Below are 43,861 nucleotides of genomic sequence, written 5' to 3' on the forward strand. Positions count from 1 at the left end.
AATCAGCAATCCTAATTCCAACACGAGCCGCTTTGTCCATATATGCCGGTCCGATGCCTTTTTTCGTCGTGCCAATTTTATTTACACCTTTTCTAGCCTCTTCCAATTCATCTAATTTTAAATGATAAGGCAAGATAACATGGGCGCGATTAGAGATCCTCAAGTTATCGAGAGTCACCCCTTTGTCATGAAGGTAATTCATCTCCGTCACGAGTGCCTTCGGATCGACGACCATTCCGTTGCCAATGACACAGATTTTATCCTTATAAAAGATCCCGGATGGAATCAAATGCAGCTTATAGGTTTCACCGCTAAATTTAATGGTATGGCCCGCATTGTTTCCACCTTGATAACGTGCAACTACTTCGGCATTTTCTGATAAAAAGTCCGTAATTTTTCCTTTTCCTTCGTCTCCCCATTGAGATCCTACTACGACAACTGATGACATTTCTCTAACGCACCTCCATTAGGTTCATAAGCATTTTTCTTTTAGGGGTTCATTTTATCAATAAAATCGAGGGTAAGTCAATAAAAACACGAACGTTAAATTTGGATTTTATTAGTATGTTCGTGTTTGTTCATTTTCAAAGTACTTTCACCATAATAAAATCCGTTTGTTCTTCGTCCCCCATGTAAAAAGAATGGGCACCCGTTTGAACAAACCCCATTTTCATATAAAAGGCAATTGCATTTTCATTTTTTTCCCAGACACCTAGCCATATTTTCCTTTTATTACATTCTGCCGCAATTTCCATGGCTTTATTAAACAAAACTTTACCAAGCCCTTGTTTTTGAAATTTATTCTTAATGTATATCCTCTCAATTTCAAGGATTCATTCCCCAGTTTCGGCAAAGCGTTTGATTCTTTCACCAATTTCATCACGGACCCTCTGGAAAACAGCCCATTTTTCATCTTCCGTTCCTACTGCTTTTGCAGGGTCATCAAATCCCCAGTGTTCTCGTTTAACCTTAGACGGTGTAACAGGACATTTATCTTTGGCATCCCCACAAAGGGTAACTGCTAATTCTGCGTTATTTAGTATTTCAGGATCGATGATATCGGAAGTTTGGTTTGATATATCAATCCCAACTTCCTGCATGGCTTTAACTGCATTCGGGTTGAGTCCATGTGCTTCAATCCCAGCACTTTTTACTTCCCATTCATCTTGATTTACGTATTTTTTTGCCCAGCCCTCTGCCATTTGACTTCGACAGGAATTCCCAGTACATAGAAAGTAAATCGTTTTTTTTTCCATAATTCATACTCCTTTAGAAAAATAATAGTGAAATATAGAGCCCAATTAAGGTTATAAATAGAATAGGTATCGTTAAGACAATCCCTGTTTTAAAATACGTTCCCCACGATATTTTTACCCCTTTTTGGGATAAAACGTGAAGCCATACTAAAGTGGCAAGTGAACCAATTGGAGTGATTTTAGGACCTAAATCCGATCCAATCACATTTGCATAGACTAGCCCTTCTCGGATTAATCCTGAGGTGTTCGTTTCTGCAATGGCTAAAGCATCAACCATAACGGTTGGCATATTATTCATAACCGCAGATAATAGTGCTGCGATAAAGCCCATTGAAACAGTAGCCACAAACAATCCTTCCTCCGCCACATTTTGAACCATACCTGCTAAGACAGAAGTAAGTCCCGCATTTCCTAATCCATAAACAACTACATACATGCCAATCGAGAAAAATACAATATTCCAAGGGGCTCCTTTAATTGCTGCCTTCGTATCAACTGCTTTACTTCTTCTAGCCATAAGAATAAAAAGGATGGCGATCATTCCCGCTACGATGGAAACAGGAACATTTATGAATTCGCTAGTAAAGTAACCAATGAGTAATACCGCAAGAACAAACCATGAGAGACGGAACAATTTTGGGTCTTTAATGGCCTCTTCTGGCTTCCTCAATTTAGATAGGTCGTATGTTTTAGGTATACTTTTTCTGAAGTAAATAAGCAGAACTGCAATCGTTGCAACTAGTGAAAAAATGTTAGGAATAATCATTCTCGTAGCATATTCAAGAAAACCGATTCCAAAGAAATCTGCAGATACGATATTCACCAGGTTACTTACGATAAATGGTAGTGAAGTCGTATCAGCAATAAAGCCACTAGCCATAATAAATGGAAACACCATTTTTTCTTTAAAGTTCAAATTCCGAACCATCGCCAGGACAATAGGTGTTAATATCAATGCAGCTCCGTCATTAGCGAATAGAGCGGCAACGATAGCACCTAAAATGCTGACATAGATAAACATCCTAATTCCATTTCCCTGTGCAATCCTCGCCATATGTAGTGCCGCCCACTCAAACAAACCAATCTGATCCAATATCAGTGAAATGAGGATAATGGCAACAAATGATAATGTTGCGTTCCAAGTAATGTCTATTACTTCCATGACATCACTAAATCCGACAACCCCTACTAAGAGAGCAATGATGGCTCCACCACACGCAGACCAACCAATATTTAAGCCTTTAGGCTGCCAAATAACTAAAATTAATGTTGCAATAAAAATGATAAGTGCTAAAACCAATGTTGTTGACAACAGTTGAACCTCCAATTAATAGAATGAAAATCTTGGATGTAAATTATATTTTTTGACTAACACAACAAGTATCTCCTTCAACTTGTTTCGTGTCACTATCTTCTTTTGTATAAAAGAACTCCCACTCATTCCCATCTGGGTCTGTAACCCAAAACTTATCTTGAAGAGCATAGCAACACGTTGTATTCATTTCCTCACGAGCAAAGAACCCCTCTTTTTCTAATCTTTCTTTATGAAAAATGACTTCTTCAGCGTTATGAACTTGGAACCCAAAATGATTAACTTGATTACCTTTTACTTCATTCTTCACGTTTAACGTGAAATTCAATCTTGTCTCTTCTACTAGGAATTTAGCGTAATCATTTTTCGTTTTAACAGGCATGACCCCAAACACCTTTGTATAAAAATCAATCGACTTTTCCAAATCCGTTACATTAATCCCCACGTGAACATATTCCATATATAAATGCCCTCCCAACTATTATTGTCTTAAATCAAAAAAAGTTGATTTATAGGTTAAAAATTAACAACAGCTGTTATGTGCTGCTTTATTGCCCGTTTTTCTAAAAATACAACAAAGTTCTTCAGAGAGTAAGCCGTTTACTTCATTCTCATTTAGATCGTAATAACTCCATGTTCCTTTTGTTTGTTTAACAATTAAATTTGCATCTAATAAGATTTTAAGATGGTACGAAAGCTTTGATTGTGAAATACCAAAGGATTCCGTTAAATCGCACACACATGTTTGACCCCTTTGACAAAGCTCAAATAAGATTTCTATCCTCTTTTGATCAGCGAGAGCTTTAAACTTTTTTTCATATTGTTGGAATATTGGTTTTACCGCTTCCATGGATATCCTCCCTTCATCAAATTTTTTTGATATTTGAATCATATTTTAATTAATGATTAAACGCAACTGATAAATCAAAAAATGATTTACCAAAAACACATATTGCAAAGATTTGATTGAAAAACCCGAAGGTTCTACCAGAAATGTACTGGTAAACCTTCGGGTTGAGAAGAGTATATCTTTTTTAAAGCCTTCATTAAGCGGCTCTTTTCATCTCATTTGCATTTTCGTTGAATAGCAAACGACTTATTGATAGTAGCTTACTACCATTAATTGCAAGATAAACAGCAATTGCTAAAAATGCTAAGTCTAATTCATATCCTGCCATTTGGCCATTCCCTAGTAAGCCAACTGGAAGTTTAGCTGTAATGGTTGCTCCGACCATTAATAGAGCAAATAAAATAGATACAAGTCTAGTAGCAAATCCAATGATAAGCGCTATGCCCCCAATTACTTCAAGTAAAGCGACAACATATGCCATAAATCCAGGTATATTAATACTCTCAAACCATCCAACAGTATTTTCAATTCCTCCTTGGAATTTAACTACCCCATGTATTAGAAAGAGTATTCCCAATGTAATTCGTAAAATAAGTGCTCCAATTTCGTTTTTTTGTACCATTCTTTCTTCCTCCATTAATCTATTTTAGTTATAAACTTTTATACCATTGTGCAGCAGCTTCAACTTCTGTCGCTGTCAACTGATGGCCTCTATCTTCCCAATGGATTTCTACATTTGCATTTGCCTTTTCTAATAGAGACTGCAACTCAGCCGATTCCATCGGAGAGCAAATTGGATCATTTGTTCCAGCAGCAATAAACACGGACTTCCCTGTTAAATCAGGAAGATCAATGCCTTTTCGAGGAACCATTGGGTGATGAAGAATCGCCCCTTTTATTGCATCTTGATAGTGAAACAAAAGACTCGCTGCTATATTTGCTCCATTTGAATATCCAATTGCTAATATGTTATTTCGATCAAATTCATATTTCATTGCAGCTTCATCAAGAAACTCATTCAATTCTTTTGTTCTGAAAATAAGGTCTTTTATATCAAAAACACCCTCTGCTAATCTTCTGAAGAATCGAGGCATGCCATTTTCCAAGACATTTCCACGGACACTTAATACGGATGCCTCATCATCTATTCTTCCTGCAAGAGGTAACAAATCTAATTCGTTCCCTCCCGTACCGTGAAGTAATAACAATGTAGGTTTTTCAGGATTTTTACCCTTGTTAAATATGTGTTTCATTATTTGTCTCCTTCCAATACGCGAACCTTAACAGCTGGTAAGCTTGCTTCTAATTCTTCTCGTTTTGACTCAAACCATGTAGGAAGCATAAGTTTTTCACCCAGTTCAACAATTGACTCATCTACCGAAAAACCCGGTGGGTCAGTTGCTATTTCAAAAAGAATGCCGCCTTCTTCGTGAAAATAAACAGCTTTGAAATACTGTCGATCCCGTATTTCTGTTGGATAATAGCCTTTTTCTTGAAGGAGTTTTCTCCATTGGAGAAGATCCTCTTCATCCTTTGCTCTCCATGCGATATGGTGAACCGTTCCTGCTCCCATAAGGCCTCTAACTGAAGGGGTTAACTTAATATCTATCACGTTTCCATGTAAGCCAACGGACCTGAATCGCAGAAAACCCTCTTCATCACCAATACATGTTAGACCTAATACATTCTCAAGTACATCAGCCGTTTTATTAGGTTGTGCGGAAAGTAAAGTTGCTCCAGCAAAACCTTTTATTGCATTCTCGGCTTTTATCCCGCCAAAACTCCAATTATTAGTTGGTCCTTCTTTTCTTTCGATTAGTTCAAGTTCAAGACCGTCTGGATCTTTAAAAGTTACATATCTTTCTCCAAAGCGGATGGATGACATGAACTCAATACTGAACTTACTCAAGCGATTCTTCCAAAAATCTAAAGAACCGAGTGGTATAGAGTAGCTCGTTACCCCAACTTGTCCCATACCAATACGACCCTTTAACTGTTTGGGCCATGGAAAAAAGGTAATAACAGTTCCCGGATCTCCAGTTTCATTTCCAAAGTACAGATGATACACCTCTGGTCGATCAAAATTTATGGTTTTTTAACAAGTCTAAGTCCTAGTACACCTGCATAAAAATCAATATTCCTTTGGGCATCGTTAACCATTGCTGTTATATGATGGATACCAGATGTTTTTTGCATCTCATTCTCTCCATTCATTCAAAATATGCTCATTAATCTAATTCTTTCACCTGAATAGGAATTAAACTATGTTCGAGTTGCTCTCTATACTGTTCATACTGTACAGGTAACATTAATTGTTCTCCCATTGTTTCGTGTGATTCATCATGTGCGAATCCAGGAGGATCTGTTGCAATTTCAAATAAAATTTCTCCGTGTTCTCTAAAGTAAATCGCATTAAAATAATTTCTGTCTTGCACAGGAGTTACGCCATATCCATTTTCTGCAATGTATTTTTGCCAATCCAATTGATCTTTGTTGTCAATTGCTCTCCATGCAATGTGGTGAACTGTTCCAACACCTATTTGTCCTCTTCCCGTCGGAACCACCTTTAGGTCTATAATGTTTCCAATATCAGCCGAAGAACGATAACGGACAAAATCTCCCTCTTTATCTACGTATTCAAGACCCATCACTTTTTCTAGTAATTCTGCAGTTTTATCTGGATGGGATGAAAATAGTGTCGCTCCACCAAAACCTTTTATGGCCACTTCGGGAGTTACTTCTCCGAATGTCCAATTATTGGTTTCACCTTCTTCTCTTTCGACGATTTCTAGGTGAAGTCCATGTGGATCATCAAATTCTAAATATGTTTCTCCAAATCGATTCATTTTAGTGTAAGGAATATCATACTTTTCTAATCTTGATTCCCAAAAACTCAATGCTCCTTTAGGAACAGCATAAGAAGTAACACCTACTTGACCATCACCAATTCTTCCTTGATAGGCATCTGCCCAAGGAAAAAATGTAATAATTGTTCCTGGTTTTCCTCCCTCATTCCCAAAATACAAATGATATGTTCCTGGATCATCAAAATTCACAGTCTTTTTAACTAAACGTAATCCTAAAACGCCTGCATAGAAATCTACATTCTCTTGTGGGTGACCTACTATTGCAGTTATGTGATGAATTCCCATTGTCTTTTTGCTCATTTTCGTCCCACTCCTATTCATAGTTTTTATATCAAATAATTTTTAATTTCAGGTTTTACTAAACAAATAAAATCATTCTACAATAACCGTCGTTTATCTCGGATTTAAGTATCTTTAATTCAAGATATATTATCTAAAAAAATGTCAACACTAAATTGACCTTAACTTTCAACCTTTTCTTTCACTCTTTTTAATAGATCGATCAGAGTATCTACCTCCTGAGAATTTAGTGAATTAAAAACACTATCCACACAATCCTCATGTTCAGGCATGATTCTATTCATCAATTCACTTCCATCAGTCGTTAACGATACATGTATCGCTCGTCGATCATCTGGACAAGCACTTCGCTTTAGTAATCCTTTTTGTTCTAATTTATCGATTACATATGTCATTGAACCACTTGTTACCAATACGCTCTTACCAATTTGATGAATCGTTTGTTTACCTTTATGAAAAAGCACTTCTAGAACCGAAAATTCCGTTATGCTTAAGTTATTTTTCATCATATCATCTCTGATTCTTTCTTGGATCGCTCTAGATGTTTGCATCAAAATTAAAAATGGTTGGTTTGTACATATTCCCGCCATACTCGCACCTCCTCAAAAGAATCTCTAATTCATTTATCTTGAATTCGAGATAATTGTAATACATTAAAAAACATCTGTCAATAAGTTAACTAGCTTTTTTGACTTCAGCATTTAATATATCCTCTGTTTTCAGATCAAGTGTCTTTTCTAATAATTCTATAGTGCGTAATGTTTCTCGAATGTCTTTTTCTGTTACCACGTTTTCAGATTTCTTTTCTTTAATAAGGTTTTTTATAGAAGACCTAAAAGCATTTGTGTTAATTAACCATTCCCCAATTAATTTTTTAGTTGCCACTCTTTCATTTACATCTTTAATACTAAAAATGTTTTGGATTTCAGGTTCTAATAAAGTAATCGTATTCATCTCTGGATGGATTCTTATCCAAAAGTAGTTTACCTGGATATCATAATAGTTCTGTTCTATTAAACGATAATATTCAATTCCTATCTTTATTTCGAAAAAAGGACTTTCTTCTGTTGGGATGCGTAGATCGGCAACATGGACATTTTTCTGGATATCCAAATATGTTTCCAATCCTGACTTGGTATCAATCATTTTTGCATCTAATATTCGCATCATTTTCTATCTCCCCTATCGTATTTATTAGGTGAAACCATAGGTTACTTTATGTAACCAATAGTACACTAATGGTTACTTTTAGTCAACAAGTAATAATTAGTATTGATAGTGGGGGACTTATTATTTTTCAATAGTATTTTTACTACAATCCCTTTAATATTGTCATAATTCATTCATAATATTCCCTTTTTATAATAGTCTGTTTAGGATATAATTTAATTAAACATTATATTACCTTGTTACTTTTTGTGTATATAGATAATTACTAATATAGGAGGTGTATAGTCATGGTAGATAAAGTTGTTCAGGAAAGAGAATGCTCAAAGGTTGAAGAATTATATCATATGATCGGAAAAAAATGGATGGGGTTGATTGTTCATACCTTAATGGAGGAACCAAAACGATTTAGTGAAATACATGCCTCTATTCCTGATTTAAGTAAAAGAATGCTCAACGAACGGATAAAAGAACTTGAAGATTGCGGATTAGTCCTTCGCAACGTCATTACGGATCGTCCCGTACGAACAGAATATTCACTAACCAAAAAGGGACATGAATTAGGTAAGGCTCTAAAGACTGTTGAGGATTGGGCTAATAACTGGTTATGATGATTTCTAAACTCTCACTGCTTGCTCAATCAAGCAGTATTTGTTGAGATAAAAGAGGATGCTATACACATATACAGCATCCTCTTTTATATAGTCACCCTACTTAGAAATTCGCTTTAACAATTCAGCTCTTTCTTTTTCATAGCCTGGTTTACCTAATAACGCAAACATATTCTTTTTATATGCTTCTACTCCAGGTTGATCAAACGGATTTACACCCATTAATAAGCCACTAATTCCACAAGCTTTTTCAAAGAAGTAAACCATCTCACCAAAAGTAAATTCGTCTAGTCTGTCAAGCTCTACAGATAGGTTAGGAACTCCTCCGTCTACATGAGCCAACACTGTTCCCTGTGCTGCATTCTTGTTTACAAAGTCCATTGTCTTTCCAGCTAGATAATTTAAACCATCTAGATTAGATGCTTCCTCCTTGATTGTAATATCAAGCTTAGGTTCTTTTACAGTTACAACTGTTTCAATAAGGTCCCTGCGCCCTTCTTGGACATATTGTCCCATCGAATGAAGGTCAGTAGAGAAGTCAACAGAAGCTGGGTAAAGACCCTTTTGGTCTTTTCCTTCACTTTCCCCAAATAATTGTTTCCACCATTCAGATACGTAATGTAAGGATGGTTCAAAGTTAACTAATAGTTCAATGGATTTCCCTTTTCGATAAAGAGCGTTTCTAACTGCTGCATACTGATAGCTTTGGTTTTCTGCCAAGATAGGATTACTATATTTATCAGCAGCTGCTGCAGCACCAGCCATCATTTTATCAATATCTAGCCCAGCGGTTGCAATCGGCAATAATCCTACAGCTGTTAATACGGAGTATCGGCCGCCGACATCATCAGGGATGACAAAGGTTTCATATCCTTCTTCATTTGCAAGTGTTTTTAAAGCACCTTTTGCGCGATCAGTTGTAGCGTAAATACGTTTTTTTGCTTCTTCTTTCCCATACTTTTTCTCCATATACTCTCGGAAGATACGAAATGCAAGTGCAGGCTCTGTTGTTGTTCCTGATTTTGAAATAACGTTTACTGAAATATCTTTGTCCTTCAGCACATCAAATAAGTGAGAGACATATGTGGCACTGATATTTTGTCCAACATAATAAATCTCTGTTTTGTCATTCATTTGGTTATGGAATGTGTGTGACAAAGCTTCGATTGCAGCTCTTGCACCAAGGTATGAACCACCAATTCCGATTACAACTAAAGCGTCTGAATTGCTTCGAATTCGTTCGGAAGCTGCTTTGATTCTAGCAAATTCCTCTTTGTCGTAGTTATACGGCAAATCAACCCATCCAAGATAATCAGAACCTGGTCCTCTTTTCTCGTGGAGCATTTCATGTGCTACCCTAACAAATTCACTTAAATATTCAACTTCATGCTCTTGCATGAATGATAAAGCGTTAGAATAATCAAATGTAATAGTCATATATATTTCTCCTATTCTTATTTATATTTATGTAGAGAGGGACTTACCGAATGGAATCCCTCTATTCTAGTTGTATTGTCTTAACATTTTTACAGTGCAGATTTCCAATCAGCAGCAAATTTTTCAAGGCCTTGATCTGTAAGTGGGTGCTTAGTAAGTTGCTCAATTACAGAGTACGGAATAGTTGCGATATGAGCACCAGCCAATGCTACACGAGTAACGTGGTCAGGATGTCTTACAGATGCAGCGATGATTTGAGCATCTAGGTTGTGAACACGGAATAACTCAGCGATTTTTGAAACAAGCTGTACGCCATCTTCAGAAATGTCGTCAAGACGACCTAAGAATGGAGATACATATGTTGCACCTGCACGGGCTGCTAAAAGAGCTTGGTTCATTGTGAAGATTAACGTTACGTTCGTTTTAACACCTTTTTTAGAAAGATAACGGGTTGCTTCTAATCCAGCTACAGTCATTGGTACTTTGATTGTGATGTTTTTGTCACCACCGTTGATTTTTAAAAGCTCTTCTGCTTCAGCTATCATTTCTTCAGCAGTTTCGGCACTTGGAGAAACCTCTGCAGATACACTCTCTACTCCTGGCACTGCTTGAAGGATTTCGGCGATGCGGTCTTCGAATTTAACGCCTTCTTTTACAACAAGTGATGGGTTTGTTGTTACACCAGATAAAACACCCATTTTATATGCTTTTTTAATATCATCAAGGTTAGCAGTATCTATAAAGAATTTCATTTTTCATTTCCCCCATTACATTATTTTTTTACGACAGCATGTCCACCAAATTCATTTCGTAATGCCGCTACTACTTTCCCTGTAAAGGTATCATTTTCTAATGAGCGGTAACGCATCAATAGTGACATCGCAATAACTGGAGTAGCAGTTTGTAAATCTAAAGCTGTTTCAACGGTCCATTTCCCCTCACCTGAAGAATGCATGATTCCTTGGATTTCATCCAATTTGGCGTCCTTTGAAAATGCATTCTCTGTTAATTCCATGAGCCACGAACGAATAACGGAACCATTATTCCATACTCTAGCAACTTTTTCATAATCATAATCAAACTCGCTTTTTTCAAGTACTTCAAAGCCCTCTCCAATCGCCGCCATCATGGCATACTCAATTCCATTATGAACCATTTTTAAGAAGTGCCCGCTCCCTGCTTTCCCTGCATACAAGAAGCCATTCTCTACGGCTGTATCCTTAAAAATAGGTTCTACTTGTTCCCAAGCTTCTGGGTCGCCACCAATCATGTAGCAAGCACCATTTCGTGCTCCTTCCATTCCACCGGAAGTACCAGCGTCCATGAATCGTACACCAATTTTCTTTAAATCATTGTAACGTTGGATGGATTCCTTATAGTGAGAATTTCCAGCTTCGATCACAATATCATCTTTATCTAGAAATGGTGCAACTTCATCAATGACAGAATCTACAACTGAATGGGGGACCATAATCCAAATAATTCTTGGCTTCACTAAAGACTCAACTAGTTCTTTATAGCTTGATACCCCTGAAGCTCCATATTTTTTCATTTCATCAACAGCACTTGGGTTCACATCGTATGCCACTACTTCGTGATTGTTATCGATAAGATTTTGTCCTAAGTTTAAACCCATCTTTCCTAATCCAATTAATCCGACCTTCATGTTGTTTTCCTCCAATTGTTTTGTCATTTTTTAAGAGTGTAATAGACTTTTAGTTATTTGAACTACGTTTTCAGTTGTAAAACCAAACTGTTCCATAACCTCAGGGCCAGAACCCGAAGCACCAAATGATTCAATTGATACTATTTTCCCTTCCGTACCAACAAATCGTTCCCACCCCATCGAGATTCCTGATTCGATTGCAATCCGTTTTAAATTGGATGATGGTAAAATGGCTTCTTTATAATCAGATGATTGTTTATTAAATAGTTCCCAACTTGGCATGGCTACTACACGAACAGATCTGTTTTCTTTTTCAAGCTCTTCTTTTGCACTAACAGCTAATGACACTTCAGAGCCTGTCGCAATTAGAATAACCTCTGGAGCTGAATTTGTTTCAGTTAGAACATAAGCCCCTTTTGAAACATTTTCTAGATTTGCTCTTGTTTCGTTATATACCGGTAGGTTTTGACGACTTAAAATCAACGCAACTGGACCTTCTGTTTGTTGAAGAGCATATGCCCAAGCACTTGCTGTTTCGTTAGCATCAGTTGGTCTCATCACTGTAAGCCCAGGAATTGAACGAAGCGCTGCTAAATGTTCAACTGGCTCATGTGTAGGACCATCTTCACCTACAGCAATTGAGTCATGTGTAAATACATATGTGACTGGAAGTTTCGAAAGTGCTGCCAGACGGATAGACGGACGAAGATAATCATTAAATACAAAGAATGTACTTACGAAAGGCTTCACCCCACCATGATAGGCCATACCGTTTGCAGCTGCACCCATTGCGTGCTCCCTTACACCAAAGTACACATTTCGAGCACCATAAGATTCCACAGCAAATTTTTGTTCTCCCTTAATATCTGTCATAGTAGATCCAGAAAGGTCTGCACTTCCTCCAAACATAGCAGGAACTGATTTTACGTAATGGTTAATCGCTTCGCCGCTTGCGACACGGGTTGAAACACCTTTACCTGTTTCAAAGGTTAAAATGTCGTTTGCATCAATTAGAACTTTTCCAGTAATCGCATTACCAAGTTGTTCAGCTAATTCCGGATACTCTTGCTGATAAGCACGGAATAAATCATTCCATTTTTCCTCAACATCCATTCCCTTATTCTTTAAATCCTTAAAATGAGCTTTCACGTTTTCTGGAACAAAGAAGTCCTCTTCATAATCCCAGCCATAAGCTTGCTTCGTTGCCTTCGCTTCCTCAAGCCCTAGCGGTGCGCCATGTGCTTTATTGCTACCCGCTACTTTCGGACTTCCATACCCGATGATGGTTCTGACTTCAATAATGCTTGGTTGATGAGGATTTTGTTTTGCTAGGTTGATTGCGTTTGAGATTGCTTCTAGATCATTTCCATCTTCCACTCTTATATAGTGCCAGTTAGCAGATTCTGCTCTTTTCTCAATATCTTCAGAAAAAGAAACATTCAAGTCACCATCAAGGGAAATATCATTTGAATCATATAGGACGATTAATTTACCTAGTTTCATATGCCCAGCCATTGACATTGCTTCATAGGATATACCCTCCATGAGGTCTCCGTCTCCTACTAAAGCATATGTATAATGATCAATGATAGGGTAGTTCTTCTTATTAAATTTAGCGGCGAGATGCGCTTCTGCCATCGCCATTCCAACAGCATTAGCAATCCCTTGTCCTAATGGTCCCGTTGTTGCCTCGACACCGGAAGTATGACCAAATTCAGGATGTCCTGGCGTTTTGCTGTTTAATTTTCTGAAGTTCTTTAAGTCATCAATAGTGACATTATATTCTGCTAAATGAAGTAAACTGTATAATAAGCTAGATCCGTGTCCGGCTGATAAAACAAATCGATCACGGTTAAACCATTTTGGATTTTCAGGATTATGATTCATATGTTTTGACCATAATGCATAGGCCATTGGTGCTGCGCCCATTGGCAATCCTGGGTGACCGGAATTTGCTGCATTGATAGCATCAATCGATAAAGTTCGTATTGTTGTCACGGCTAAGTTCTCAATATTTTGTTTCATGGTTTCCCCCTAAATTTTTTTATTTCATTTCTACTAATTCTTTGGCTTCTTGCTTTTCAATTCTTTCATCTAACCACCATTTAAATCCATGCTCTTCTAACAATAAATCGGATGCCATTGGACCATTTGAACCTGACTGGTATTCATGTAGTGGAACAAGGTCTTCTTCAAATGCATCAAGGATTGGTTGAACCCACTCCCAAGACAACTCAACTTCCTTCCAATGTGCAAAGAATGTTGAATCTCCAATGAATGCATCATGAATGATTCTTTCGTATGCTTCTGGTATTCCACTTCCTGTAGTTTCACTCGAAAATTCAATTCGGACAGGCTCGATATTCCCATTATTAGTCGGATTTTTACTATTTAACTGAAGAGAGATATTTTCATTGGGACTGATTTCAACTATTAATAAATTAGGCCCAATTTTTTGATTCGTATTTTCATAATGTGAATTCAATGTGTTTTTAAATTCAATGACGATACGAGTTGATTTTTCCTTCATTCTTTTCCCAGTTCGGATATAAAAAGGTACACCCTTCCAGAATGGATTATCGATCAAGATACGTGCCGCGATAAATGTATCTGTTTTGGAAGAAGGATTTACTCCCGGTTCGTCTCTATACCCTAGAACCTGGTTACCATTACTCTCCCCTAGCCCATATTGCCCGCGAATGATATTCAGGTGAACATCTTCTTTATTCATTGGACGAATCGCTTCCATTACCTTACGTTTTTCATTTCGAATTTCCGATGCATTCATCTTTTTAGGTAAGGACATGGCTGTCATCATTAACATTTGTAGCATATGATTTTGAACCATATCACGAATTGCTCCAGCTTGATCGTAATAGCCTGCTCTTGTCTCAACACCCACTGTTTCACTCGCTGTAATTTGAACATTTGCAATGTGATCCTTGTTCCAGATAGATTGTAAGATTGGGTTTGCAAATTCAAGAGCTTCAAGGTTCTGAACCATTGATTTCCCTAGGTAATGGTCAATCCGATAGATTTCTTCTTCCTCAAATGCACCGCTTAGTTTTTCATTTAATTCACGAGCCGACCCGAGATCATGCCCGAATGGTTTTTCGATCATCAATCGTTTCCAGCCAGTTGAATTACCAAGCCCACTCTCTTTGATGTTTAAAGCAATAACGTCGAAAAATTCTGGAGCTACTGAAAGATAAATTACTCGATTTACCTTTATTTTCAGTTCTGCTTCTCGTTGCTTAACCAGATCGAGTAATGGTTTATACCCTTGTTTATTGGTAACATCGAGTGCCTGATATCGAAATGAATCCAGAAATCCCTCCAGATCATCAGGATCATGTTCAAGACGACGCGAGAAAGAAAAGATGGATTCTTTCACTCTGTCTTGAAAGTCTCTTTGAGAAAGTTCAGCTCGTCCAAGACCAATTATTGATATAGGTTGTGGTAATTTATTATCAATAAACAGGTTGTACAGAGCAGGAAAAATCTTTCTTTTTGCTAAATCACCTGTTGAGCCAAATAATACAAAAGTCATTGATTCCAATTTAAGTCCTCCTAAGTACGTGTATATGAAGGTTGTAACCTCAAAGCTAATGTTGTAAATCATTTACACAAGTTATCTATGTCTGACTACTATAGAGTTATCCTTGTTACGATCCAAGGTAATGTATTTATCAGTCATTCCGAGAAATAACCCATTTTCCATAACGCCAGGTATTAGGTTAAGCTCTCTTTCTAATTCTTTATGATTCGGCTTATCGGGTATACGACAGTCAAGAATATAGTGACCATTATCCGTTCGAAATGGACCTCCCTGAACTTGTCTTAAATGGGGGATAAGCCCAAGTTCTTGTATCTTTTTCTTTGTCAGTTCAAAACCAAAAGGTAAGACTTCAACTGGTAATGGGAAAGATCCTAATTTGGCAACATTTTTATCCGGGTCAGCAACTACTATAAAAGTCTTAGCTGCATGTGCGATGATTTTTTCCCGTAATAGGGCACCACCGCCCCCTTTGATGAGATTTAATTCAGGATCTACCTCATCAGCGCCATCAATAGCCACATCAATTTGTTTAACCTCGCTAAATGAAATAAGTGGGATTCCGAATTCCTTAGCTAGTTTTTCAGTTTGTTTTGATGTAGGAATTCCTTTAATCGAAAGTCCATTTCGAACGAGTTCTCCAAGTTTAGTAAGGGTATAGAACACTGTCGTTCCAGTCCCTAGACCAACTACCATTCCATCTTTTATATAATCTAAAGCTTTTTCTCCAACTTCTTTTTTCTCATTCAAAGGATACTTACTCCTTTCCTATCTGGAGATTCCACTTTTATTTTAATTTTGCCATTGTTTCTTAATTTGCTCTTCCGCGATACGGAATATTTGACTTTGAGGTGTGCCTTTCTTAACAATGACGTTGGTTAGATATTTTTTGCCTTTATATTCAAGGTTCAAGGTTACCTCAACCATATAATTCACTCCTATCTGAAAAATATTTATTTTGTATATCTTTTTATAACAAGTTACTATTAGTAATCAAAGTTACTTTATGTAACCAATAATAACTCTCATATTATTTATAGTCAAGAAAAATATCTTGAATTCAAGGTATTTTTTCAAAAAAACTCTCACCGCTTAAACAGTGAGAGTTTTCCCAAATCTTTCAAGTCCCTATTCAATGTAGCTAACAAGCTCTGCAATTGGTTTGCGGTATCCCCTAGGTCTTCGGCTAGACACCTTTTCTTTTCCAATCGTTATCATCATAACCACTTCTTGTTCAGGACTAATATTTAATATTTCCTTTACGGCCTGTTGATCAAACCCAATCATCGGACAAGTATCCCAGCCTTTATCTTTAGCTGCGAGCATAAACATCATCGCAGAAAGTGAAGCATTCCGAATGGCTTCATCTTTTTGAAACACTTCACCTCTGCTTGTATATAATGAAGTAATATCATCAATCTCGTGATCATATTCCTGTTTGTTGAGGATTCCTAACATCAGGAGGCCCTCGTTTATTTTTGCAGCGTCTCGATAGGCATTAGTATCCCCTGTTACAATAATGACTGCAGAAGATGAATGTACTTTATATTGACCATATGCCGCCGTTCTTATCTTCTCTTTAACCTCTGAGTTTGTAATAACAACATAGTGAGCATGTTGTAGATTAAAAGCTGTTGGAGCAAATTTTACTAATCCAAAAATTTCGTCTAACTCTTCTTTTGTTATTGGATGATCAGGCAAGAAATTACTTGCTGATCGTCTTGCTTTTACTAAACTACTAAATTCCGTCACTCGTTTCACCTCAAATGATAAAAGTTAAAAACCATATTCTTCCTCTTTAGCCTTTCTTATCAAATCCACTGCATGATATGTCTGGACTGTGTCATCTACTAACCGATCTAAGCGGAAAAGTATATCATCGTTAATGATTTCTTTCCGTAAGAAGTCATTTTCTTCAATAAATACATACGTTGGAACGATTTGAGCTTTCATATACGCTAAAATTGGCTTTAATTGTTGCTCCACCATTAAATAATGCTTCGCTGTACCAGCTGTGACGACAACACTTACGACCTTGTCGCGGAAAGCATTAACTGGTAGTAGGTCGAAGATATTTTTTAATGTTGCAGGAATCGATGCTTGGAAGGTTGGTGTTCCAATAATAATGGCATCTGCCGACATAATCGTCTCTGTCACATATTTTGTATCTCCTTCATATTCGAAGTAATTACGGCCATCGCTAAATTCCAATTTATAGTCGGCTAAATCAAGAAGTGTGACTTCATGTTTTGGGAATTTTTGCTTAAGTATTTCCACAGTTTTAAGCATTGCAGTTTTTGTTTTTGAGCCGACAATTGAGCCTGCTAGTGCTACGATTTTCATAGGTTGCTCTCTCCTTTTTATTTAGCTGTATATTTTTTGATCGCAGGAATGATGTCGTTCCCAATGATTTCAATATTTTTCATGATTTTCTCGTAAGGTACCCCACCAAAGTCGATTTCTGCCATAAAGCGCTGCATTCCGTAAAGCTCATATTGGTAAAGCAATTTCTCGATAATCTGCTGTTTGCTACCAACCATTAATGCATCACGAGTATCTGGTGCTTGAGCAAATTGTTGCTTTGGATAGCCACTACCACGAATCGCTTGGAATCCCCCATTAATATGTGGGTACATTCCTTGTAACGCTTCTTGTGTTGTATCTGCTACATAAAATAAGCTTGTTGTTGCAATAGGTAAAGTCTTTGGATCATAGCCACTGCGTTCAGCTGCTTCACGATATGCATCAACAGAAGGCTTAAAATTGATAGCAGGTCCACCTAATGTCGTCAGCATCATCGGAATTCCCATGTAACCTGCTTTAATGGCACTTGCAGGTGGACCACCTACAGCACGCCAAATTGGAAGCGAGCCATTTTTTGGCTGCGGCAGAATTTCTGCATTTTGTAGTGGTGGACGGTATTCACCTTGCCATGTAATTCGCTTTTCTTCATTAATTTTTTTCAGCAGTTCTAATTTCTCTTCAAAGATTTCCTCATAATCCTGTAAATCAACGCCAAGCAGGTGATAGGCACCTACACGAGACCCGCGACCAGCAACGATTTCTGCACGACCATCTGAGATTAAATCAATTGTGGCGAAATCCTCGTACACACGCACAGGGTCAGAAACACTTAGTACAGTTGCTGAGCTAGAAATCTTAATTTTTTTTGTAGCTTGGGCAATGGCACCCAAAACAACGGTATGTGCTTGTGTGGTGAAATACGTTTGGTGACTTTCACCAACGGCAAATACGTCAATACCTGCTTGCTCTGCTATTTTACTTGCTTCGATAAGCTCATTAATTCGTTGTCCTGCAGAAATTCGCTCACCTGTTAGGGGATTGGGGATGTGATCCCCCAAGGAATATAGTCCAAATTCAATGCCTTTTGTAGGATCGATGCGGTATTTTTCCATTGTTAATCCTCCTCAATTGGTTTTAAATTTTCTTCGATTTCAACACGTCGTTCTTCTAAAAATGGCGGAAGATCTAATGCTTCACCGAGGGTTTCGATATCCCCATCAATTGTGAAACCAGGTCCGTCTGTTGCAATTTCAAATAAAATACCGTTTGACTCACGGAAGTATAAGCTCTTAAAGTAGAAGCGATCCACAATGCCAGATGTATGGAAGCCACGTGCTCGAACCTGTTCATCCCAGTAGGTAAGCTCAGCTTCATCTTTCACACGAATCGCTAAATGATGAATACTTCCGCGTCCAGGTCGTTCAGTAGGTCCATCTAAAAATTTCACAACGATTTCTCCAAATACTTCGCCTTGGATGGATTGGAAAATGGCTTCATCTTCTGTACGTGAAATTTGTGTATAACCAAACATCTCTGTTAGAGTTCTAGCTAATTTATCAAGTCTGCGAACAGTCATTTCCACTGAACCCATTCCTTGAATTTGGTGTTCTTCTGGTACAATTGATTTTTCCCACGTATCCCAGTGTTCAACCTTTTCACCGTTTGATACTAGTAACACCATACGCAATCCTTCTTTATCTTCAAAATGCAAGGCTGGCTTGTTGGCGTATGTTGTGATGTCACTGTGTTGTACACCATATTCTTCAAAACGCTTTTTCCAAAAAGTTAAGCTACTTTGAGTTGGCACAAGCAAACCAATTCGAGTAATGGCATTTGTGCCTCGGTGTGTCCTCCCAACAGGAGGAATTTCAAAAAATGATAGCTCTGTACCGGGACTTCCAGTTTTATCTCCATAAAATAAGTGATACATCGATGGATCATCCTGGTTTACTGTCATTTTCACACGTCGTAGTCCAAGCACTTCACGATAAAAATGGTTATTTTGTTTTGCGTCCTTTGTAATCATTGAGATATGATGATGCCCTGGAATTGTATACATAGGTAATCTCTCCTTTTATCATTTGACTAGTCAAGTGACATGGTAAAAAAATTATCTTGTCTGCATTTTCTTTTTTTCGCTATTTTTTTGTACACGTGACATGAGCGTATACAATATTTTTTGTTCTTCCTTAGATAAACATTCATCAAAGAAAGACGACTGAAATGCAAGCTGTGCTTCAAACGCATGATCTAGTTTTTCACGGCCTTTTTTCGTTAACGAAATAGTTTTTGTCTTCCAATCTTGCTTTCGTTCAATGAGTCCTTCTTTTTCAAGGCGAGTCAGCATGCGCGAAATACCGCCCTGTGTCACCGTAACTTTCTCGGCAAGCTCACTTTGCGTTATTGGCTCGTATGTTGAAATTTGCATTAATACATCAAATTGTGCAGAAGTTAAATCAAACTTCTTTAAAAAATCATTTGATAGTAAGTTACTTTGATGTGTGAATCGAGTAAGTCGCAACCAGATTAATGAACCACGTGTATTTTTTTGCATAGCCCTGTGTCACTCCCTTTCGTTAATATCACTTTACCACTCAATTGATAACAACGCAATAAAAATATCTCGAATTCAAGATAATTTATTACCAATCAAAAAATGATAAAAAATTTTTACCATACTGCGCGAAAATAGTTGTTAAATGAATGGATAGGCCCCATCCCATACAACTTTTCGATAATGATCTGCATCCGTGTCACCTTCTGTGCTGATAACAAGAATTTTTGAATTTTGATCCAGTTTCAATGAATTTTTCAAATCATTTTGCAATCTTTTTTCAGCTAATAGACTAACTAATCCTATACCTACTGCTGCTCCAGATTCACCTGAGACAATATGGGGGTCACAACCTAATGGGTTTGCAAGAATTCGCATACCTCGTGCGGCTACATAATCCGGGCAAGAAACAAAAACGCTGGCATAATCTTTTAAAATTCCCCAAGACGTTTTACTTGGTTCCCCACATGCTAAACCTGCCATAATCGTATTCAAACTCCCCGTCACAGCATGAGGCTTCCCATCGCCAACCTTCATAGATTGATATAGACAATCGGCTTGATCTGGTTCAACTATTACTGTAACAGGATGTTCATCTCCAAATTTCTCTACTAAATATCCGAGCACACTCCCCGCAAAAGAACCAACTCCCGCTTGTAAAAATACATGTGTTGGTCGATCATCGTTAGCTTCAGCAATCTGTTCCATTGCTTCATCTATGATTGTGAGATAACCCTGCATGATCCAAGCAGGAATCTCTTCATACCCATCCCAGGCCGTATCCTGTACCAAGACCCAATCATTTTCTTTCGCCTTCTGGCTCGCCAACCTAACAGTATCATCATAATTTAAATCTGTGATAGAAGCTTCTGCACCTTCTTTTCTAATATTGTTTAATCTTATTTCCGAAGAACCCTTTGGCATATAAACGACCGATTTTTGTCCAAGCTGATTTGCAGCCCATGCGATTCCTCGTCCATGATTTCCATCCGTTGCAGTTACAAAAGTAATATCCCCCAATTGCTCTTTTATTTCTTCACTTCTTAATTTTTCAAAAGATAGTTCTGAAATATCGACTTTTACTCTTTTTGCTAGATATTTACCCACAGCATAGGATCCACCTAATACTTTAAAAGCATTTAGTCCAAATCGATAGGATTCATCTTTAACCCAAATATGATTAACCCCAAATTGTTTAGATAACGTATCCAAACTATGAAGGGGCGTTACTTTATATTCTGGAAAACTTTCATGAAAATTTCTTACCTTTTCCACTACTTCCCCATTTAAAAATACTGCAGATGCTTTCTCGGAATCTGTATTCCTTGTAATTTCATTTACAAAATATTGAATTCCCGTTTTTATTTCTGTTACTTTCGTCATATTCAATCTCCTTAGTAAAATGGTTTGTTCAAAGAAACAGTGATAATCCTTACTCTCTTTATATGTAAGACACTTCCCTAAATTCCATTCCAAACTTTTTCTAAAAGAAAAGGCGTTAAAGACAAGTTTTTCACTAAAAGTTGTCTTTAACGCCAGTTCGAATTTGAATATATATAGTTTCTTAATTATAAAAAGACCTTCATTGGCCTCTATCTACTTTTCACAAGTAATTCAACTGCTTCTTTTACAAGTTCCTCCGTGCTTTCCCCTTTTTCATCCGCGTTACGTACACATGCAACGAGGTTGGAGCTTACCACTACTCCAATTGTTCGATCAATAGCAGTACGGGCTGCGGATAGTTGAGTAATAACGTCTTTACAATCTTTATTTTCTTCCATCATTCTTAATATTCCACGTAATTGACCTTCGATGCGTTTTACTCGGTTCTTTACCTTTTCATCGTATTCCATGTAAATTGCCCCCTTTCATCATAGGGTTGATGGTTTCTCCTATTTTACTGCTAAATTTCCGAGAAGTTTACGAGAATCACTCATTGTATATCCTGTCACTTGAAATCCTTTACGTCTTAAAATACGGATAGCGACGTTTTTCTCAAGTCTTGTCGAAGCCACGACATGAACCTTTTTATCAGGTATCTCATAACAATACCTTTCCAAATAAGCCACAGGAATATTAATTGATTTCTCGATTACATCTTTGTATGATATATTGTAATCTCTTACATCTATGATCTCAATATCCGAAAGATTCACTTTCATCTCATCATTGCAGCGTACACCAACTACTGGGAAATACCTTTTATAAAATTCCCATACTATAAATAGTATCAAAAGAAAAAACAAAATCAATAGCATAGCAACCCCCTTAACGCGCAATAAATTAAGGAAACACTGTAGATATATTTTATACCCATATGGGTATATTGTCAATTAACTACTTTTTCTCAAAAAAAACCCGCCTATGGCGAGTTGAATATATTAAAAACGTCATTCGTACATTGTGTTGAACATATAAACTTATTTTAAAGAATATCCATCCAAATCTTCACTGCCGTTGCAGCGATTAAGATTGCCAGAATAATTTGTAAAACCTTGGTGTTCATCTTCTTCCCTGCGATTGCACCTAGAGGGGATGCAATTAAGCTTGCCACGATCATAATTACTGCTGGAACATATTCAATTTGTCCTGTCGTGATTTTACCTACAGTAGAACCAATTGATGAAATAAAGGTAATTGCAAGTGAAGATGCGATTGTCATTCTTGTAGGAATTTTTAAGACTACGAGCATAATTGGCACTAATAAGAATGCACCCGCTGCTCCAACAATTCCAGCACCAAGCCCTACGATAAAGGCAAGTGATGCAGCTAGCCATTTATTAAACGTAACTTGGTCAAAAGGAACATCATCTACATTCTTTTTCGGAATGAACATCATGATTGCAGCAATTAATGCTAACACACCATAGACAACGTTAATACCACCCTCTGACATAAATTTAGATCCAAATCCACCAACGAAACTACCTACTAAAATACTTATCCCCATATAAAGAATAAGGGATTTATTTAAATAGCCACCTTTTCGATAAGCCCATACGCCACCGATGGTTGCAAAAAACACTTGAACCGCACTAATCCCTGATACCTCATGGGCACTAAAAGCTGCTAAACCAAATAAAGGCGGAATATATAATAGCATTGGATACTTGATGATAGATCCACCGATTCCTAACATACCTGAAATATACGAACCAATAAAACCAATTAAAAAGATTGTAATGATAAATGTAAAATCCATTCCATGTTGCCTCCTTTTAAGAAAAGGGAACCCTATACGGTTCCCTTTATGGTTGATTACGCCTTTTTAATCCAAAACTTTAATACTTCATTATCTGCTTCGTGGTTTAGTAGTTCATGACCACCAGACTTAGCCCAAGCAGAAAGATCATTGATTGCACCTTTGTCAGTTGCGTGTACTTCAAGTACTTGTCCTGATTCAATTTCATTTATAGCTTTTTTCGTTTTTACAATCGGCATTGGACATGCGAGTCCTTTTGCATCTAATACCTTTGCTACATCCATTAATTAACGCCTCCTATCCATAAATTTGTACTTAGCGAACCGCACAGCGGTTTGGTCCGATTTCCATTTCACGTTGTTTTTCTTCATCAGGAGAGACTTTCCCCATATTTGTTTCACGAATCTCTTGATATGCATTTGGTTGTGGTGGTAAGTTTTCTGTTACGATTTTTCTAAATTCTGCTTCGTCCGCAATATTTAAACCATGGTTCTTCGCAAACAGTGTTCCTAGTTTTTCAGATACACTTCCATCTTCATTTAATTCATCGATGATCATGAAGTGAGCTGGTAATACAACTAGGTCATCAGATAATTCTCTGTATCTGTTATAAAGAGTTTCTCTTAGATCTCCTACCCAATCCTGCGCTAAACCAGCAAGGTCTGGTCTACCGATTGAATCGATAAAGAGAATATCACCAGATAGTAAATATTTTTCATCAACAACGAAAGAAGTAGAACCAATTGTATGACCTGGAGAATACAATGCATGAATATTAATAGTTGTATTTCCGATTGTCACATCTTGCCCTCCCTCTAATGCTGCGTATTCAAACGTTACTTCAGTTGCATCTTTAGGTGGTAACCAATATGTTGCATTTGTAGCCTCTGCGATTTTTCGTCCTCCAGAAATATGGTCAGCGTGTAAGTGAGTATCAAAAACATGGGTAACTTTTGCACCCTTGCTATCAGCAAATTCAAGGAAAATATCCGTCATACGAGTTGCATCGATAATCGCTGCTTCACCATTAGAAACCACCATGTATGATAGACAACCTTTTCCGATACGAACAAATTGATAGATTTCTCCACCATCTTTTAAGTCGCCCACTTTAACCGGCTCTAAATGCTCACTCCACGCCTTCATACCACCTTTTAGGTATGAAACAGTTAGCCCAGCTTCTGAAAGCATGTCAGCTACCATGACAGATGACCCTTCTTTTGCACAAACGACTAAGATATCCTTATCCTTTGGTAGTTTTTCAAGGATTTCCTCAACTCCGTCTAGTAGTTCAAAGTAAGGAATGTTTAAATAGTCGAAGTTTTCACCTTCAATTTTCCAATCGTTAAAATCACTCTGGTTACGTACGTCTAAGATAAATAAGGATTCTTTATCGAATACTTTTTTTGTAACATCTTTTGCAGTCATTACATTAACAGTCATTTTCCATTTTACCCCCTACGGTATATTTTTTTCGAAAAAAAATTAGTTTTTAATACTTGTTGTGTTCCCAGTCCATTTACTCATTCCAGGAAGAACATTAATTACATTTTTAAATCCTTTTTCTGTAAGCTTTTGTGATGCTAAATCACTTCGGCTACCCGTGCGACAAATTACATAAATCTCTTTTTCTTCATTTAGTTCATTTATTCTTTCTTCTAGGTCTCCTAACGGAATGGAGACTGCTCCAGGGATATGATTAAATGCATATTCAGCAGCTTCACGAACATCAAGTACAAGAATATCTTTACCAGAAGAAATAGCAGCTTCTAGTTCTTCGTTTGATGCTACATTTAGGTGTTTCTTTTCTACAGCCTCTTCACTGTTAGCTTTACGAATATAATGTTTTAGTACATCGCCTTCTTCTAACGTTCCAAGATATTGGTGCCCAGTGCTCTCAGCCCATGCTTTTAGATCTGCTTTCGATCCCTTATCAGTAGCTTGAACCTCTATAACCTGTCCGCCTTCTAGATTAGTAATTGCTTTTTTAGTTTTAACGATTGGCATCGGACAAGCTAATCCCTTTGCATCCAACACGAAGTTTGTTTTTAATGTTTCCATTTTTGAACCTCCCAAAAATTCTACAAATTTTCATGATCATAAAGGTGTATATACCTATCTTGTTACTTATACCTATACCGGTATAAAATTATTCAAAAGAATTATTCTACGTCGCCTTCCCATGCAAGCATGCCGCCTACCATGTTAATGACTTTAAATCCTTGGCCTTCAAGAAATTGTGAAGCACTACCACTTCTACCACCGGAACGGCAAACCATCACATATTCTTTAGACTTATCAAGTTCATGCATACGGAATTCGATTAATCCTAATGGGATATTGACAGCACCTGGAATTTTCCCTGCCGCAACTTCATCCACTTCACGAACATCAATGATATTTAATGTTTTACCTTCGTTTAGTAATGTTTCAACTTCTTTTGCTGTTAGTTGTTTCATTTTATTTTCCTCCCATTTATTAAAAATCTGGTATAAAGATCCTTATCTCCAGGAGCTTACGCCGCCTTTAACATTCGTAATATGCTTAAAACCTAATTTCTTTAATTGCTTGCTAGCTTTTTGACTTCTCATACCACTTTGGCAAATCACAACTACTTCTTTATCCTTTGAAAGTTCATTCGCTTTTTGTGCAAGCTGATGAAGTGGCATATTTTTAAAACCTTTTATATGATAGCCCTTGAACTCACCAGGAGTACGAACATCGACAAATTGCTTGTTTTTGTCCTTTAATTCATTTTTCAATTCAACTGTGGTAATGTTTTTAATTCCTTTTGTAGGAACAAAACGTTGTACGATAAAAATTACAATGAGTGCAAATATGATGTAATTGATATATTCCATGTTCTAATACCTCCTGTTTTGAATGGGATTACCCGCATATTTTTAGATAAACAGGTTCACATTTCCATTTTCTGCATCGCCTAAATATGCTGCAACACCTGCTAATTCAACATTGTCTAAAAGTTCTTCTTGTTTAAGTCCAAGTAAATCCATTGTCATTGTACAAGCAACAAGCTTTATATCTTGCTCTTGTGCCATTTCAATAAGTTGCGGTAATGGCAAAGCATTGTGTTTTTTAATAACATCTTTAATCATTTTTGGCCCTATACCTGCCATATGCATTTTTGATAGTCCGAGTTTATTTGCACCCCTAGGCATCATCTTGCCAAACATTTTTTCAATGAAGCTTTTATCCGCTATAATGTCTTCATCTTTACGCAACGCATTTAATCCCCAAAAAGTATGGAAAATCGTCACTTCATGATCATATGCTGCTGCACCATTTGCAATAATATAGGCAGCCATTACCTTATCATAATCACCGCTAAATAAAACAATCGTTGTTTTTTTTCTTTCCGTCATTCTTTTTCCTCCCCGTTTTCTCCAATGATTTAGGTTTTTTTAGTATTTTTACCTTTACCCCTATGGGTATGATATTAACCAAAATAAAAGTGGGTGTCAACCCTCTTGGTTTCTATTACTATTAAATCAGCGTGATGAAACTCACATGTCATATATTATACCCTCACGGGTATGTTGTCAACAAATAAATTAATAACGTTACATACATCAAAAATTTTTTGTTAAGTCCACAATAAGAATCAGTTAAGGTCCCTTTTAGAAGTATCTGCAATTAATTAGCAAGAATTGAACTAGCACAGCCACCTAGACAAAGAACATATGATAAGTAGATGGTTAACAAAAGGAGGACAAACATGTATTTGAATCAATTTGGTCCGTATTATTATGATTTGTATCGTATGCCAAATGATAGTCAACTTGTAAATGATATTCAAAAAGCTATTAATGGAGAGTATAGTGCTATTGCTTGTTATAAGGAGTTAGCTAAGATGGCACCTTCAAATGATGAACGGGACAGAATTATGGAGATACGAAAGGATGAAGTACGTCATCTCGAAGAATTCAGCAGAATTTACACAAATTTAACAGGAAAAAATCCATCTTATCAACTCATTGAGAAATGTCCTAATACGTATAAAGCAGGATTAGAATTTGCGTTTAAAGATGAGCAAGAAACTGTTGATTTTTATTTAGAGATATCAGATAAAGCGCAGGATCCAAATATTAAAGAAAGGTTTCGACGTTCGGCTGCAGACGAACAAAAGCACGCTGTATGGTTTTTGTCTTTTTTTAATCATCCTAAGGGAACAAACATCAATCGGCAAATAAATAATTACGGGGCTAAAGGGGCATTAAGTGCCTCCATTTTAACGTTACCGCAAATGTTGACATATTCCCTTCTAGATGAATACCTTGCTCAAGCAAGATACGATGATATCCTAAGAAACTTTGGATATAACAGGAGTTTTACACAAATAAAAGAAGCTGAAAAGGGACATATAAATGCTTTAATACCACTTTTTCAACGCTATCAAGTACCATTACCTGAAGATTTATCGCAGGCATTCGTTACAACTCCAGAAAGTATTAAAGCAGCATATGCTGCCGGTGTTCAGGGGGAAATAGACAATATTTCTATGTACGATAGGTTTCTATCTCTTACATTACCTAACGATGTGCGAACCGTCTTTTCTCAACTACGTAAAGCCTCTTTGAATCATCTTGCAGTTTTTGAAAAAGGTCTTGAAAGATAAAAAAATCATATTTAATTAATGTGAAAAGTGAGTGAAGTTATAAGATGGAACAAGCCCTTTTTGATAAAGGCTGGTTTCATCATAGAAGTTACAAATTTAAGAATTACTCGTTACTCTAACTCTACAAGGATTCGGAAGCTTGCCTTTCCTTCACGGGCTCCAAGGTAAATCCCGTACATCGGTCCGCCACCCGCTTCGCCGTCGTCAAGGTCCTCACCTAGTGACCCATTGTTAATCCCAAAAGCTTTATCAATATAATACTTGGCTGATTTTGTTTAGAATCGAAGAAAATATTAAGTAATAGAAAAAGGACTGAATCCGTATTAGATCCAGCCTTTAGACTTCTTATTATGTAGTTCCTATACTATACTGTATTACAAATTAAAAAGGAGGGGTATTAGTATGAATGACAAAAAAGATGTCTTAGATAATGGTCCTTTTTTTCACGGTACGAAAGCAAAACTAAAAATTGGAGATTTATTAGAACCACAACACTTATCAAATTACCAAGAGAAAAAATCTAACTATATATATTTTACTGCAACATTAGATGCTGCTAAATGGGGGGCTGAATTAGCAACATCTAAATTAAAAGAAAGAATTTATATTGTAGAACCATTAGGTAATTTTGAAAATGATCCGAACTTAACAGACAAAAGATTCCCGGGAAACCCTACACGTTCTTATAGATCTAAATCTCCTTTGAGAATAATAGCTGAATTGGGTTCATGGGAAAGACATTCCGATGAAGAGATAAATCATATGCTTACATCTTTAAAAACGTTACGTGAACAGGGAAAGGCTATAATCTACGATTAATCATAATATCTATTAAGTAGTGATTTTAGAAACCAAAAATCAACTTGCTATTGCACTTGGTTTTTGGTTTTGGCATTTGCAAGTGATTAACGGCTAAAAAAGTAAAGGGTTTTGGAGAAAAGAGTGAAAAAGTGATTGATCCCTATTAGATAAGGGAGGAGGTATATCTATAAATAAAAAGACTGAATCCGTATTGGATCCAGTATTGCCCTGCCAAAAAGTCCTTCCCCGCCTTTCTCTCCCTCTCACTCCCCTCAAACCCTTGCCGCTCTGAGCTCCATCCCTCTTATCTCGCCTTTCTTCTTCCCTCCATTATGTTATATTGTTCTTCCCCAAAACCCCCATTTTTGCCCTCTTTTTTCCGTTCTGGCTTGTATCGAATATTTTGACAATGTTAAAAAGTTCTTCCCAAAATGGAGAGAAGAATCAGGAGATAAGACGGGAAACGAATCCATTTTGGGACGGTTTTACAGTTAGGAACCACACAGAATAGAGATTGAATATTACGTTTAAAAAGAACCACTTTCTCGGAGAGAATGAGCACTCGTCTCGGGAAAATAGAGCCACTTTAACGGAGGGAGAACCACTTCCATATTTATAAGCGCCCACAGTAGAGGATATTAATCCTCCACTACGAGCGCATGTTGGGTTATTCTAGATTAGTATTTAAAGAATAACTCAATATAATCCCTGTGTTTATCGTAGGCTGGGCGATCATCGAAGTTCTTATATATATTACTATGAAGTTCCGGATAAGGAACATGTTGTCCCTCATGAGTCAATCCATTTACTTCCTTTCTTAGTTCAACCATCATCTCTTCCAGTTTCCTTGAGTATACTAGCAAATCAACGATTAGTTGAGCGTTATACATCTGTTCTCTTCTCAAAATATTTTCATCATCAAAATTTGGCTCTTTCATTAAACCATGACTTCCTTTTCGGTTTAAGTCTAATTAAATATCAGGGATTTTCCAAGATCAATTATTACTCTTTAAGCCATGACGTTCCCGCATAGAAACTTGTCCATCTATGAAAATAGTGTAGGAGTCATGTACTATACGATCTAATATCGCATCCGCAATAGTTGATTCACCAATTCGTTCATACCATCCTTCAGGTGCAAATTGAGAACAAAAAATGGTAGAGGCGGTTTGGTGTCTACTTTCGATAATCTCTAGTAAATCCCTTTCTTGAGTGTTTTCTAAGGGGGATAATAGCCATTCATCCAATATGAGCAAATCTACCTTTTTATATTGCTTAATAGTTTTTTGAAAGATCCCTTGACCACGAGCAACCGCAAGTTCCTCCAGAAGATCTGGTAATCTAACATACTTTACCTTGTGGAATTTCCTGCAAGCTGAAACTCCTAATGCGCTAGCTAAATAGGATTTTCCGTTTCCAGAGGCTCCTAATATCATAACGTTATGGCAATCTTGAATGTACTGACATTCAGCAAGACGGAGAATTAATGACTTATCTAGCTTTCTATCTGGAAGATATTCAATATCCTCTACACATGCATTACTGTAGCGGAAATTTGCAGTCTTTATTAATCTATCTAACTTATTGTTTTTCCTTTTAGAATATTCAATGTCTACTAGTAAACTAAAGCGGTCATCAAAGGACAAATCTTGATAGTCAGGATTAGATAATTGATTAATATATGTTTCGGCCATGGCAGAAAGTCTCATCTCATTTAATTTCACAATTGTGTTGTCATTAGTCATTTCGTTTTCCTCCAAAGTATTCTGCACCTCTAGTAAACCCAAAAGATCCAGATTGTTTTTTAGTTGTTAATTTTTTCTTTACATTCTTATTTTCAAAGCCTTTATCAGTACCATGGTTTAAAATAGTTTTAATACTATTTAGTTTTGGTGCAGGTGAATAATGTAATGCCTGACGGCATGCGTCTTCCAATCGTTCCAAAGAAAACTGGTCCGCAAGCTTAATAATACCCATACACATCTTTTGTGCTTGACGCTCTGCCTTATAAGTAGCAAAAATGCCATTTATCACTTTTTTTGTATGTTCTCCAACTTTTTCCGCCCAATCAATGATATGATTTTTATCCCATTCCACGAACATTCGGTGGTTTTCAGGCATATGTTCAGGAATAGTAAAAGATTCTTCCTTTAGTCCTGTTCGCCTCATATGAGAAGCAATTCGAATGTGATTAAAGAATATTTCAATAATTTTTGAAGTGATACGGATATCCACCTCATGTTTGACATATTCATATGGTACCGAGTAATGCATATTATCTATTCTTATGTGATAATCAAAGGGTACGGTAGCTGTTTTCCAGGTAGCTAGTTCGTACTGTTTAACCGGTAATGGTAGTAGAGCAAACTTTTCTTCCTCGATGAAGGCAAGTTTCCTACTACCTGTTTTTTTCTGAAATGGTTTTTGATTGTACTCCTCTAATTTTTGTTGAATCGCTTCATTTAGCTCATTAAGCGTGAAAAAGGTTTCATTTCTTAAGGCAGCAATAATCCAGGTGGACACTATCCCAACATTTCCTTCTACGCTAGGTTTATCTTTTGGGCGACGGACCCTCGCGGGGACGACTGCAGCACCGTAATATTCAGCCATCTCATAATAAGATCTATTTATTTTTGGATCCCAATAGCTAGACTTATCAACACCTGTTTTCAAATTATCTGGTACTATGATACTGGCAATCCCCCCAAAAAACTGAAAGGCATGAATATGGGCTGTAATCCAGTTTTCTAGATTTTGTGATAGGAAAGCCTCCACATAGGTGTATTGACTACAAGGAAGAGTAGCGACAAATATATAAGCCGGTATTTTTTCTCCCGTAATATTATCCTTTAGAAAAGCGGTTTGACCAGCCCAATCCACCTCCATCAGCTCACCGGGCTTGCGCTTTATTCTTAACGTAGCCTTAGTTGTATTCGCATATTTTCGATAGTGGTGGCAAAACTGCGTATACATATAAGGTGTTTCCCCAGTCTGGTAGCAAGTCCGGCAATACTCCTCCCATAGAAGCGTTAAGGTGACACCTTTCTTTGCCAGCTCTTTATGAATGTACTCATAATCTGGCATACGATGATTTTGCGTCTTGGACTTATTAGGAAATAGATAACCTTGTAAGTCACCATCCGTAACATCATCTTGTAGAGGCCAAGAAATATCACATTCAGCGGCACGTTCTAATACTGTTGTGATCGTATTCCTGGAACATCCACAACTGGCCGCAATATTTCTCTTACTCATTCCGTGACTATGCAGCCTTAAAATTTCCCGATACTTAACCAAAAAAATACCCCCTATAATTAAGAATTCACTGAATAGTCAGTGTATCTTAAATTATAGGGGATGGTTCTCTCTCCGAGAAGGTGGTTCTATTTTTCCGTGATAGTGGTTCAATTTGTCCGAGAAGATGGTTCTGTTTGAGTGAAATATTCAAGATTGAAAATCCTACGGATTTATGGATTGGGGAGACGACTGAAACCCTTATTGGACAAGGGATTGGAAGAGTATTTAACAAATAAAAAAGACTGGATCACTATTGGATCCAGCCTGGACTCGTATTGATTTTACTATTGAATATTGATTGAGTACATATTGTTCGCCTGCTCTTATTTCGTCACTCTTCCTTCCGCTCTGGATACCAACTATTTAGCAGTAAGTACCGACTTTTTAGCTTAGGGAAGAGGAATAAGACAGCTACATATCCAGCTGTTCAGATGAAAAAAAGATGGAAACTATCTTATAAATTTTTTACCGTTATTGCATTATTTAAGTTCGTCTTTTAGAAAAAATAAATGGAAACCAATTTAAATAGAGCTGACTTAATAAAGTCAGAAACTAAAATAACCTTTATTTATTGCTACTAGAACCTTATCATATAAAATGTTGAATAAGTAAAAATAATTAAATTTCCCTTAAGTTAATCCTCCCCCACCTATAACATTTATAATAAGAAGAAAGTAGAAAGTGGTATCAAGCGTTCGAAGAAGGGGCTGAGAAATCAAAATGGCTGGTATATGGATAAAAAGAAGCCAGTTAATTGGCAGGACAAGTGAGATAATTGGATATAAATCGGGTTTGGGACTAACCCGTAAAGAATTTGAAGAAATTATACCTGATATCTATCACAATTTATGGTTTGGAAAAGATGAGGCATTATTAAGGATTAGATCAGAGGAATTCGAAAATTTAATCAATCATCTATTATATAAGATCGGCAATACCCTTAGTCCTTCCAATGTACCTTCTACCATATCTTTATTTAAAAAATACAGAAATGACCCTGAAGCCTTAAATATGTACCAAGACTTAGCAAAATTATTTATTACCTTTCTAGGTAAGATATCGAAAGAAATGAAAGATGCTAAGCATAAATCGGTTAATCCAGAACCCTTTGTAAGAGAAGCAAAAAGAAATATGGATTGCCTGGAGTATTAATGTCTATAGAAATAATGGAGGGATTTAATTTAGACTTACACAAAAGCCCTTGGGGAAAAATTAGACAAATTGACTGGAAAGATATCGCACAACTTAAGGACCTTTTCCAAAGTGAGTCTCTTGAAACCTTATATGGTAAATTCATTGATCAGCGATATATTGACTTCTTGAGCCACAATTTTGATTCTATCGGGGAAATTAATTGGAGAAAGTTTGAAGCTTTAACTTGTGAATTCTTTGAAAGACAAGGATACTATGTAGAAATTGGGGAGGGCCGGGACGATGACGGAATAGATGCACTGGTTTGGTTAAAGGAAAACGATAAATCCGTGCCTCCCACAATCCTTATTCAATGCAAGAGATATAAAACAAAGATTGAAAAAATGGTGGTAAAGTCCCTTTGGGCTGATATTCAGGAATACGAAGCAGAATCTGGACTTATCGTTACCACTAGCTCCCTCTCTCTGGGAGCGGAGAAAGTATGTACAGCAAGAAATTATCCAATTTCCCAAGCAAATAGAGAAACTTTAAAACAATGGATTAGGGTTATGAGAACTCCTTATAAGGGTGTTTTCTTAGCTGAATAAAGCAAAGACCGCACAAATTTGAATTATAATATGTGCGGTCTTTGTTTACCTAATTATAAACCTGCCATTATGAAGTATATCTAAAACCAAAAAATCTTTCCTTATTATCCTCAGTTCGCATTAATTTCGCGATAACTGATTTATTTTCGTAGAGTTCAGTAATTGCTGCTTCCTCTAACTCATCAACGTTAATTGTTATGAAATACTGCCCCTTTGATATTTCCTTTAGCAATTTATCAACGTATTTTATGAGACGGTATTTTGCAAATCTATCCGGCTTTGAGAATGAGCCATCGTGAATTAAAAAGGTAATGTTATCTCTCTTGTTAAGCCCATCAATAAACCAAGTCAAATCAAACATATTAATTTTCATATGGAGTCTTCCGTGAGATTTTTCATCATCTATTCTACAATTTATTTTGATTCGACCTGTTGTATCATTTATTCCCGTATTATTGTTCAATTCAATATCTAGAATACCATTTTCGTCATAAACCTCTAAAACAAGACTGTTAAATAACTCTTTAAATTCTTTTACAGAATTCTCATAGGTCTTGAATATATCAAGCTTTATGTCGATTTGCTTTAAAATCTCCTGCTTAACTCTATTGATATCAGCGGTCACATCTGTTTTTTCTTGGTACATATTGATTTTTACTCTAATCTGGGCTAACTCTTCATATTTTAAACTTTTATCATTTGTTACCTTTGTTATATCTGTAATGAGATCTGTGTTTTTAAATGATTGAGTGTAGTTTTGAAGTTTGATACTTAATTCTTCAAGTTTCTTCTGCTTTTGTTTGATTTCATAATCAATTTCATTGATTTTATGATTAAAATACCTTCCTCTACTATCAACCATAAAGTTGTAAAATTGAAAGATATCATCTTGATTCTTTTTAACTTTATCAGGAAAGAAACCAATTAACTGCTCATAAAAAGGTTGAATATCATTTATTCGCTTAATTTCCTCTAATTTAGCTTCAAGGTCATTAATATTGTTTTGGTATTGTTTTTTTACGTGCTTTAATTCAAATAGTAAATTCTGCAACTCGTTATATTGAGACTTATAGACCTGATATTCTTCTGCATCCTTTTCAAATTTCTTTGTAATTTTAATTTGTTCAATAATATCATCTAATTCTTTTATTTCCTTGGTCAGTTTCTTCTCTCGTAACTTTAAATCACTAATTTCACTTTTTAAGGACTTTATGATACTTAACTTTTGATTAAATTCCTTCTGTTGCTTTTTATATTTAACAATTTCTTTTTCAAAATCATAAGGTAGATTGAATAAAAAAGCCAAATACATAGCTTCGTTCATTGCATTTCTGTTTGGAAGCCCAATATTAGTAAAGCCCTCCTTTTCATCTCTAATAATGTACTCACGAAGAGCTGAAAAAGTTGGCTCATCAGGGGTTAATCCAAGCAATACATTATTTATGTATTTTTTAAAGTCACTATCTTCCTTATCTATCCAATCACTCAAATCATACGAGAAAGCGGCTGCATTTAAATAATATCCTTTTTCTGGTTGATTAATCAGCCTGCCAAGGTAAATATTTTGATTATCAGAAAATACTTCAAGAACTAAAAAAATATCTTTTTCCGTTAGAGTGGGTTTACCAATAAAGTCATCAGGGCAGGACCCTCCTAACAAAAAATTCATTGCTTCAACCATTGTGGTCTTACCGACACCATTAGTTTCTTTACCATCTTCCTTTTTTTCACCTAAAATAACATTTAGACCACATTGATTAAATATATATTCCTTTAAAATCTCTTTTGATTGATAGCTATAAATAAGCAACCTTTTAAGAATCATTTTTCTTCTTCCTCATAACTAAATTGTTTTGTATAGAAATTACATCCAGCGAATATAAAAATGTTAGTGAAAGGTATAGTACTCGCTCAATATTTAAATTAAGGACCACGTTTTGTTTTTTTGCAAACTCAAGAAACAACTGGTCTACGTGCTTTTTCTTATTAAGAAGCTCAAATAATACCTTGGAAGTGACTAATACATTCTCCTCAATTGTCTGGTGCTTAGATAAAAGAAAAAAATTCATCATTTAATAACAGTCCTTTGCCTTTTATCTTCATTAAAAATATCACATTCATTTATACTCCAAAAAATTAATATTCGAATATACGATTTGAGCCTTTCTTCTGAGTAATTGACCTGAATTCTGTATCTACTAAATAAATTATTAATCATATGATGGAGAATTAAATCTCCATTTTCGAAATTATAAAGTACGTTTAGATACTCAGATACAATTACATCAGGAATTATAAAGCGTTTATCAAAGCTAAAAAAGGAAGTAGTACCTAAAATTTTATTTACTATTGGAAAGTATACTGAACATCTGTCAAATTGACGTTCCAACGTAGGAGAACAAAGCATATTAATAAACTTTTCGGTAATATCTTTTGAAATAAGCTCTTCGTTGATGTCGGCTTCTTTGTTAATAATTGTATGAAACTCAATCAAAAACATTCTAAACTCGTCTTCATCAACAGCAAGTGGAGTATCATCCATCGTTATTTCAGTCTTTTTTTTTAATCTATGAATATCAAATTTATAACTTCCATCAACTACTAATCTTCCTTCCGAGTTAGATTGATGCCAATATTCATCACGTTTATTCCAACGGTGATATATTACTTCTCCACTAGCTGTTTCAGTATCAATGATTCCGGTGAGGAATATTGGGTCTGCATAACCGTCAACAAACATTGAACCAGAGGTAAACATATAGGTATTATTGTAGTTATCATTCTCATTATGATATGCGGCTTTGTGAACGTGGCCATTTAAATATAAATCAATTTGACTATCAGAAAATCTATTAAGTAAGCTTCCTTTTTCGTCTGTATGAATACAATTAATGGTATGATGACCGATTGCAATGTTTATAGAATCGTCTTTTGGGAGTTGTTTTAATACTTCATACAGTTTATTTAACCCAACTAGAATTTTCCCTTCTACTCCCGAAGTTCCAGCAATTAAGCAAGTGTTTATATGAACGACATTAAATCCTTCACGTTTCTTCACAAAATGTAAAGCGTCTTTTGGATAATCTTCACCCATATATTTTTTATAGAAATTAAAAAAGGGATCCTGACTTGAAAGTAAAGATTGATAAGTATCAGAATCAAGGCTGTTAACTTCATTTTTTGCACTTGAAGAACTCAATATCTGGTTGATCAATCTATCATTCATTGTGCTTCTTTTTATATCGTGATTACCCGGAATAATAAATAAGTTTTCTTTACTAATTTCTATAGCTGTTATAACTGAATCTAAGAACGACTCTACCTCTTCCCCATAATTGCTTCCTTGATGAGCTAAATCTCCTGTTATAAACAATAAATCAATATCTTTTTTCTTTTCACTAAGATACTGAACTAATTGATCCCTCATTACATTTGTTTCATAATTATTATATAAATAATGTATATCCGATAAATGTGCCCATTTAAGTTTCATTCTTTATACCTCGTTATTTCTTTTTTCACTAGGTATAATTCGACAAGATTCCCAGTAATTCCTTTATTTAGGAACAATAATCCACCTGAATCTTATTTTTTTGTATTGTTGATTATTTAAGCTTATAAAGATATGCCTATTATATTATGGAAATATGTTGTTTATATTTTTATGAAATCCAGACTTAAGCTATTTAGTCTGGATTTCTTCGTGAAATAAAAAATATTTTTCTTTAATTAGTTTTGTTTATTTTAAAACATTTTAGTTAAAGAGCTAGAGCAGTTCTTCTGCTACCTTTTTAGCATATTGGTATTTTTCACCGGTACAACCTGCTTTATTTAGTATCCTACTTATAAATAATGGTTCTCCGGCAGAAATTAATTCATCAATAGCCCTGCTTATTTTACGCTTATAAAATTTTTCACTTGATTCAATAACCGAATTTATATAATTCCTTGTACAAGGATATCTTTCAAGGTCAGCTTTAATAAAACCGGGTTCTCTTATCTTTTCCATAATAAATGTTTTGCTAATTTTTTTTGGCCGACTCAATTCATATTGGCTCCAGTTCTCGATGATTATCTTAACTATTTGTAATAATTTTTGATCCCTTTTCTCTTCTTCAGAATCAATCGGGCTTCTCCCTTTATATTTCTGCCGTTTAGGTAAATGCTCGCTCAGCCAAACTTTATCATATTTGTTTAACCACCGGTATATAGAAAGGTTTTCCCTAATTAAGTCATTTCTTTTTTTATTTAGATTTTGCTTTAAAATTTCTAACCACTGTTGTCTTTTGTCTTGGATATTTTCTAAAGTACCTCCCCTTTTTGGTGTATCGTTTAATTTTTTTGCATCTAGCTCAGCTTTTTCAATTAATCTCCCACTCCAACAGTGATTTAATTTTAATAGAACAGCGTAACGTGTAATCGTATCGGGAGTTACCTGAAGCTTTTTAGCAATCTCTGTCCTGCTATCACCTTTTTCAACTAATTTTTTTAGTTCTTCTTTCCAAACATAACCAAAGTCCATTTTCCTAGAAATTTTATATTTGTCTAATGTGCTCGAATCTGGTCCTACCCTTGTATATATAAATCCGCAACTACACTGGAACTTTCCTATTAAATTCTTAGTCTTTTTACATTTACTAATAGTAATAGTTTCTATTACGTCCTGCATATATAATTTATGGGCTGGATTAAGGCAGGGCCAAGGCCCCGTACCAAAGGGGTCATCTTCTTTGTCAACTGTCAAATTTATTAAAAAGAAATCAGCTAGGTTTCTGCATAAAACCATAATAGCCAAAATATGTTGCATTGGATGGGTTATTTGGTTACCAGTTCTAACAATTTTACTAACCCAACAATGCTCTTTAGTAAAATCAGTAGCCACGTTTAGCATCTCTAATACTTCAGGGTGGTAGAATTGCCTAAAGGCATTCTTCCATTTATCTTGATTGACTACTCCTTTACGAATATTAAATTTATTTTTCTCTAAAAAATAACTATATTTTTCTCTAAAATTACTATTTATATCTATTTCAAACTGGTTTAATAACCAATTTGCTTGTACGGCATATTCATATAATTGTTCTATTATTTCTTGGTTATAATCTCTCCCTAAAGTATTATCAAAAATATCTTCACCCGGCAAAATAAATTGATATTGGATAGAACTTTCAATTTGTTTAAGTGAAGTTAAAAGAGGAATCCTATGAATGGGACAGACATACACCCCTGGCAGCTGGTGAACTCTATGCCAATAGGTCTCGCCATATCGATCAATATCCTCTTGCATACATAGGTTACAATGCGTGAGAGGTTTAGTTGCTTTAATGCTACTGCCAATTAATCCATAATCTGAATATATATTTTGGCCTTCGCCATCAATAATATTTTGTCTATTTGCAGACTTTTTTTCATTTGATAAAAAAGATGAGAAAAACGGAAACAAAGTATGTTTATCAATTATATAATCTGCTGTTAGTGTTGTAATTTGTATATTCTGCACCAGAGCGTTAATATTTGAAGGAAGATACCAATTAGTTCTTGTTTTTTTGCCGAATAGATCAAGGATTGTATGTTTATAGCTCAAATTACCTGAATACAAATGGTATCTAGCTATAATGCTATATAAAGTTTCATCCGGATAAGGAGAAGGAAAGAAGGGAATCATCATTCCACCTCTTTCCTAAAAAAGAAAATATGTTTATTGAATGCTACTGTTTTCTCATCCCTTAAAGATATGCCGCTGAACAATTCTTTTGGGTTAACAATACACATTATATGGTTTCCCTTAGAAGAAACTCATTAATTGGGCTCTTAATGACACCATTTTGTAATAAGACCTCATAAGCTGACTGTTTTAATACCGAAGTTTGTTCTTTTAGGTATCTCAAGTCATCTTTTGCAAGGTCTTTACCTTTTTTTAGTTTCTTCTCCTTGTTATTTTCATTTCTAATAATTGCTTCTTCAGCGACTTTTACCGCTTCATTATACAGAAAGTCAAAATCATAATTGTTTGGATTAAAATTATTTAATACTTTTTTTACAGCGTTAATAACGATTTTTTCATTCGTGATTTTTTCTAATAACTTAATTCTAATAGCTCTTGTAAGCTCTTCTACTTTTTCTTTATTAACTTGCTTTAAATAAGTCTTATAATTTTCCATCTCCCCGGCTTGGATAAGGTTATTAACAATACCTTCAAAATCAGGAGTACGAATATCATCGTATTTTTCAATCCTTTTTAGATCACCAGACTTTAATGCATCTAACATCGGCTTTACAATTTGGAGATCTTTTTCAACCACACTTTCAATTAATTCAATAGTAATTTCCTCAGAACCGTCTAATATTGCCTTAATCTGAGCCAGTGCAAAGATTTTAATCACAAAATCTAAAATACCTTGACTTTCTTCATATAATTTATTTTTAAACTCATCTGAAATCGGGACGTATTTTTTTGTCCATTGGTATTTCCACATTACTTCTATAAAATAGTCCCAAGCCTCATCTTTTTTCATCCTATCCCAAAACATATACCCTAAACCAGTTCCTCTTCTCGCCTTCCTAAGTTCTCCCCTTAAAACGGGAGCAGCTTTACTTGTCCCGATAAGAATTACCGGAACTCCTACTGAATTGATTAGATGGACAAAAAAATCAAGCATTTTTCTTGCACCGCCACCTTTAATAAAACTTAGATGTTGAATCTCATCTATAACTAAAAGACCAACATTGTTAAGTCTAAATTGGTGACTAATGATTTGTATTAAGTAATCAATTGATCTGTTTCCGTGCCTAGCAAAATGATGTGTTCCAAGAAGTTTATCCAAATCCGAAAGAATTTGTAAACAAAGGCCTTTTATTGATCCATCAAATGGACACTCTAAATGCATCCAGGGAATTTGAGTTATTGCTAAAGGTTTTCCTTGATACACCTGATGTCTTATAACTTGTGGATATTTATTTAGGACTCTTTCTATACCAGTTGATTTGCCTGTACCGGATATACCAATAATAGTGAATCCTTGTGTACTCTTGCTAGTATTAGTAGTGCTTACATAAATTTTCCCTTCCATTAATGCTCTATAACTATTATTCATAAAAACAATATTGTCTTTGGTAAGAGGATTCCTGTTTATGTAACCTTGCCTAATTACAGCTGAAATCTTTCGTTCCAATGCTGTATGGCTTTCTAATGGCATATAAAATTGGAAGAGTCGTGGAATAATTTGAATACGAATTTCCTCGTCAAACTCGATTTCATTCTCATCAAATTCTGGCATCACGGTTATTAGTTTCGCTGCTTCCATCAATGAATGCACTGGTGGCAAGGCTTCAATTAAGGGGTTTTCCATATATTCTTTGATTTGTTGATCAATATATATAGCTTCAGCAAAACCTTTATTTTCATCTTCCATTTATTTTTCTCTCCATTCCCATCTCTTTTTGCAGCTCCATTAACTTTAATAAATCCTTTGAAGCTTTTCCTTTAACTATTTCTTCATTTGTAGCCTGTTGCGTTATATCCTTTTTAATTTCTTCCTTAGCTTTATCTAATATAAATGCCTCTTGGGTTCTGATCTCATTTCTTTCATTTTTTCTGTTCTCATCTATATTTTTCAATTTCTGTGAATCCGAAATTTTCTCGGCTTCTTTTGATCTTTCTTCAGCAGCTTCTTTTATACTTTCTATCTCATTTACATAATCTATTACTTTTTCCGAACGCCTTTTAAGTTCTTCTTTTTCCTCAAGACGCTTTTGCATTTTTCTTATAAATACAAAATCATCGTATTGCAATTCCTCGTACTGCCTTAGATATCCAAGTAATTTGCAAACTTCATATGAACCATCTTTATTGAGAATATAAATATATTTAATACATCTAGGGTCATAAGCAACAGTAATTTTCCAAGAGCCTTTTAATGCAGCTTCTTGAAACCACTGTTCTTTAATTGCCCTTTCACAGCTATATTGCAACCCTCTTTCGAAATGAATTCCATATTCTGTTACACTTACATTTTCCTTCCTTGGCAGTAATCGAAGTTTCACAAAATCTTCTTGGAAAAACTTTAATCGACCGGAATCATTTTTAATCCCCCAATTCCACAAATCCACTGGGTATAAAGGGACTTCATTTTTAAGCATTTCATCATCAGGTTTATAATTACTCAACCAATTGTAATTATTATGATGTATAATAGCGTTTATTAATATTTTTCTAAAATCGGTTAAGGTAAGAATTGCATCTAAGGCATAATTTCTTTCCCCTCTTAACTTTTCTTTAGTTACAGCACCGGGTACTAATGGTTTTACCTTTAGATTCAATAATCTAAAATATTGTTCAACAATCCCTTTCCAATCTGCTCTGTATGGAGGTGTATTCTCCATCCTCACACCGAATGATTCTATTAATTGTTCCACCTTTGGACCTTTTAATTCTCCTCTATCTGCGAGAAGTTTATCTGGAAAATGTTTAACTGGCCACATATCCTCTGTAATATCGATACCATACTCTTTACAAAATTTCACCTTATCGCTTGCGGTATTTACCAGGGCCATTAATGCCCCTAAATAGGATGGTCCTTCTAGGCCTACATACATTCCCGCCACCATTCTGCTATAGACATCCATTACAATGTAAACAACCGGTCTGCCAATAATCCAATTTGGATTCTTTTCGGAAACAAGATATACATCCGCCACAGTTGCATCTATTTGATATCTCCAACCAGGTCCACGACTTTTGGAATCAGATATATCTAGAACTGGTCTATCCTCCAATAAATGTCGAGTCCTTCCCTTCTTAGTAATATTCCTCTTTTCTGGATCAACGTTTTGGTTATACCAATATCTAAATTGCTCAAGTGAAGGAGCGTCTTCTTTTATAATTGTTATTTTTCTACCGTTTTCATATCTCTCTCCTTGAGCAAAAAAATCCCTCTTTATTTGTTCAAAGCAGTCTTTCAAAGTTCTTTTATTTGAAGGTTTATACCTATTAATTCCTATTAAAAAGACTTGTTTGACCTCTTCGGTAACGTTCATACCGGGGTTATCCTTATATAATCTTGGTCTTCCTACTTTTTTCCCCCCTAGATTTTTTGTTTCCCCTCTAAGACCGCATCGGCTATAATCGGCTAATAGAGCATTTAAATGCATACCTCTTTGCCAATACAAACGTAGATATTGATAAATATATTTTTTCTTCGAAGTTTTTTTGCCAATCAAAGCTTTAATTAGTTTTCCTCTTTTATAATCAATATAAATATCGGGCTCAACTGAAGCCATACCCTTAATTAGTTCCCAGCGATTATTTCTTTTCTCTTTTTGATCAACTGAAAGTTCAGATTCAGTAAAGTAAATTCTATAAGGCTCATCGGTCATTATCTCCAACCTATCTTCCTTTAATAGTTCAGTCAGGGAAAGAATATTTCTCTTCATAGGCAATGCTTTTTTATCATTAATATCGATTGTAAAACAAAGGCTATAGTCAGAATCAATCCACAGAATTCTTTCTGTAACTTCCTTCTCTATGTTAATTTTTATTATTTGATTTTTAGCAAATATCAAAAGCGACTTCCTCCTCATTATTGATTTCATCTAAAATTATTACTTCCTTTACATACCTAGTTGTTTCAATGCGTTGAAGCATATCAGCTTTGATTTGTTTGGTAGCAATTGCGTGTCTAAATAAAGCTAATGCAGAGCCTTTAGGGAGATTAAAATCATAATCAAACTGATTAAAAACATCGAACAATCTTGCGTCGTATCTAAACAACATAAACCTTAGTTCATCAATCAACCTCATTGTTTCATCCTTGCTAAATTCAAACGGAAGCTCCCTACAGGGATGAAACCAATCCATATTATAAGTGAAGTTACCATCATATTCTTTATCAGTGATAATACCCCATTCGATATTTTGGGATTTCCAAAACAACCTTTCTATTTCAAGCTTTTCAATTGTCCTTTTATCCTCTAAGTCTAAAGAGGGTTTAACGGACCGTGCCACGTACTTTATCCCATCTTTTGACTTAACAGTTAACAAAAAATCAGTTGTCATTACTTCCGTATAAATGTCAACACAAATATGTACATTTTTGCTTGTTTAAGGATGTACAAAATTACTCATTTTCTATCGTAAAATGATCCTTTAAGCGGTAGGAATCCCCCACCATTGTCACGACTGTCGCATGGTGTAAAATACGGTCTAGAATGGCATTTGCCAGTTTAGGTTCCTGAAAGACTTCATCCCATGCTTTAAAATTTACATTTGTTGTTAAGATAGTACTTCGCTTTTCATATCGCATATCAA

At 35.7% G+C, this 43,861-nt stretch carries 48 protein-coding genes and 2 pseudogenes (1 of these 50 running past the window's edge); 5 read left to right on the plus strand and 45 right to left on the minus strand.

All coding sequences use genetic code 11. The annotated features are described in order from the left end of the window. The 12 genes and pseudogenes from E1I69_RS08570 to E1I69_RS08620 all read right to left on the minus strand — a co-directional run. On the minus strand, positions 1-448 hold the 5' portion of the coding sequence (locus tag E1I69_RS08570; protein ID WP_136379196.1) for an adenylosuccinate synthase. 845 nt of this gene lie to the left of the window's left edge; the window shows 448 of its 1,293 coding nt (coding positions 1-448); the start codon lies at positions 446-448; its stop codon lies off the left edge, out of view. 136 nt (positions 449-584) lie between these two features. Then, a pseudogene (locus tag E1I69_RS24790) lies at positions 585-830 on the minus strand (GNAT family N-acetyltransferase); the annotation flags it as partial. A gap of 3 nt (positions 831-833) precedes the next feature. Further along, positions 834-1,256 carry an arsenate reductase (thioredoxin) gene (gene arsC / locus E1I69_RS24795; RefSeq protein ID WP_207308523.1) on the minus strand — a complete coding sequence of 141 codons (423 nt, stop codon included), beginning with the start codon at positions 1,254-1,256 and terminating at the stop codon, positions 834-836. Positions 1,257-1,269: 13 nt separating this feature from the next. Next, positions 1,270-2,568, minus strand: a complete 1,299-nt coding sequence (locus tag E1I69_RS08580) for an arsenic transporter (protein WP_278186152.1) — start codon at positions 2,566-2,568, stop codon at positions 1,270-1,272. A gap of 43 nt (positions 2,569-2,611) precedes the next feature. After that, entirely contained in the window at positions 2,612-3,028 is a 417-nt protein-coding gene (locus E1I69_RS08585; protein ID WP_136379197.1) for an ArsI/CadI family heavy metal resistance metalloenzyme, read from the minus strand. A 63-nt stretch (positions 3,029-3,091) separates the two neighbouring features. Then, positions 3,092-3,418, minus strand: coding sequence for an ArsR/SmtB family transcription factor (locus E1I69_RS08590; RefSeq protein ID WP_136379198.1), 327 nt, complete (start codon positions 3,416-3,418; stop codon positions 3,092-3,094). A gap of 196 nt (positions 3,419-3,614) precedes the next feature. Next, complete coding sequence (locus tag E1I69_RS08595) at positions 3,615-4,040, minus strand: DoxX family protein (protein WP_136379199.1); 426 nt, start codon at positions 4,038-4,040, stop codon at positions 3,615-3,617. A 28-nt stretch (positions 4,041-4,068) separates the two neighbouring features. Then, on the minus strand, positions 4,069-4,671 hold the full coding sequence (locus E1I69_RS08600) for an alpha/beta hydrolase (RefSeq protein ID WP_136379200.1): 603 nt from the start codon (positions 4,669-4,671) through the stop codon (positions 4,069-4,071). After that, positions 4,671-5,614 (minus strand): annotated as a pseudogene (locus E1I69_RS08605) (ring-cleaving dioxygenase). The gene E1I69_RS08600 and the pseudogene E1I69_RS08605 overlap by 1 nt, the downstream one beginning before the upstream one ends. Before the next feature lie 32 nt (positions 5,615-5,646). Beyond that, positions 5,647-6,585: a ring-cleaving dioxygenase gene (locus E1I69_RS08610; protein WP_136379201.1), complete on the minus strand. Its 939-nt coding sequence runs from the start codon at positions 6,583-6,585 to the stop codon at positions 5,647-5,649. Positions 6,586-6,746: 161 nt separating this feature from the next. Further along, positions 6,747-7,175 carry a MarR family winged helix-turn-helix transcriptional regulator gene (locus tag E1I69_RS08615; RefSeq protein ID WP_136379202.1) on the minus strand — a complete coding sequence of 143 codons (429 nt, stop codon included), beginning with the start codon at positions 7,173-7,175 and terminating at the stop codon, positions 6,747-6,749. A gap of 85 nt (positions 7,176-7,260) precedes the next feature. Beyond that, positions 7,261-7,755, minus strand: a complete 495-nt coding sequence (locus tag E1I69_RS08620) for a hypothetical protein (RefSeq protein WP_136379203.1) — start codon at positions 7,753-7,755, stop codon at positions 7,261-7,263. Between the two features lie 287 nt (positions 7,756-8,042). Between E1I69_RS08620 and E1I69_RS08625 the strand changes: the two genes are divergently transcribed. Beyond that, positions 8,043-8,363, plus strand: coding sequence for a winged helix-turn-helix transcriptional regulator (locus E1I69_RS08625; RefSeq protein WP_136379204.1), 321 nt, complete (start codon positions 8,043-8,045; stop codon positions 8,361-8,363). A gap of 99 nt (positions 8,364-8,462) precedes the next feature. Here E1I69_RS08625 and E1I69_RS08630 read toward each other — a convergent pair whose 3' ends face one another. The 22 genes from E1I69_RS08630 to E1I69_RS08735 all read right to left on the minus strand — a co-directional run bounded on the left by E1I69_RS08630 (position 8,463) and on the right by E1I69_RS08735 (position 26,465). Beyond that, entirely contained in the window at positions 8,463-9,800 is a 1,338-nt protein-coding gene (locus E1I69_RS08630) for a glucose-6-phosphate isomerase (protein ID WP_136379205.1), read from the minus strand. Between the two features lie 89 nt (positions 9,801-9,889). Continuing rightward, positions 9,890-10,552, minus strand: coding sequence for a fructose-6-phosphate aldolase (gene fsa, locus E1I69_RS08635; RefSeq protein ID WP_136379206.1), 663 nt, complete (start codon positions 10,550-10,552; stop codon positions 9,890-9,892). A gap of 20 nt (positions 10,553-10,572) precedes the next feature. After that, the gene (gnd, locus tag E1I69_RS08640; RefSeq protein WP_136379207.1) at positions 10,573-11,466 is read right to left on the minus strand and encodes a phosphogluconate dehydrogenase (NAD(+)-dependent, decarboxylating); all 894 of its coding nucleotides are present in this window, start codon (positions 11,464-11,466) and stop codon (positions 10,573-10,575) included. Positions 11,467-11,496: 30 nt separating this feature from the next. Beyond that, entirely contained in the window at positions 11,497-13,491 is a 1,995-nt protein-coding gene (gene tkt / locus E1I69_RS08645) for a transketolase (RefSeq protein WP_136379208.1), read from the minus strand. Positions 13,492-13,510: 19 nt separating this feature from the next. Beyond that, positions 13,511-15,025, minus strand: a complete 1,515-nt coding sequence (gene zwf / locus E1I69_RS08650; RefSeq protein ID WP_136379209.1) for a glucose-6-phosphate dehydrogenase — start codon at positions 15,023-15,025, stop codon at positions 13,511-13,513. Between the two features lie 72 nt (positions 15,026-15,097). Beyond that, positions 15,098-15,772: a ribose-5-phosphate isomerase RpiA gene (rpiA, locus tag E1I69_RS08655; RefSeq protein WP_136379210.1), complete on the minus strand. Its 675-nt coding sequence runs from the start codon at positions 15,770-15,772 to the stop codon at positions 15,098-15,100. 42 nt (positions 15,773-15,814) lie between these two features. Beyond that, positions 15,815-15,949, minus strand: coding sequence for a BA3454 family stress response protein (locus E1I69_RS08660; RefSeq protein ID WP_116353964.1), 135 nt, complete (start codon positions 15,947-15,949; stop codon positions 15,815-15,817). A 201-nt stretch (positions 15,950-16,150) separates the two neighbouring features. Continuing rightward, positions 16,151-16,774, minus strand: coding sequence for a nitroreductase family protein (locus E1I69_RS08665; protein ID WP_136379240.1), 624 nt, complete (start codon positions 16,772-16,774; stop codon positions 16,151-16,153). Positions 16,775-16,798: 24 nt separating this feature from the next. Next, complete coding sequence (locus E1I69_RS08670; RefSeq protein WP_136379211.1) at positions 16,799-17,365, minus strand: NADPH-dependent FMN reductase; 567 nt, start codon at positions 17,363-17,365, stop codon at positions 16,799-16,801. A gap of 17 nt (positions 17,366-17,382) precedes the next feature. Then, a complete protein-coding gene (locus E1I69_RS08675) occupies positions 17,383-18,438 on the minus strand; it encodes an LLM class flavin-dependent oxidoreductase (protein ID WP_136379212.1) in 1,056 nt (351 codons plus the stop codon). A gap of 2 nt (positions 18,439-18,440) precedes the next feature. Beyond that, positions 18,441-19,385, minus strand: a complete 945-nt coding sequence (locus E1I69_RS08680) for a ring-cleaving dioxygenase (RefSeq protein WP_136379213.1) — start codon at positions 19,383-19,385, stop codon at positions 18,441-18,443. Positions 19,386-19,436: 51 nt separating this feature from the next. After that, the gene (locus E1I69_RS08685; RefSeq protein WP_136379214.1) at positions 19,437-19,880 is read right to left on the minus strand and encodes a MarR family winged helix-turn-helix transcriptional regulator; all 444 of its coding nucleotides are present in this window, start codon (positions 19,878-19,880) and stop codon (positions 19,437-19,439) included. A gap of 141 nt (positions 19,881-20,021) precedes the next feature. After that, on the minus strand, positions 20,022-21,263 hold the full coding sequence (gene dpaL, locus E1I69_RS08690; RefSeq protein WP_136379215.1) for a diaminopropionate ammonia-lyase: 1,242 nt from the start codon (positions 21,261-21,263) through the stop codon (positions 20,022-20,024). 209 nt (positions 21,264-21,472) lie between these two features. Then, positions 21,473-21,733 (minus strand): metal-sensitive transcriptional regulator, encoded by a 261-nt coding sequence (locus tag E1I69_RS08695; RefSeq protein WP_136379216.1) that lies wholly within the window; start codon positions 21,731-21,733, stop codon positions 21,473-21,475. Positions 21,734-21,772: 39 nt separating this feature from the next. After that, the gene (locus E1I69_RS08700; RefSeq protein ID WP_136379217.1) at positions 21,773-22,138 is read right to left on the minus strand and encodes a hypothetical protein; all 366 of its coding nucleotides are present in this window, start codon (positions 22,136-22,138) and stop codon (positions 21,773-21,775) included. 167 nt (positions 22,139-22,305) lie between these two features. Then, entirely contained in the window at positions 22,306-23,082 is a 777-nt protein-coding gene (locus tag E1I69_RS08705) for a sulfite exporter TauE/SafE family protein (protein ID WP_136379218.1), read from the minus strand. A gap of 56 nt (positions 23,083-23,138) precedes the next feature. Then, entirely contained in the window at positions 23,139-23,366 is a 228-nt protein-coding gene (locus tag E1I69_RS08710) for a sulfurtransferase TusA family protein (protein ID WP_136379219.1), read from the minus strand. 31 nt (positions 23,367-23,397) lie between these two features. After that, positions 23,398-24,525 carry an MBL fold metallo-hydrolase gene (locus tag E1I69_RS08715; protein ID WP_136379220.1) on the minus strand — a complete coding sequence of 376 codons (1,128 nt, stop codon included), beginning with the start codon at positions 24,523-24,525 and terminating at the stop codon, positions 23,398-23,400. Between the two features lie 42 nt (positions 24,526-24,567). Then, entirely contained in the window at positions 24,568-25,143 is a 576-nt protein-coding gene (locus E1I69_RS08720) for a sulfurtransferase TusA family protein (RefSeq protein WP_136379221.1), read from the minus strand. Positions 25,144-25,244: 101 nt separating this feature from the next. After that, positions 25,245-25,541: a rhodanese-like domain-containing protein gene (locus tag E1I69_RS08725; RefSeq protein ID WP_136379222.1), complete on the minus strand. Its 297-nt coding sequence runs from the start codon at positions 25,539-25,541 to the stop codon at positions 25,245-25,247. Positions 25,542-25,583: 42 nt separating this feature from the next. Then, entirely contained in the window at positions 25,584-25,943 is a 360-nt protein-coding gene (locus tag E1I69_RS08730; protein ID WP_136379223.1) for a rhodanese-like domain-containing protein, read from the minus strand. Positions 25,944-25,985: 42 nt separating this feature from the next. Beyond that, a complete protein-coding gene (locus tag E1I69_RS08735) occupies positions 25,986-26,465 on the minus strand; it encodes a DsrE/DsrF/DrsH-like family protein (protein WP_136379224.1) in 480 nt (159 codons plus the stop codon). A gap of 353 nt (positions 26,466-26,818) precedes the next feature. On the opposite strand from E1I69_RS08735, the gene E1I69_RS08740 reads away from it, so the two are divergent. Next, complete coding sequence (locus E1I69_RS08740) at positions 26,819-27,718, plus strand: ferritin family protein (protein ID WP_207308524.1); 900 nt, start codon at positions 26,819-26,821, stop codon at positions 27,716-27,718. A 402-nt stretch (positions 27,719-28,120) separates the two neighbouring features. Further along, positions 28,121-28,537, plus strand: a complete 417-nt coding sequence (gene arr, locus E1I69_RS08745) for an NAD(+)--rifampin ADP-ribosyltransferase (RefSeq protein ID WP_136379225.1) — start codon at positions 28,121-28,123, stop codon at positions 28,535-28,537. A gap of 659 nt (positions 28,538-29,196) precedes the next feature. Here the strand turns inward: arr and E1I69_RS08750 are convergent. Genes E1I69_RS08750 through istA form a run of 3 tightly spaced genes read right to left on the minus strand, consistent with a single transcriptional unit; the run spans position 29,197 to position 31,816 of the window. Then, positions 29,197-29,457 (minus strand): hypothetical protein, encoded by a 261-nt coding sequence (locus E1I69_RS08750; protein ID WP_136379226.1) that lies wholly within the window; start codon positions 29,455-29,457, stop codon positions 29,197-29,199. Between the two features lie 57 nt (positions 29,458-29,514). Then, positions 29,515-30,264: an IS21-like element helper ATPase IstB gene (gene istB, locus E1I69_RS08755; RefSeq protein ID WP_136379227.1), complete on the minus strand. Its 750-nt coding sequence runs from the start codon at positions 30,262-30,264 to the stop codon at positions 29,515-29,517. Then, positions 30,257-31,816 (minus strand): IS21 family transposase, encoded by a 1,560-nt coding sequence (istA, locus tag E1I69_RS08760; protein WP_136379228.1) that lies wholly within the window; start codon positions 31,814-31,816, stop codon positions 30,257-30,259. Before istA ends, istB begins: the two co-directional genes overlap by 8 nt. Before the next feature lie 720 nt (positions 31,817-32,536). On the opposite strand from istA, the gene E1I69_RS08765 reads away from it, so the two are divergent. Then, positions 32,537-32,968: a hypothetical protein gene (locus E1I69_RS08765; RefSeq protein WP_136379229.1), complete on the plus strand. Its 432-nt coding sequence runs from the start codon at positions 32,537-32,539 to the stop codon at positions 32,966-32,968. Next, the gene (locus E1I69_RS08770; protein WP_136379230.1) at positions 32,953-33,555 is read left to right on the plus strand and encodes a restriction endonuclease; all 603 of its coding nucleotides are present in this window, start codon (positions 32,953-32,955) and stop codon (positions 33,553-33,555) included. The genes E1I69_RS08765 and E1I69_RS08770 overlap by 16 nt, the downstream gene beginning before the upstream one ends. 67 nt (positions 33,556-33,622) lie before the next feature. On the opposite strand, the gene E1I69_RS08775 is transcribed toward E1I69_RS08770, so the two are convergent. The 8 genes from E1I69_RS08775 to E1I69_RS08810 form a co-directional block, all read right to left on the minus strand. Next, positions 33,623-35,380 (minus strand): DUF2326 domain-containing protein, encoded by a 1,758-nt coding sequence (locus tag E1I69_RS08775; RefSeq protein ID WP_136379231.1) that lies wholly within the window; start codon positions 35,378-35,380, stop codon positions 33,623-33,625. Further along, complete coding sequence (locus tag E1I69_RS25385; RefSeq protein WP_347561801.1) at positions 35,370-35,627, minus strand: ABC-three component system middle component 6; 258 nt, start codon at positions 35,625-35,627, stop codon at positions 35,370-35,372. Before E1I69_RS25385 ends, E1I69_RS08775 begins: the two co-directional genes overlap by 11 nt. After that, entirely contained in the window at positions 35,624-37,048 is a 1,425-nt protein-coding gene (locus E1I69_RS08785) for a metallophosphoesterase family protein (protein WP_136379232.1), read from the minus strand. The genes E1I69_RS25385 and E1I69_RS08785 overlap by 4 nt, the downstream gene beginning before the upstream one ends. A gap of 273 nt (positions 37,049-37,321) precedes the next feature. Further along, positions 37,322-39,223, minus strand: coding sequence for a TnsD family Tn7-like transposition protein (locus E1I69_RS08790; protein WP_136379233.1), 1,902 nt, complete (start codon positions 39,221-39,223; stop codon positions 37,322-37,324). Positions 39,224-39,326: 103 nt separating this feature from the next. Further along, the gene (locus E1I69_RS08795) at positions 39,327-40,967 is read right to left on the minus strand and encodes an AAA family ATPase (protein WP_136379234.1); all 1,641 of its coding nucleotides are present in this window, start codon (positions 40,965-40,967) and stop codon (positions 39,327-39,329) included. Next, positions 40,957-43,116: a Mu transposase C-terminal domain-containing protein gene (locus E1I69_RS08800; protein WP_161974865.1), complete on the minus strand. Its 2,160-nt coding sequence runs from the start codon at positions 43,114-43,116 to the stop codon at positions 40,957-40,959. The genes E1I69_RS08795 and E1I69_RS08800 overlap by 11 nt, the downstream gene beginning before the upstream one ends. Next, positions 43,103-43,636, minus strand: coding sequence for a TnsA endonuclease N-terminal domain-containing protein (locus E1I69_RS08805; protein WP_347561802.1), 534 nt, complete (start codon positions 43,634-43,636; stop codon positions 43,103-43,105). Before E1I69_RS08805 ends, E1I69_RS08800 begins: the two co-directional genes overlap by 14 nt. A gap of 34 nt (positions 43,637-43,670) precedes the next feature. Continuing rightward, positions 43,671-43,861 (minus strand): ATP-binding protein (locus E1I69_RS08810; RefSeq protein ID WP_161974828.1); only part of this gene is annotated, 191 nt, incomplete at its 5' end.

Origin of the sequence: Bacillus timonensis (assembly GCF_004799755.1) — a bacterium.
GTDB classification, from domain to species: Bacteria; Bacillota; Bacilli; order Bacillales; family Bacillaceae_L; genus Ferdinandcohnia; species Ferdinandcohnia timonensis_A.

Excerpts from the sequence above, each read along its gene's own strand:
- E1I69_RS08765 (WP_136379229.1), top strand. The coding sequence starts at position 32,537 with ATGGCTGGTATATGGATAAAAAGAAGCCAGTTAATTGGCAGGACAAGT.
- E1I69_RS08695 (WP_136379216.1), bottom strand. The coding sequence starts at position 21,733 with ATGGAATACGATGAAAAGGTAAAGAACCGAGTAAAACGCATCGAAGGT.
- E1I69_RS25385 (WP_347561801.1), bottom strand. The coding sequence starts at position 35,627 with ATGATGAATTTTTTTCTTTTATCTAAGCACCAGACAATTGAGGAGAAT.
- E1I69_RS08725 (WP_136379222.1), bottom strand. The coding sequence starts at position 25,541 with ATGAAACAACTAACAGCAAAAGAAGTTGAAACATTACTAAACGAAGGT.
- E1I69_RS08720 (WP_136379221.1), bottom strand. The coding sequence starts at position 25,143 with ATGGAAACATTAAAAACAAACTTCGTGTTGGATGCAAAGGGATTAGCT.
- E1I69_RS08785 (WP_136379232.1), bottom strand. The coding sequence starts at position 37,048 with ATGAAACTTAAATGGGCACATTTATCGGATATACATTATTTATATAAT.
- dpaL (WP_136379215.1), bottom strand. The coding sequence starts at position 21,263 with ATGACGAAAGTAACAGAAATAAAAACGGGAATTCAATATTTTGTAAAT.
- E1I69_RS08750 (WP_136379226.1), bottom strand. The coding sequence starts at position 29,457 with ATGAAAGAGCCAAATTTTGATGATGAAAATATTTTGAGAAGAGAACAG.
- arr (WP_136379225.1), top strand. The coding sequence starts at position 28,121 with ATGAATGACAAAAAAGATGTCTTAGATAATGGTCCTTTTTTTCACGGT.
- E1I69_RS08730 (WP_136379223.1), bottom strand. The coding sequence starts at position 25,943 with ATGGAATATATCAATTACATCATATTTGCACTCATTGTAATTTTTATC.
- fsa (WP_136379206.1), bottom strand. The coding sequence starts at position 10,552 with ATGAAATTCTTTATAGATACTGCTAACCTTGATGATATTAAAAAAGCA.
- E1I69_RS08610 (WP_136379201.1), bottom strand. The coding sequence starts at position 6,585 with ATGAGCAAAAAGACAATGGGAATTCATCACATAACTGCAATAGTAGGT.
- E1I69_RS08660 (WP_116353964.1), bottom strand. The coding sequence starts at position 15,949 with ATGGTTGAGGTAACCTTGAACCTTGAATATAAAGGCAAAAAATATCTA.
- E1I69_RS08705 (WP_136379218.1), bottom strand. The coding sequence starts at position 23,082 with ATGGATTTTACATTTATCATTACAATCTTTTTAATTGGTTTTATTGGT.
- gnd (WP_136379207.1), bottom strand. The coding sequence starts at position 11,466 with ATGAAGGTCGGATTAATTGGATTAGGAAAGATGGGTTTAAACTTAGGA.
- tkt (WP_136379208.1), bottom strand. The coding sequence starts at position 13,491 with ATGAAACAAAATATTGAGAACTTAGCCGTGACAACAATACGAACTTTA.
- E1I69_RS08625 (WP_136379204.1), top strand. The coding sequence starts at position 8,043 with ATGGTAGATAAAGTTGTTCAGGAAAGAGAATGCTCAAAGGTTGAAGAA.
- E1I69_RS08670 (WP_136379211.1), bottom strand. The coding sequence starts at position 17,365 with ATGAAAATCGTAGCACTAGCAGGCTCAATTGTCGGCTCAAAAACAAAA.
- E1I69_RS08775 (WP_136379231.1), bottom strand. The coding sequence starts at position 35,380 with ATGATTCTTAAAAGGTTGCTTATTTATAGCTATCAATCAAAAGAGATT.
- E1I69_RS08595 (WP_136379199.1), bottom strand. The coding sequence starts at position 4,040 with ATGGTACAAAAAAACGAAATTGGAGCACTTATTTTACGAATTACATTG.
- E1I69_RS08615 (WP_136379202.1), bottom strand. The coding sequence starts at position 7,175 with ATGGCGGGAATATGTACAAACCAACCATTTTTAATTTTGATGCAAACA.
- istB (WP_136379227.1), bottom strand. The coding sequence starts at position 30,264 with ATGACTAATGACAACACAATTGTGAAATTAAATGAGATGAGACTTTCT.
- E1I69_RS08740 (WP_207308524.1), top strand. The coding sequence starts at position 26,819 with ATGTATTTGAATCAATTTGGTCCGTATTATTATGATTTGTATCGTATG.
- E1I69_RS08790 (WP_136379233.1), bottom strand. The coding sequence starts at position 39,223 with ATGATGATTCCCTTCTTTCCTTCTCCTTATCCGGATGAAACTTTATAT.
- E1I69_RS08735 (WP_136379224.1), bottom strand. The coding sequence starts at position 26,465 with ATGACGGAAAGAAAAAAAACAACGATTGTTTTATTTAGCGGTGATTAT.
- E1I69_RS08630 (WP_136379205.1), bottom strand. The coding sequence starts at position 9,800 with ATGACTATTACATTTGATTATTCTAACGCTTTATCATTCATGCAAGAG.
- E1I69_RS08715 (WP_136379220.1), bottom strand. The coding sequence starts at position 24,525 with ATGACTGTTAATGTAATGACTGCAAAAGATGTTACAAAAAAAGTATTC.
- E1I69_RS08685 (WP_136379214.1), bottom strand. The coding sequence starts at position 19,880 with ATGCAAAAAAATACACGTGGTTCATTAATCTGGTTGCGACTTACTCGA.
- E1I69_RS08585 (WP_136379197.1), bottom strand. The coding sequence starts at position 3,028 with ATGGAATATGTTCACGTGGGGATTAATGTAACGGATTTGGAAAAGTCG.
- arsC (WP_207308523.1), bottom strand. The coding sequence starts at position 1,256 with ATGGAAAAAAAAACGATTTACTTTCTATGTACTGGGAATTCCTGTCGA.
- E1I69_RS08700 (WP_136379217.1), bottom strand. The coding sequence starts at position 22,138 with ATGCTATTGATTTTGTTTTTTCTTTTGATACTATTTATAGTATGGGAA.
- E1I69_RS08620 (WP_136379203.1), bottom strand. The coding sequence starts at position 7,755 with ATGATGCGAATATTAGATGCAAAAATGATTGATACCAAGTCAGGATTG.
- E1I69_RS08600 (WP_136379200.1), bottom strand. The coding sequence starts at position 4,671 with ATGAAACACATATTTAACAAGGGTAAAAATCCTGAAAAACCTACATTG.
- E1I69_RS08675 (WP_136379212.1), bottom strand. The coding sequence starts at position 18,438 with ATGGAAAAATACCGCATCGATCCTACAAAAGGCATTGAATTTGGACTA.
- E1I69_RS08680 (WP_136379213.1), bottom strand. The coding sequence starts at position 19,385 with ATGTATACAATTCCAGGGCATCATCATATCTCAATGATTACAAAGGAC.
- E1I69_RS08710 (WP_136379219.1), bottom strand. The coding sequence starts at position 23,366 with ATGGATGTAGCAAAGGTATTAGATGCAAAAGGACTCGCATGTCCAATG.
- E1I69_RS08795 (WP_136379234.1), bottom strand. The coding sequence starts at position 40,967 with ATGGAAGATGAAAATAAAGGTTTTGCTGAAGCTATATATATTGATCAA.
- E1I69_RS08590 (WP_136379198.1), bottom strand. The coding sequence starts at position 3,418 with ATGGAAGCGGTAAAACCAATATTCCAACAATATGAAAAAAAGTTTAAA.